Origin of the sequence: Pseudomonas sp. GV105 (assembly GCF_003058185.1) — a bacterium.
In the GTDB taxonomy this organism is placed as follows: Bacteria; Pseudomonadota; Gammaproteobacteria; order Pseudomonadales; family Pseudomonadaceae; genus Aquipseudomonas; species Aquipseudomonas veronii.
The window spans coordinates 447,001-503,240 of sequence record NZ_QBUF01000002.1 but is presented as its reverse complement, the minus strand read 5'-3'; the positions used below and the strand labels follow the sequence as shown (position 1 = coordinate 503,240).

Sequence of the window (56,240 nt, the reverse complement as noted above, 5' to 3'; positions counted from 1 at the left end):
AGCGCCCTGCCGACGCCCGCGCAACTGGCCGAAGAAGGCTTTGCGCCCTTTGCCCAGGACGCCAGCTCGGTCAGCCGTGGCGATCATCGCTGGCAGTTGCTGGCGCCGTCGGCCTACCTCGGCGTGAGCCAGGCGCCGGCCACCAGCGGCTCGCTGCTGATGCGGGTAACGGGCGCCGAGCCGGACATCTGGCTCAACCGCCGCCCAGACCTGGCCGCCCCCGCCGACCTCACCGACCAGGCGCTGATCGCGGCCGGCTGGCAGCAAGTGGTCGCGCAATTCGACGCCGGCGTGACCCGCCAGCACCGTCACTGACCGAGAAAACCGAGTGCCCATGTCTATTTCATCGCCCCTTGTACGCCTGCTGCTGGTCAGCCTGATCAGCCTGCTGCTCGCTCCGCTGGCCAACGCCGAGGCAGCCAAGCGCCTGCGGATCGGCATCACCCTGCACCCTTATTACAGCTACGTCGCCAACATCGTCGGCGACAAGGCCGAGGTGGTGCCGCTGATTCCGGCCGGTTTCAACCCACATGCCTACGAACCGCGCGCCGACGACATCAAGCGCATCGGCACCCTGGATGTGATCGTGCTCAACGGGGTCGGCCACGACGATTTCGCCGACCGCATGATCGCCACCAGCGAGCGGCCGGACATCCCGGTGATCGAAGCCAACGCCAACGTGCCGCTGCTGGCCGCCACCGGCAACGCCGCGCGCGGCGCCGGCAAGGTGGTCAACCCGCACACCTTCCTGTCGATCAGTGCCTCGATTGCCCAGGTCAACAACATCGCCCGCGAACTGGGCAAGCTCGACCCGGACAACGCCAAGACCTACATCCAGAACGCCCGCGCCTACGGCAAGCGCCTGCGGCAGATGCGCGCCGAGGCCCTGGCCAAGCTGACCCGCGCGCCCAACCCGGACCTGCGCGTGGCCACGGTCCACGCAGCCTACGACTACCTGCTGCGCGAGTTCGGCCTGGAAGTCACCGCCGTGGTCGAGCCGGCCCACGGCATCGAACCCAGCCCGAGCCAGTTGAAGAAAACCATCGATGAATTGCGCGCCCTGGATGTGAAAGTGATCTTCTCGGAGATGGATTTCCCGTCCACCTACGTCGAGACCATCCAGCGTGAATCCGGGGTCCGGCTGTACCCGCTGTCGCATATCTCCTACGGCGAATACAGCGCTGAAAAGTACGAAGTGGAAATGACCGGCAACCTCAACACGGTGGTGCGGGCGATTCAGGAGTCGGGGGCATGACGGCGGCGCAACGCTTGAGCATGGTCAGCGTCGGCCCGACGATCGACTTCGACAAGGTGTCGCTGACCCTGGGCCGCACCGTGATCCTCGATGGCGTGAGCTTCCAGGTGCAGCCAGGCAGCATCCATGCACTGGTGGGCCCGAACGGCGGCGGGAAAAGCTCGCTGATCAAAACGCTGCTGGGGCAAACGCCGCACCAGGGGCAACTGCGCCTGACGTGGCCGGACACGCCCGGCACCATTGGTTATGTGCCCCAGGCGTTGGAGTTCGACCGCGGCCTGCCGATGACCGTGGATGACTTCATGGCGGCGATGTGTCAGCGGCGCCCGGCGTTTCTCGGGCTGTCCAGGCATTACGCCGGCGCCATCGGCGAGGCCCTGGAGCGGGTCGGCCTGCAGGACAAACGCAAACGGCGCATGGGCGCGTTGTCGGGCGGTGAACGTCAGCGCGTGCTGCTCGCCCAGGGGCTGATCCCGGCCCCGCAATTGCTGGTGTTGGATGAGCCGATGTCGGCCCTTGATGAAGCCGGTATCCAGGTGTTCGAACGTCTGCTCAATGACTGGCGCCGCGCCGGGATCACCGTGCTGTGGATCGAGCACGACCTGGACGCCGTGGGCCGCCTCGCCGACCGCGTCACCGGCCTGAACCGCCGCGTGCTGTTCGACGCCACACCCAAAGCGGCACTGACCCCGGATCGCCTGCTGACCCTGTTCTCCACCCATCCTCGGAGCCTGGCGCCATGAGTTATGAAGCGTTTCGCCTGATGGTCCAGGGCTGGGCCTCTTCCGGTTACCTGCCGGAGGCGCTGGCCTATGGTTTTGTGGTCAACGCCCTGCTCGCGGGCCTGCTGATCGGCCCGGTGCTGGGCGGCCTGGGGACGCTGGTGGTGGTCAAGCGCTTTGCGTTTTTCTCCGAAGCGGTCGGCCATGCCGCGCTGACCGGCGTGGCCGTGGGCATTCTGCTCGGCGAACCCTACACCGGGCCCTATGGCGCGCTGTTCGGCTACTGCCTGCTGTTCGGCATCCTGCTCAATTACCTGCGCAACCGCACCGGCCTGGCGCCGGATACCTTGATCGGGGTGTTCCTCTCGGTGTCCCTGGCGTTGGGCGCAAGCCTGCTGTTGATACTGGCGGGCAAGATCAACGTTCACATCCTGGAAAACGTGCTGTTCGGTTCGGTGTTGACGGTCAATGGCAACGACCTGCTGGTGCTGGCGATTGTCGGTTCGCTGGTGATGGCCCTCGCCCTGCCGCTGTACAACCGCATCATGCTCGCCAGCTTCAACCCGCAATTGGCGGCGGTACGCGGGGTGGCGGTGAAGACCCTGGATTACCTGTTCGTGATCCTGGTGACATTGATCACCGTCGCAGCGGTCAAGGTCATCGGGGCGATCCTGGTGGGCGCGCTGCTGGTGATTCCGGCAGCGGCGGCACGCTTGCTGAGCCAGTCGCTCAAAGGCTTCTTCTGGGTCTCCGTGGCGATTGCCACCGTCAGCACGTTGTGCGGCATCCTGCTGCCGATCATCTTCGACCTGCCCATCCCCTCCGGCGCCGCGATCATCCTGGTCGCCGGTATCGCCTTCGCCCTCGCCGCCATCGCGCGCGGCACCGTGCCCAGCCTCAAAGGGAATCTTGGATAATGCACCCTGTCTTTCGCTCACTGGCCTTGGCCATCGCTTGCCTGACCAGCGCGTCGGCGCTGGCCGTCGACGGTTTTGATCCGAAGAGTTTCAAAGTCAACCAAGGCCTGGGCCACGCCGCGCTGACCAAAGCGAAAAAACCTGTGAAGGTCCTCGCCTCGTTGCCCATTACCTATGGCCTGGCGGAGCTGCTGCTTAAAGGCAGCGACGTACAGCTCGAACGCGCCGCGCCGGCCAACCTGCCCGGTTCGCGGCAGGTGTCCTACTTCACCGGTCGTGGCGCGCCGGCCTTGAGCACGTTGGCGATGGATGCCGATGCCGTCATCGGCTTGCGTTCGCTGTGGGCCGATGACCCGCTGTACCCGGTGGCGCGACGCAGCAATATCCGCATCGTCGAAGTGGACGCCGCGCGCCCGGTGGACGGTGGCCTGCCGGGGATCGCGGTGCAACCGGGCGTCAGCGATGGCTTGAACAGCCAGCCGTGGCAATCGAGCAACAATATGGGGCGCATGGCCGATGTGATGGCCGCCGACCTGAGCCGCCTGGCACCGGGCGCGAAGGCGCAAATCGACGCGAACCTGGCCGCCCTCAAGCTGCGCCTGCTCAAGCTCACCGCCGACAGCGAAGCACGGCTGGCCCAGGCGGATAACCTGAGCGTGGTCAGCCTGAGTGATCACTTTGCGTATCTGCTCGGCAGCTTGAACCTGGAAGTGCTCGACACCGACGCACGCCCAGATGCCGACTGGACACCCGAGGCCTTACAGCAACTGAGCAGCCGCCTGAAGGACCACGAGGTGGCCGTGGTGCTGCACCATCGCCCGCCAAGCGCGGCGGTGCAAACCGCGGTGACGGCCGGGGGCGCGCAACTGCTGGTCTTGAACGTCGACAGCGCCAACCCGGTGACGGCGTTGGAAAGCAATGTGGATCAACTGATCAAGACGCTGAGCCCATGACATCCACGCCCACGTGGATGGCATCATGCCGCCAGAACTCCAGGTCGCAGTCGATCAAACGCTGATGCTGGTCATAGTTGACCCGGGCGATACGCAAGCCCGGGCTGCCCACCGACACGCGCAACGCGGCGGCGGCTTCCACCGGCAGTGAGGTCGGCACAATCTCGAAGCGTACCCGCCCGTAGTGCAAATCGTACTTGCGCGCATACAGCTCGGTCATCGACTGGTTCAGGTCGCAGGCCAGAATCCCGGGGAAATACTGCGGGTTCAGGTAGTGCTCCACATACAACACCAGGCGCTCATCGATCCTGCGCCGGCGGCAGATCTGGATCACGCTGGACAGCGCCGGCAATTGCAGCCACGCGCACACCGCCGCCGATGCCGGTTGCAGCCGCGCGCTGATCACCTCGGTCGACGCCACGCGCCCCTGATCGTTGACCATTGCGTGAAAGTGGCTGCGCTGCATCAGGTTGTAGGCCAGGCGCGGCGGCGAGACAAACCAGCCACGGCGCTCCTCGCGATAGATCTGGCCTTGGGCCTCCAGTTGTAACAAGGCTTCCCGCACCGTAATCCGGGTGGTACCAAACAACTCGCTGAGCTTGCGCTCGGCGGGCAGTTTGCTGGCTGGCGGCAAAAGGCCATGGTCAATCTGCTCTTGCAGCGCCAGGCCGATGGATGTCACCGCCTTGATTGCCTCATCACGCATCAACGTTACCTATCTGGACTAGACCAGCACCGTTCAGGTGCATAAACCGCTCAATAAATGGGCTTGTATCACTGCATGCCAGCCTAGGCATTGCAGATGACCGACAGATGACAACCCCGGTCGAGCCTCGTGACAAACCCTGCAATCCGTCGGCCAAGTCCAAGGCCTGCGGGCGCTTGGGCATGGTCTACGCTAAACCTGCACCGAGCGACATCGGCGCTTCAAAAACGACATCGACATGAAACTGTCATCCATCCCGCCTAGATTGGCTCAGGTATTGCTGACCTAGACCAACACCACCGCTAACGTTCATATAAAACGCCGCGTTGAAAACGCCCAAAGGAGCTTCGGATGAAACAGCTTTTCCTGGCATCACTGTTAGGCTCGACCATTGCCATGTGCACCGCCGCCATGGCCGCTGATACCGATCTAAAAACGCTCGAAGCCGCCGCAAAAGCGGAAGGCGCCGTCAACAGCGTCGGCATGCCCGATGACTGGGCCAACTGGAAAGGCACCTGGGATGACCTGGCCAAGACCTACGGCCTCAAGCACATCGACACCGACATGAGCTCGGCCCAGGAAATCGCCAAGTTCGCCGCCGAGAAAGACAACGCCAGTGCCGATATCGGCGACGTCGGCGCGGCCTTCGGCCCGATCGCGGTGAAACAGGGCGTGGTCCAGCCTTACAAACCAAGCACCTGGGCCCAGGTCCCGGATTGGGCGAAAGATAAAGACGGCAACTGGGCGCTGGCCTACACCGGCACCATCGCCTTTATCGTCAACAAAAAGCTGCTGCACGGCTCGGACGTACCAACCAGCTGGGCTGACTTGAAGAGCGGCAAATACAAGGTCTCCATCGGTGACGTGAGCACCGCCGCCCAAGCCGCCAACGGTGTGCTGGCCGCCGCCATCGCCAACAAGGGCGACGAGAAAAACCTGCAGCCGGCCCTGCTGATGTTCGCCGACATCGCCAAGCAAGGTCGCCTGTCCCTCGCCAACCCGACCATCGCCACCATGGAAAAGGGCGAAGTGGAAGTCGGCGTAGTCTGGGATTTCAACGGTTTGAGCTACAGAGCCAAGATGGCCAACCCGGATGACTACGTGGTGCTGATCCCATCGGACGGTTCGGTGATTTCCGGCTACACCACCATCATCAATAAATACGCCAAGCACCCGAACGCCGCCAAACTGGCCCGCGAATACATCTTCAGCGACGCCGGCCAGATCAACCTGGCCAAGGGCAATGCGCGGCCGATTCGCGCCGAACACCTGACGTTGCCGAAGGAAGTGCAGGACAAGCTGCTGCCGAACGAGCAATACAAGCACGTCACCCCGATCAAGGATGCCGACGCCTGGGAGAAGAGCTCCAAGGCACTGCCGCAGAAGTGGCAGGAAGAAGTCATCATCAATATGCAGTAATGCCTGAGCTGTAGATGCGGTCAGTGTGGGAGCAGGCTTGCCTGCTCCCACATTTGTTCCGGTCCCAACCGCAAACCCGATCCAAACCCATCTGTTGCGGAGCGTCTCCCCCTATGAAGCACAACGTCATCCTTGTGGTGCTCGACGGCCTGAACTTCGAGGTTGCCCGTCATGCCATGGGGCATCTGCAAGCCTACGTCGGCGCAGGACGCGCAGCCCTCTACAAACTCGAATGTGAACTGCCGTCACTCTCCCGGCCGCTCTACGAATGCATCTTCACTGGCGTGCCGCCGATCGACAGCGGCATCACCCACAACCATGTGTCGCGCCTGTCCAACCAGCGCAGCCTGTTCCATTACGCCCGCGACGCCGGTCTCACCACCGCCGCGGCGGCCTATCACTGGGTCAGCGAGTTGTATAACCGCACGCCCTTTATCGCCGCCCGTGACCGGCATACCGACGACAAGACCCTGGCGATCCAGCACGGGCACTTCTACTGGCAGGACCACTACCCGGATTCGCACCTGTTCGCCGACGCAGAAAGCCTGCGCTGCAGACACGCGCCGAACCTGCTGGTCGTCCACCCGATGAACATCGACGACGCCGGTCACAAGCACGGCCTCGACAGCGCGCAATACCGCAACAGCGCACGCTCGGCCGACATCCTCCTGGCCGACTACCTGCAAGGCTGGCTCGACGCCGGCTATCAGGTGCTGGTGACCGCCGACCACGGCATGAACAACGACCGCTCCCACAACGGCCTGCTGCCGGAAGAACGCGAAGTGCCGCTGTTCGTGATCGGCTCGGCCTTCACCTTCGATCCCGACGCCACGCCCAGGCAAACCGAGCTGTGCGGCACCGTCTGCGCGTTGCTGGGCGTGCCCCACGACAAACCTGTCTGCCGGGAGCTGTTGAAGTGAGCGCCATGACCCGCAGCAAATGGCTGGCGATCCTCTGCCTGATGCCCTTCGCGCTGTTCTTCATCGTGTTTGAAATTGCCCCGCTGGCGTGGGTGATGATCAACAGCCTGCAATCGGAAGAGTTCGGCTGGGGCCTGGCCAACTTCAGCAAAATCTTCAGTTCGAAGTTCTACCTGCAGGCGATCCAGTACAGCCTGGAGATCAGCTTCTACTCCAGCGTGTTCGGCATCATCATTTCGGTGCTCGGCAGCTACTCGTTGCGCCGCGTGGACTCGCCGCTGCGCAACTTCGTCACCGCCTTCGCCAACATGACCAGCAACTTCGCCGGCGTGCCCCTGGCCTTTGCCTTCATCATCCTGCTCGGTTTCAACGGCAGCATCACCATCATGCTCAAGCAGGCCGGGATCATTCAGGACTTCAACCTGTACTCCAAGACCGGCCTGATCATTCTCTACACCTACTTCCAGATCCCGCTGGGCGTGCTGCTGCTCTACCCGGCCTTCGATGCGTTGCGCGAAGACTGGCGCGAGTCCGCCGCCCTGCTGGGTGCCAACGGCTGGCAGTTCTGGCGCCACATCGGCCTGCCGGTGCTGACCCCCGCGCTGCTCGGCACCTTCGTGATCCTGCTGGCCAACGCCCTCGGCGCCTACGCCACGGTCTACGCGCTGACCACCGGCAATTTCAACGTATTGCCGATCCGGATCGCGGCGATGGTGTCCGGCGACATCTCCCTGGACCCGAACATGGCCAGCGCCCTGGCCGTGGTGCTGGTGGCGCTGATGACCGTGGTCACCGTGGTCCATCAATTGCTGCTCAAGAGGAGCTACCATGTCTCGCGCTGAAGCCGGCCCGGCCTCTCTCTACCACCGGGTGGTGGTGTACCTGTTGTTCGCGATCCTGGTGCTGCCGCTGATCGGCACCTTTGTCTACTCCATTGCCAGCAGCTGGTCGGCGACGATCTTGCCGGCCGGCTTTACCGTGAAGTGGTACGTGCAACTGTGGAGCGACCCGCGCTTTCTGATGGCTTTCGGCCAGTCCCTGCTGGTGTGCGTGGGCGCGTTGATTTTGTCGGTGGTGCTGATCCTGCCGCTGCTGTTCGTGGTGCATTACCACTTCCCCAGGCTCGACGCGTTGATGAACATCCTGATCCTGCTGCCGTTCGCGGTGCCGCCGGTGGTGTCGTCGGTGGGCCTGCTGCAACTCTATGGCTCCGGGCCGCTGGCGATGGTGGGGACGCCGTGGATTCTGATCGGCTGCTACTTCACCGTGGCGCTGCCATTCATGTACCGCGCGATCACCAACAACCTGCAAGCCATCAACCTGCGCGACCTGATGGACGCCGCGCAACTGCTCGGCGCCAGCACCTGGCAGGCAGCGATCCTGGTGGTGCTGCCCAACCTGCGCAAGGGCCTGATGGTGGCGTTGCTGCTGTCGTTTTCGTTCCTGTTCGGTGAGTTCGTGTTCGCCAATATCCTCGTGGGCACGCGCTACGAAACCCTGCAGGTGTACCTGAACAACATGCGCAACAGCAGCGGCCACTTCACCAGTGCCGTGGTCATTTCCTATTTCTTCTTTGTGCTGGTGCTGACCTGGGCCGCCAACATCTTGAACAAGGACAAAAGCCAATGAGCTTCGTCAGCGTCCAACACCTGCAAAAAGGCTACGCCGGCACCCCGGTGTTCAGTGACATCAACTGCGAGATCGCCAAGGGCGAATTCGTCACCCTGCTCGGCCCGTCCGGCTGCGGCAAGTCCACCTTGCTGCGCTGCATCGCCGGCCTGACCTCGGTCGACAGTGGCCAGATCCTCCTCGACGGCCACGACATCGTGCCCTTGAGCCCGCAGAAACGGCAGATCGGCATGGTGTTCCAGAGCTATGCGCTGTTCCCCAACATGACCGTGGAACAAAACGTCGCCTTCGGCCTGCGCATGCAAAAGGTCAACGCCGACGACAGCCACAAACGCGTGCAGGACGTGCTGCAACTGGTGGAGCTCAAGGAGCTGGCCGGGCGCTACCCGCACCAGATGTCCGGCGGCCAGTGCCAGCGCGTGGCCCTCGCCCGCTCCCTGGTGACCCGCCCGCGCCTGTTGCTGCTGGATGAACCGCTGTCGGCGCTGGATGCGCGCATCCGCAAGCACCTGCGCGAGCAGATCCGCCAGATCCAGCGCGAGTTGGGCCTGACCACGATTTTCGTGACCCATGACCAGGAAGAAGCGCTGACCATGTCCGACCGGATCTTCCTGATGAACCAGGGCAAGATCGTGCAAAGCGGCGATGCCGAAACCCTCTACACCGCGCCGGTGGATGTGTTTGCCGCCGGGTTTATCGGCAACTACAACCTGCTCGACGCGGACAAGGCCAGCCAACTGCTGCAACGGCCGATCAGCGGGCGCATCGCGATTCGCCCGGAAGCCATCGAACTGAGCCGCAGCGGCGAACTCGACGCCCTGGTGCGCAGCCACAGCCTGCTGGGCAACGTGATTCGCTACCGTATCGAAGCGCGCGGCGTGGAATTGGTGGTGGACGTGCTCAACCGCTCGGCGGACGATCTGCACCCCGACGGCCAGCGCCTGGCACTTTCCATCGACCCGAGCGCACTGTGTGAAGTAGCCTGAGCAGCAGTGATTTTTTAAGAGAGTGTGACGGATGGCATTGGTAATTTTTGATTTGGACGACACCCTGATCCACGGCGACTGCGCCACCCTGTGGAGCGAGCAGATGGGCCGCCTGGCCTGGGTCGACCCCGAGTCGTTCATGCGCAAGAACAACGAACTGATGGACGCCTACAGCCAGGGCAAGCTGGCCATGGAAGAGTTCATGGACTTCAGCCTGGAGCCGATGATCGGCCGCACGCCGGAGGAGATCGAGCACCTGGTGGAGCCCTGGGTCGAGGACGTGATCGAACCGCTGATCTACAGCGACGCCACCCGCACCATCGCCCGCCACCGCGCGAACGGCGACCGGGTGCTGGTGATTTCCGCGTCGGGCACCCACTTGGTCACGCCAATTGCGGCGCGTATCGGCATCGACGAAGTGTTGGGGATCGAGCTGGATGTCAGCCACGGCGTGTACAGCGGCCGTACCGTCGGCGTCCTGACCTACCGCGAAGGCAAGATCACCCGTTTGCTCGAATGGCTGGAGCAGGAAGGGGAAACCCTGGAAGGCGCGTACTTCTATTCGGATTCGCGCAATGATCTGCCGCTGCTGCTGAAGGTGGATAACCCGCAGGTGGTGAACCCCGACCCGGTATTGCGCGAGCACGCCGAAAAAGCCGGCTGGCCGGTCCACCGCTGGGCCTGATTCGACCAAAATCCAAATGTGGGAGGGGGCTTGCCCCCGATGGCGGTGTATCAGATGAAATATTCTTCACTGACACACCGTCATCGGGGGCAAGCCCCCTCCCACATTGACCACATTCCAATTCGGGGTCAGGTCAGGCTGTCGTCGATCACCAACACCAACTTGCCGGAAATCTGGTTGGTCGCCAGCTCAGCAAACGCCGCCTCGGCATCGTTGATCGGGAAGGTCTTGGCCAGTTGCGGGCTCAAGCGGCCTTCGGCAAACAACGGCCAGACATGCTGGCTCAGGTCACTGAACAGGTCGGCCTTGAACTGATCGTCACGGCTGCGCAGGGTCGAGCCCAGCAGTTGCACTCGCTTGCCCAGCACCTGCGCCAGGTCCAGTTGCGCCTCGCGCCCGCCCATCAGGCCGATCAGCACCCAACGACCGTCCAGGGCCAGCAACTTGAGGTCCAGCGCCGCGTAGCTGGCGCCGACCGGGTCGAGGATGACGTCGAACGGCCCGAAATCCCGCAGCCCTTCGATACCGTCCGTGCGGACCACGCCGCCCTGGGCGCCGAGGGCTTCACAGTAGGCCAACCGATCCGCCGAGCCGACACTGACCCAGCACGGGCTGCCGAATGCCTTGCACAACTGGATCGCCGCCGAACCCACGCCACTGGCGCCGGCATGCAGCAACACCTTCTCGCCGGGCTTGACGCCCGCCAGTTGGAACAGGTTCAACCACGCGGTGCTATACACCTCGGGCAATGCCGCCGCTTCGATCAACGACAGGCCTTCCGGCACCGGCAGCACGTGACGGGCGTCCACCACCACTTCCTCGGCCATGCCGCCGCCGGCCAGCAGCGCGCAGACGCGGTCGCCGACCTGCCAGGACGAACCCGCGCCGACCTCGCTGATCACCCCGGAACACTCCAGGCCCAACACCTTGCTGACGCCCGGCGGCGGCGGATACAGCCCCGCACGCTGCAATAAATCGGCACGATTGAGGCCCGCAGCCGCCACCCGAATGCGAACCTGACCTACATCGCATGTAGGACTTGGCTCTTCCAACCACTCCACATGACCTTCAACGCCTTGCAATGCTTTCACAGTGCCTCCATAGTGAGTCTGGACTGAGCCCGTAGCTGTATCGCCGGGCTTTTTGCATTATGCGACCGGCCCAAATGGAACCGGCGACTTCAAAGACGGCCTAATATGCGTTATCAATTGCCCCCGCGTCGAATCAGCATGAAGCATTTGTTCCCAAGCACCGCCCTAGCTCTTTTCATTGGTCTCGGCTTGTCGTCGATGTCGACCAATACGTTCGCAGCCAACAGCTGGGACAATCTTCAGCCTGATCGCGATGAGGTGATTGCCAGCCTTAACGTCGTCGAGTTGCTCAAGCGTCATCACTACAGCAAGCCGCCGCTGGACGACGCTCGCTCGGTGATCATCTATGACAGCTACCTCAAGCTGCTGGACCCGTCGCGCAGCTACTTCCTGGCCAGCGACATCGCTGAGTTCGACAAGTGGAAGACCCAGTTCGACGACTTCCTCAAGAGCGGCGACCTGCAGCCCGGGTTCACCATCTACAAGCGTTACCTGGACCGCGTCAAAGCGCGTCTGGACTTCGCCCTGGGTGAATTGGACAAAGGCATCGACAAGTTCGACTTCACCGAGAAGGAAAGCCTTCTGGTGGATCGCAAGGACGCCCCTTGGCTGACCAGCACCGCCGCCCTGGATGACCTGTGGCGCAAACGCGTCAAGGACGAAGTGCTGCGCCTGAAGATCGCCGGCAAAGAGCCGAAGGCCATTCAAGAGCTGTTGACCAAGCGCTACAAGAATCAGCTGGCACGTCTGGACCAGACCCGTGCCGAAGATATCTTCCAGGCCTACATCAACACCTTCGCGATGTCCTACGATCCGCACACCAATTATCTGTCGCCGGATAACGCGGAAAATTTCGATATCAACATGAGTCTGTCGCTGGAAGGCATCGGTGCCGTCCTGCAAAGCGACAATGACCAGGTGAAAATCGTGCGTCTGGTACCGGCCGGTCCGGCAGACAAGACCAAGCAGGTCGCCCCTGCCGACAAGATCATCGGCGTGGCCCAGGCCGACAAAGAGATGGTCGATGTGGTCGGCTGGCGCCTGGACGAAGTGGTCAAGCTGATCCGTGGGCCGAAAGGCAGCGTGGTGCGCCTGGAAGTGATTCCGCACACCAATGCGCCGAACGACCAGACCAGCAAGATCGTGTCCATCACCCGTGAAGCGGTGAAGCTCGAAGACCAGGCCGTGCAGAAAAAAGTCCTCAACCTCAAGCAGGATGGCAAGGACTACAAGCTGGGCGTAATTGAAATCCCGGCCTTCTACCTGGACTTCAAGGCCTTCCGGGCCGGCGATCCGGACTACAAGAGCACCACGCGCGACGTTAAGAAGATCCTGACCGAGCTGCAGAAAGAAAAAGTCGACGGCGTGGTCATCGACCTGCGCAACAACGGCGGCGGCTCCCTGCAGGAAGCCACCGAGCTGACCAGCCTGTTTATCGACAAGGGTCCGACCGTGTTGGTGCGCAACGCTGACGGCCGTGTCGACGTGCTCGAAGACGAGAACCCGGGCGCCTTCTACAAAGGCCCGATGGCGTTGCTGGTCAACCGCCTGTCGGCCTCGGCCTCGGAGATTTTCGCCGGCGCCATGCAGGACTATCACCGCGCCTTGATCATCGGCGGCCAGACCTTCGGCAAAGGCACCGTGCAGACCATCCAGCCGCTGAACCATGGCGAGCTGAAACTGACCCTGGCCAAGTTCTACCGGGTTTCCGGGCAGAGCACCCAGCATCAGGGCGTGCTGCCGGACATCGACTTCCCGTCGATCATCGACACCAAGGAAATCGGCGAGAGCGCCCTGCCCGAGGCCATGCCGTGGGACACCATCCGTCCTGCGATCAAGCCCGCGTCGGACCCGTTCAAGCCATTCCTGGCGCAGTTGAAGGCTGACCACGACACCCGCTCCGCCAAGGATGCCGAGTTCGTGTTCATCCGCGACAAGCTGGCCCTGGCCAAGAAGCTGATGGAAGAAAAATCCGTCAGCCTCAATGAAGTGGATCGTCGCAAGCAGCACGCCGACATCGAGAATCAGCAACTGGTGCTGGAAAACGTCCGCCGCAAGGCCAAGGGCGAAGACCCACTCAAGGAACTGAAGAAAGAAGATGAAGACGCGCTGCCAGCCGAGGCGGATAAAACCAAGCCGGAAGACGACGCCTACCTGGCCGAGACAGGCCGGATTCTGCTGGACTACCTGAAAGTGACCAAACAGGTGGCCAAGCAGTAAATGATGGCTATTTAATGTGATCGCTCCGCAGAGTGTCATCATATAGACATCATTCTGTCGTGAAATAAAGGACCGTCGGCTCACCGCCTGCGGTCCTTTTTTTTCGATCGAGATCGCCATGACCATGACCGAACAGCTGAATGCATTGGGCTCTATCCTGGCTCAAGGCAGTTTGCACAGCCTGTTCCAACCGATCATCTGTCTGTCCGAGCGGCGTATCCTCGGCTACGAAGCCCTCAGCCGTGGCCCGTCCAACAGCCCGCTGCACTCCCCGGTCGCCCTGTTTGCCGTGGCCGGCCATGCCGGGCGCCTCAGCGAACTGGAAATAGCCTGCCGCGAAAGCGCATGCCGACGCTTCAGCGAGCAGAAGTTGCCGGGCAAGCTGTTTCTCAATATCTCGCCGGAATCCCTGATGGAAACCGCGCACCAACCGGGCCGCACCCTGCAACTGCTGCGGGACTTCGGCATCCCCCCCAGCCAAGTGGTGATCGAACTCACCGAGCAGTCGCCCACCGACGATTTCGACCTGCTGCAAACCGCCCTGCATCACTACCGCGACATGGGTTTCGCCATCGCGCTCGACGACTTGGGCGCGGGGTATTCCAGCCTGCGCTTGTGGTCGGAACTGCGTCCGGATTACGTGAAGATCGATCGGCACTTTATCGACGGCATCCACCAGGACGCGCTCAAGCGCGAATTTGTCGGTTCTATCCTGCAGATCGCCCGGGCGTCGCGCGCCCAGGTGATTGCCGAAGGCATCGAGCTGCCGGAAGAGCTGGCGGTGCTGACCGAGATGGGGGTCGACCTGGTCCAGGGTTATTTGCTCTGTCGTCCCCAAGAACACCCGCCGCAGGAAGCGCGCCTGATGCTACCCAAACCCGATAACGCCAACATTGCCCTCAGCGAAGAAGGCAGTGACCTCAGCGCCCTGCTCAACGAGCAGCCGGCAGTGAATCAGGACACCGCCACCGCCCAGGTGCTGGAGTCCTTCCGCCGCCAGGCCAACCTCAACTCCCTGGCGGTACTGGATGGGCGCGACCGGCCGGTCGGGATTGTGCATCGCCATTCGTTGTCCGACGCCCTGCTCAAACCCTTCGCCACCGACCTGTTCGCGCGCAAGCCGATCAGCCGCCTGATGAGCGATGATTTTCTCGCGGTGGAGTTGAGCCAGTCCCTGCAACAGGTCAGCCGGCTGCTGACCAGCCGCGCCCGCCAACGCATCGAGGAAGACTTCATCATCACGCTGAACGGCGACTACCTCGGCCTGGGCCGGGTGATCGATGTGCTCAAGCTGATCACCGAGCTGAAGATCCAGCAGGCGCGCTACGCCAACCCGTTGACCCTGCTACCGGGCAACGTGCCGATCCAGCAGTGCCTGACGCGACTGTTGCAGCAGCAACGCGAGTCGGTGATTTGCTACGTGGATATCGACAGCTTCAAGCCGTTCAATGACATCTATGGCTACGGGCGAGGCGATGAAGTGCTGCTGTGCCTGGCGCAATGCCTGAATGACCGGGTCGACCCCAGCCGCGACTTTGTCGGGCATATCGGCGGCGATGACTTCTTGCTGGTGCTCGGGCCGCAGGATTGGCGCAAACGGCTCAATCAACTGCTGGACGATTTCCACACCCAATGCCGACGCTTCTATCGCGCAGAACATCTGGACGCCGGCTGCTTTGTGGCCTTGAACCGCCAGGGTGTGCGCCAGGAATATGCTCTGTTGTCGCTGTCCATCGGCGTGGTGCATTTGTATCCACAGGCCTGTGGACAACTCGATGCCAGCCAGTTGGCGGAGCTGGCGTCCCAGGCTAAACACCATGCCAAGGACATCGCCGGTTACAGCATCCACGTGATCGACAGCCTGGACATGCTGCCCCTGCCGGTTTAAGCCTCGGCGGATTCCGGGTACTCGTATTCGAACACGCGCACCACCTCCGAAGCGTGCCAGGACGCGGCGGCCACGCCATCGGAAGGCCCGCAAAAACGCCCCAGGCGCTCCACGCATTCAAAAAAACCGGTACGCGGCAGGCGGCTGGCACCCTGGCTGATCACCAGGGAACTGCGCAATGGCTGCTCGGCCTTGGCATCCAGCGCCGCCAGATGTTCCAGGGCGGCGGTGAGGGTCTGCATCGCCGGCGTGGGAAATTGCAGGCGCTCCAGCAGCGCACGGTAAGTCAGCAAGTGGCGCTGGCGGCGCGCCTGGTCCAGTTCGTGGAGTAACCCATCCCAGTGTTGACGGCTGATACGTAGGCTCAAGATTCATCCCTCCAACCTGCCACGCCCAATTCCCAGGCCAGACTGCGGCGGATCGCGGCATCCGGCTGGCGTTCACCACTTTCGATCAATCCGAGGTACGAGGGGCTGATCCCCACGGTACGGGCCAGGGCTTCAATAGCCAGGCCCTTGGCTTCGCGCAAGCCGCGCAGGTCTGCAAGCGGGTGCAGGTCCTGGGCTGGCGCGGCGTGGGCAGTAGAAGACGGTGCTGGTGCGGGTTGCTGCTGACCGGCGGCTTTTAGCAGCGCCTGGTACTGATCCCATGGCAACACCGCATATTCGGGTTCGCCATCCCGTGAAATTATCTGAATATCCATGACAGCCCCGTAGGATAACAACACTTACTAAGTAAGCACTTTCCTTAAGCGCTTTCCTAAGGAGTGTAATCCTAACAGCCACAAAGGTCGCAGGGGGATCGCCGTATCATGGGGTTTTTTGCCGGTTTTCCTGGGCCAGCAGCGCGGGCGTCGCAGGCAGGCGCTCAACCACGGCGAGCTTTTCCGGACGCTGCGCCTCACGCCAGGCGCGAAAGGCGCTCAGTTCGGCGCTCAGGCTCTTCATGACCCAGGCCAGCACGGCGATGTCGTCGAGCATGCCGAACATGGGAATAAAGTCCGGTATCGCATCGATCGGACTGAGGAAATACATCAGTCCTGCGACGACCGACACCAGCGCCTTCGGGCTGATCGCGCGGTACTCGCCCCGCCAGTAGGCCAGGCACAGGGCCTGGAGCAACTTGAGGTCATCCTTGAGCTTACCGAGGCGGTTGCCCTGGCTTGCGCCCTTGGCCGCCACGGCGAACAACAGCGTCGGCAAACGCCCACGCCCCAGCAAGCGCGCGGCCATGGGCAGAAAACGGGCGAAATTGAAGGGTGGTTTCATTCGGCACTCCAGTTCCATGGGACAGAGAAGGTTATCCACACAAATTGTGGATAACCTTGTGAACAGAGCCGGTTTTCACCGCTGAGAGCCACGGTTTACAAGGCCTTCAGTCAGATCGGGCGTTTTTTGCGCACATCAAAAAAACCCAAGAATTCATTGACTTGGCGCTTGCGTCCGGCTACCTGCACTCGAGTCTTGATCAGACTGCCGCACCTTGCGGACGTTCGTTTGGGTTTGCACAGGCTTGAGTGTGCAAGCGTGCGGCAAAAACAACAACGCCCCGTCGAGACGGGGCGTTGGGTGTTCAGGCGCCGATTACTTCTTGGCGGCTGGTGCGTCAGGAGCTTCAGCCTTGGCCGGGTCCTTGATACCCAGCAGTTCCAGGTCGAATACCAGCACGGAGTTGGCCGGAATCGCCGGGCTCGGGCTCTGGGCACCGTAAGCCAGGTCGGACGGGATGTACAACTCGACCTTCTCGCCGACGTGCATCAGTTGCAGGCCTTCGACCCAACCCGGAATCACGCCGCTGACCGGCAGGTCAATCGGGCTGCCGCGATCCACGGAGCTGTCAAAGGTGGTGCCGTTGGTGAGCTTGCCGGTGTAGTGAACAGTCACTACGTCGGTCGGCTTAGGCTGAGGGCCGTCGGCTTTCTTGGTGATCTTGTACTGCAGGCCGGAAGCCGTGGTGACTACACCGTCTTTCTTGGCGTTGTCTTCGAGGAATTTCTTGCCGGCGGCTGCCGACTCTTCGCTCATTTTGGCCATGCGTTCTTCAGCACGCTTTTGCAGTGCGGCAAACGCTTCAACCAGTTCGTCGTCTTTCAGCTTCTGCTCTTTCTTGCCGACGGCATCTTCAATGCCCTGGGCTACCGCTTTGGAATCCAGGTCATCCATGCCTTCTTGGGCAAGGCTTTTGCCCATGTTCAGGCCGATACCGTAGGAAGCTTTCTGCGCCGGGGTTTTCAGCTCTACGCTGGTCTGCGAATCACAACCCGCAAGTACCAGGCTAACCAGGGCCACCGCCGCCGCCAACCGATGCTGTTTCATGCTATTTCCTTGTTCATGCGCCAAAAGGGCAATCGAATAAAGTCGCGAGCTTATCAGGCGGCCACGACCAATGGCTACCGGCATCTGAGCAGGAAACTTCTGATAAGTTCACGTGTTTAAACGCATTTTCATTCATGATGGGCGCCCGCGACGGATCGCGGGACTGCCTGTCAGCAGGACCATGGCCACTTGCCGCACCTGTGGCGTAGTGGCATAACAACGCAATCACTCGACAAGGATAGTTATCTTGCGCATTTTTTCCCGTGTTTTATTGCTGATTCTCGCCCTGCTGGGCCTGATCCTGGCGGTGGTGCTCTATTACACCGTCAACCCCAGGCTGCCGGACTACGTGCCCGTGGAACAGGTACGCTACCAGGACCAATGGAGTGCCGCCGACCGCCAGACCTATTACTTCACGCCCCAGGGCACCCAGGTAAAAGGCCTGCATTACGACTGGTTCACCGCGCTGGAACTGCCGTTTTCCGAACAGCGCTTCGCCGCCCCGGAGTACCTGGCACGCTTCGGCTTCCTGGTCGACCCCAAGCAAGTGCCCAGCACACAAAACCCCGGCAACCTGCCGGTCGGCTTCGCTCGGCACAAGAATGCCGGCAACAATACCGAATACCTGGACATCACCTGCGCCGCCTGCCACACCGGCGAACTGCATTTCAACGGCCAGGCCCTGCGCATCGACGGCGGTTCGGCCCAGCACGTGCTGCCGTCCAGCGTGCCGACCTTGCGCGGCGGCAGTTTCGGCCAGGCCCTGGTGGCCAGCCTTGCCGCGACGTATTACAACCCCTGGAAATTCGAGCGCTTCGCCCGCAAGGTGCTTGGCCACGATTACGACACTCACAATGAACAACTGCTGCGCCAGGACTTCAAACAGTCGCTGAACCAGTTCCTCAAAGTCGCCTGGAACGACACCCATCGCGGCCTCTACCCCACCGAAGAAGGCCCGGGGCGCACCGATGCCTTCGGCCGCATCGCCAACGCCAGCTTCGGCGACGCGATTTCGCCGGACAATTACCGCGTTGCCAACGCGCCTGTGGACTACCCGCAACTGTGGGATATCTGGACGTTCGACTGGGTGCAATGGAACGGTTCAGCGCAACAACCGATGGCGCGCAATATCGGCGAAGCCCTCGGCGTGGGAGCCACCCTGGGCTTCTTCGACAACGCCGGCCAACCGCTTCAGGGCGACGCGCGCTACCCGTCGAGCGTGCGGGTGCGCGACCTGAACCTGATCGAAGAAACCCTGCAGCGCCTCAAGCCGCCGACCTGGCCGGAAGACCTGTTCGGCGCCATCGACAAGCCCCTCGCCGCCCAGGGCCGCGCACTGTTCGCCGAAAACTGCGCCGGCTGCCATGTGCCGGCCGTCACCCAGCAAAATGGCCGCCCGGTACAGCAACTGAAGATGCTCCCGGTGGACGCCATCGGCACCGACCCTGGCGCCGCCAACAACATTGCCGACCAGCGCTATGACCTCAGCACCTTGAAATGGGACCCGGCGGAGCTGGCCAAACTGAATGTCGAGTTGCACCCCACGCCCACCGAACCGCTGGACCTGAAAAAAATCTCCGTGGCCAAGGGCCTGGCCTACGTCACCGCCTTCGTTGAGGACCACGCCTACCGCGCCGCCGGCGTTACCCCGGCCGAGCGCCCACGCCTGGACGGTTACGGCCTGCCCATCGGCGTGCGCGAATTGCGCGCCTACAAAGCGCGGCCGCTGGCCGGCGTGTGGGCCACCCCGCCGTTCTTGCACAACGGCTCGGTGCCGACGATCTACCAGTTGCTCTCGCCCCAGGACGAGCGCGCCACCACCTTCTATAAAGGCACCTTCGACTACGACCCGCGCCACCTGGGCTTTCAGACCGACGCGTTCAAAAATGCCTTCCTGTTCGATACGCGCATCACCGGCAACCACAACAGCGGCCATGAATTCCGTGCCGGCCAGCGTGGCAACGGGGTCATCGGCCGCGGCCTGCTGCCCCAGGAACGCTGGGCGCTGCTCGAATACCTCAAAGTCCTCGGCGGCCCGCTGGAGCAACAACTGCCATGATTATCCACTCGCACAACCAGCAACCGTCCATGCTCGCGCGCCTGTGGCTGCGCCTCGGCGCCGTGCTCGGCAAAACCCTGGCATGGCTGCTGGCCCTTGGCCTGCTCGGCTGGCTGGCCGCCACCGCCTGGTACGCCTGGCAGTACAGCGGTCCGGTGTCGCCGGATGAGCAGATCCCGTCCGGTGAAGCGGCAATGACCCAAGGCATTATCCAGACGGCAGTGCGTATCGTTGACCAACACCGCGAAGGCACGCGCTACCTGCGCGACGCCCACGCCAAGGCCCACGGTTGCGTGAAGGCCGAAGTCAGTGTGCTGGCCGACCTCGATCCGGCGTTACGCCAAGGTGTGTTCGCCGAACCGGGCAAGACCTGGCACGCCATGATGCGACTGTCCAACGGCAACGCCTACCCGCAATTCGACAGCATCCGCGATGCGCGCGGCATGGCCATCAAGCTGCTCGACGTGCCGGGCAAACAGCTGCTCGCCGACCAGCAAGCGCGGGCCGAGCAGGACTTCGTGATGTTCAGCCACCCGAACTTCTTTGTCAGCGACGTGGCCGAATACGCGCAGAACATCGGGGCCCAAGCAGACGGCAAGAAGGTCCTGGCATTTTTTCCCAAGCTCGACCCGCGCAGTTGGCAGGTACGCCACCTGTTCATCGCCCTGGCGACCCTGGCCCCCGCGCCAGCCAGCCCGACCCAGACCACGTACTTTTCCGTCTCGCCCTACAAGTTCGGCGCGGCCAACGCCAAGTTCCGCGTCGCACCCGACCCGCAAAGCTGCCCGGATTACGTGCCGCCCAAACAGAACCAGGACCTGCCGAACTTCCTGCGCAGTGCGCTGAACCAGCAACTGTCCACCGACCGCGTACCGGCGTGTTTCGTGTTGCAGATCCAGCGGCAGAACCCGCAGAAGTTCATGCCGATCGAAGACACCAGCATCGAATGGAAGGAAAGCGATGCGCCCTATGAAACCGTGGCCAAGGTGACGATCCCCGCCCAGGATTTCGACACGCCGGCGCTGAACCTGGCGTGCGACAACCAGTCGTTCAACCCGTGGTTCGGGCTGGAGGCGCATCGCCCCATCGGCGGGATCAACCGGTTGCGTAAAGCGGTGTACGAAGCCGTCAGCGACTATCGGCATAGCCGCAATTTGTAAGGTTGGGGCTGTGTGGGAGGGGGCTTGCTGCCTCCCACATTTAGATCTCATTACAATAAGCAGATGTTGTGTCGTTCTACTTTTCGTAAAGAATGCGTATAGATTGCCAATTCGCCATAACGATTACGTCGCCTCTATTGAGTCACTAAGCGCGAACGTTCTACCGTCACTTCCTACCCCCAAACATCCGTAGGAAGTCATCGTGGAAAGTTCAACTTTAGGCATGGTCGTCCTCTCAATGATTGCACTCTTCGGCACCGCCGCGTTTTGCTTCGAGCACCTCGCCACGCGCAGCGAGAAGAAAAAGAAAGCCAAATAAACAGCGCGTCAACATCAGCAGAACCCCAGTTTTTCAAGGGATACCCGGGCGGCGGGCTATCCCTTTTTTTCGTTCGCCTCGCATAACTTCGTCTCTATACCGTCTTAATACCGCCGCCGCTAATCAGTGCCTGGGCTTGATACCCCAGCGATTAACCTCCCCGCGTCCGCCATTGCGGCTTATTCATTCAGGGGAGTTACACCGTGCTCACACTCACGTTCATTTATATCGCCAGCGGCTTATGCGCCGTGGGGCTGTTCGCTTACTTGGGCTACGCACTTATTCGCGCAGAAAAATTCTAGGGAGTTCGCCATGTACGACCTGATGTTTATTGGCCTCTCCCTGGTGTTTTTTGTTGCGACTGCCATGGCCATTGTCGCCATGGGCAAGATTTGAACGGAGCCACGACATGTTAAGCACGCTGCTGGAATTTGCGCTGGTCCTGGGGTTGATGACGGGACTCGCGGTACTGATGGGCAAATGGCTGACCCGGGTGTTCACCGGGACTTACCATGCCTGGCCGGAACGTTGTACCTATCGCCTGCTGGGTATCGACCCGCAGGAAAACATGGGCTGGGCCCGCTACGGTTCGGCGCTGTTGCTGTCGAACGCGGCGATGATGCTGCTGGGCTATCTGGTCCTGCGCCTGCAGGCGGTGATGCCGATCAACCCGCTGGGGCTGGCCGCGCAAACGCCGGACCTGGCGTTCAACACCACGGTGTCCTTTATTACCAACACCAACTGGCAGGCGTACTCGGGCGAGACGAGCCTGTCGAACTTCAGCCAGATGGCGGTCATCACCTTTCTGATGTGCGTCGGCGCCACCTCCGGCGTGGTCGCGGCGGCCGGTTTCATTCGCGGCTTGAGCCGCTCCAGCTCGGGCGACCTCGGCAACTTCTGGGTCGACTTCACCCGCACGCTCTACCGCGTAATGCTGCCGCTGTGCCTGGGCATGGCGCTGGTGTATGTCTGGCAGGGCATGCCGCAGACCTTCGCTTCCCAGGCGCTGGTCACCACGCTGGAAGGCGCGCAGCAGCAGTTGATTGTCGGCGCGGTGGCCAGCTTTGAATCGATCAAGCACATCGGCACCAACGGCGGCGGTTTCTTCAGCATGAACGCGGCGCACCCGTTCGAAAACCCGACGCCGCTGACCAACATCCTACACATCCTCAGCATGTTGCTGATCCCGTCGGCATTGACCTACACCTTTGGCAGCATGCTGGTGCAGCGTCGTCAGGGCTGGGTGTTTTTCGGCACCTTCCTGGTGATGTTCATCGGCTTCCTCGCCCTGGTCTACGGCGCCGAGCAAAACGGCAACCCGCTGCTGACCCAGGCCGGCGCCAACCAGAGCCTGTCGCTGGAACAAAGCGGCGGCAACATGGAAGGCAAGGAACTGCGCTTCGGCATCGCCGACAGCAGCCTGTTCATCGCCACCACCACCGCCGCGACCACCGGTTCGGTCAACACCATGCACGACTCGCTGACCCCCATGGGCGGTTTCGTGCCCTTGGCGCAGATGATGCTCAACTGCGTGTTCGGCGGCGACGGCGTGGGCTTTATCAACCTGATCCAGTACGCCCTGCTGACGGTGTTCCTGGTGGGCATGATGATCGGCCGCAGCCCCGAGTTCCTCGGCAAGAAAATCGAGGCGCGGGAGATGAAACTGGTGATGCTCTCGGTGCTCGCGCACCCCATCAGCATCCTCGGCTTCACCGCCCTCGCCGCCCTGTGGCCCGACACCCTGGCCAGCCTGAACAACCTCGGCCCCCACGGTTTCAGCGAGGTGCTCTACGCCTATACCTCCGGCACCGCCAACAACGGCTCGGCCTTCGCCGGCTTGAACGCGAACACGCCGTTTTTCAACACCACCATCGGCCTGGCGATGTTGATCGGGCGCTTCTTCACCATGCTGCCGATGCTCGCCGTGGCGGGTTCCCTGGCAATGAAGAAAACCGTGCCTGCCGGTGCCGGCACCATTCCCACTGCGACCCCGCTGTTCATGTTGCTGGTGGTGTTCGTGGTGCTGGTGGTCGGTGGCCTGACCTTTTTGCCGGCGCTCGCGCTCGGCCCGCTGGTGGAGCAACTGCAGTTGCTGTCCGGCCAGACGTACAACTGAGGACACGTGGATGACGACTCAATCGATATTCAAAGGGCTGTTGCGCCCGGTGCTGGTTTCGGCGGTGTTTTTCATGCTGTTGACGGGGTTCGCCTACCCGGCGCTCACCACCGTGACCGCCCAACTGGTGTTCCCGTTCCAGGCCCGCGGCTCGCTGATTGAACGCGACGGCCTGGTCATGGGCTCGGCCCTGATCGGTCAGCACTTCACCCGGCCGGAGTACTTTCACGGGCGCCCGAGCATGACCCTCGGCGCCGACCCGCAAGACCCGAGCAAAAGCGTGTCGCAGCCATACAACGCCGGCTCCAGCGGCGCCAGCAACCTGGGGCCGACCAGCCAGAAGCTGCTGGACCAGGTGGCCGCACGCGCCCACGCCTATCGCCAGGACAACGGCCTGGCCGCCGATGCCCTGGTTCCGGTGGACGCAGTCACCGCTTCCGCTTCAGGCCTCGATCCGCATATCTCGCTGGCCAATGCGCGGCTGCAACTGCCACGGGTGGCGCGCCTGCGGCAGATCCCCGAAGCCGAGCTGCTGCAACTGGTCAACCAATACACCAGCGCGCGCACCCTCGGCCTGCTCGGCGAACCACGGGTCAATGTGCTGCAACTCAACCTTGCGCTGGACGCCCTCCTGCCATCGCGTCAGCCCCCTATTGCGGCCAGTGAGTAAGAGATTTCCCTCATGAAGAATGCTCGTTTACCTCTGTTTGATCGCGCCATCGTCCTCACCGCGTGTGGGGATGCGCTGAAGAAACTGCAGCCCCAGGCGCAATGGAAAAACCCGGTGATGTTCGTGGTCTACCTGGGCAGCATCCTCACCACCCTGTTGTGGTTCCAGTCCCTGGGCGGCCAGGGTGAAGCGCCCAGCGGCTTTATCCTCAGCATCACCTTGTGGCTGTGGTTCACCGTGCTGTTCGCCAACTTCGCCGAGGCCCTGGCCGAAGGACGCAGCCGCGCCCAGGCCGCGAGCCTGCGCGGCATGAAACGCCAGACCCTGGCCAAGTTGCTGCAACAGCCCAAGCACGGCGCGGCGTGGCTGCCAACGGAAGCGACGCTGCTGCGCAAAGATCAGGTGGTGCTGATCGAAGCCGGCGACCTGGTGCCGCTGGACGGCATCGTGATTGAAGGCGTGGCGTCGGTGGACGAAAGCGCGATCACTGGCGAATCGGCACCGGTGATTCGCGAGGCCGGCGGCGACTTTTCCTCGGTCACCGGCGGCACCCGTGTGCTGTCGGACTGGCTGGTGGTGCGTATCAGCGTCAACCCCGGCGAGTCGTTTCTGGACCGCATGATCTCGATGGTCGAATCGGCCAAGCGCCAGAAGACCCCGAACGAAGTGGCGCTGACCATCCTGCTGGTGGGCCTGACCCTGTTGTTTCTGCTGGTGATCGCCACGCTGAGCCCTTACTCGATCTTCGCCGTGGTCATGAGCGGCAGCGGCAGCGTGGTCAGCGCCACGGTGCTGGTGGCCTTGCTGGTGTGCCTGATCCCCACCACCATCGGCGGCCTGCTCTCGGCCATCGGCGTGGCGGGCATGAGCCGGATGATGTCGGCCAATGTCATCGCCACTTCCGGGCGGGCAGTCGAAGCGGCGGGCGACATCGACGTGTTGCTGCTGGACAAAACCGGCACCATCACCCTGGGCAACCGTCAGGCCAGCAGCTTTTTGCCGGCGCCGGGGATAAAAGAGGCCGAGTTGGCGGACGCCGCGCAACTGGCGTCCCTGGCCGATGAAACCCCGGAAGGCCGCAGCATCGTGGTACTGGCCAAACAGAAGTTCGACATTCGCGCGCGGGACATTCACCAGTTGGGCGCCAGCTTTGTCCACTTCACCGCGCAAACCCGCATGAGCGGGGTCGACCTGCCCGAAGGCCGGGCGATTCGCAAAGGTGCGGCGGACGCGATTCGCAGCCATATCGAGGCGTTGGGCGGCAGTTTTCCGACAAGCTTGCAGGCCAAGGTCGATGAAGTCGCGCGGCGTGGCAGCACGCCGCTGGTGGTCAGCGACGGTGCCAAGGCGCTGGGCGTGGTCGAACTCAAGGACGTGGTCAAGGGCGGCATCAAGGAACGCTTCGCCGAGTTGCGGCGCATGGGCATCAAGACCGTGATGATCACCGGCGACAACCGCCTGACCGCTGCCGCCATTGCGGTGGAGGCCGGCGTGGATGACTTCCTCGCCGAAGCCCGCCCGGAAGACAAGCTGCAATTGATCCGCGACTACCAGGCCCAGGGCAAGCTCGTGGCGATGACCGGCGACGGCACCAACGATGCGCCGGCGCTGGCCCAGGCCGACGTGGCGGTGGCGATGAACAGCGGCACCCAAGCCGCCAAAGAGGCCGGCAACATGGTCGACCTCGACAGCAACCCGACCAAGCTGATCGAAGTGGTCGAGGTCGGCAAACAGATGCTGATGACCCGCGGCGCCCTCACCACCTTCAGCGTGGCGAATGACGTGGCGAAGTACTTTGCAATCATCCCGGCGGCATTTGTCGCGACCTATCCACAGCTCGGCGCATTGAATGTGATGCACCTGGCCAGCCCCAACTCGGCGATTCTCAGCGCGGTGATTTTCAACGCGCTGATCATTGTCGCGCTGATTCCCCTGGCCCTGCGCGGTGTGACCTACCGCTCGATCGGCGCGGCGGCGTTGCTCAACCGCAACCTGCTGATCTACGGCCTGGGCGGGGTGCTGGTGCCGTTTGCCGGGATCAAGCTGATCGACCTGCTGCTGACGGGGTTGGGCCTCGTATAGCGCCCCATCCACTGTAGGAGCGAGCTTGCTCGCGAAGGGCGTTAACGATAACGCGGGAAACCTGACACCCAACGGCACCCTCAGGTTTTTCGCGAGCAAGCTCGCTCCTACAGACAACTAGAGGAAGAATATGCCCGCCTTAAACGATGCACGCCCCGACCCCGACGCCCTGCTGGCGCGGGTACAACAAGAAGAACAGGCCGCCTTGCGCGGCAAATTGCGTATCTACTTCGGCTCCAACGCCGGGGTGGGCAAGACCTGCGCCATGCTCGCCGCGGCGCAACGCGAAGTCGCCCTGGGCCGCGACGTACTGGCCGGGGTGGTGGAAACCCATGGCCGCGCGGAAACCGCCGAGTGGCTCCATGGCCTGGAACAACTGCCCCGCGCCGCGCTGCAGCATGGCGAGTTCGCGCTCAGCGAATTCGACCTCGACGCCGCCCTGCGCCGCCATCCCGCCGTGGTGTTGGTGGATGAACTGGCCCATAGCAACGTGCCCGGCTCGCGCCACCCCAAACGCTGGCAAGACGTGGAAGAGCTGCTCAGCGCCGGCATCGATGTCTGGACCACCCTCAACGTGCAGCACCTGGAAAGCCTGAATGACCTGGTCAGCGGGATCATCGGCATCCGCGTGCGCGAAACCGTGCCCGACCATGTGTTCGATAACGCCCACGACGTGGTGGTGATCGACCTGCCGCCGGACGATCTGTTGCAACGCCTCAAGGACGGCAAAGTGTACCTGGGCCCGGCGGCGTCGCGTGCGTCGCAACATTTTTTCCGCAAGGGCAACCTGCTGGCGCTGCGCGAACTGGCACTGCGGCGCACGGCCGACCGGGTCGACACGCAAATGCGCGTGTACCGCCGCGAACAGTCGATCAAGGCCCTGTGGCCGGCCCGCGAACGGCTGCTGGTCGGCGTGGCCGGTGACGCTGGCGATGAACGCCTGGTGCGTGAAGCGGCGCGCCTGGCGCAGAAGCTGGAAGCGGACTGGATTGTGGTCCACGTCGCGTCGGCCCAGGGACGCGGCGCCCAGCGCTACCTGAGCGCGATGAAGACCCTGGCCCTGGCCGGCGAATTCGGCGCCGACACGGCCACACTGCCGGGCATGGACGTCGCCGAAGCCCTGGTCGCCTGCGCCCGCGAGCACAATGCCAATCGCCTGGTGCTCGGCCATCATCCGCGCCGCCGGTGGCGGTTCTGGCATCAGTCGGTCAGCGACCGGATCAGCCGCCATCACCCGCAAATCGATCAGATCGTGATTGCCCACGGCCTGCTGCCGGGCAAGCCCGTCGTGCACGAAAAACCCGCGGCGCTGCCCGGCACTCGACTGGCCTACCTCTGGGCCAGCCTCGCCTGTTTCGCCGCCAGCGCCGGCGCCGCCCTGCTCTTGCAGGTGTTCGACCTGGCCAACGTGGTCATGCTGTTTTTGCTCACCGTCGTGTTGGTGGCGCTGCGCTATGGACGCGGCCCCGGCGTGTGGGCCGCGATGCTCGCGGTGCTGTGTTTCGACTTCTTTTTCGTACAGCCGCGCTATTCATTCACCGTCAACGACACCCAATATTTCTTCACCTTTGCGTTGATGCTCGGCATCGCCCTGATCACCGGCCAACTCACCGCGCGCCTGCGCCACGAAGCGCGCACCGCTGCCGCGCGCGAACGCCGCGCAACCTCCCTGGCGCGCCTGGCCCGCGACCTGTCGGCCGCGCTGACCGTGGAGCACATCAGCGAAGTCGCGCTGCGCACCTTCAGCGGCGTCTTCGAAGCCCGGGTCGGCCTGGCCCTGCCGGATGCCGCCGATGGCGTACACAGCGTCAGCGCGGGCGGGCTACCGATCGACGACAGCATCGCCCAATGGGCTTACGACCACGGCCACCCCGCCGGCCACGGCACCGACACCCTGTCGGCGGCCAAGGGCTGCTACTTGCCGCTCAAAGCGCCGATGCGCGTGCGCGGCGTGCTGGTGCTGGAACTGGCGCAGAGCGAGCGCCTGAACGACCCACAGGAACGCCGCCTGCTCGAAGCCTGCATGAGCCAGCTGGCGATTGCCCTGGAGCGCGTGCATTTCGTCGAGGTGGCGCAAAGCACCCTGGTGCAGATGGAAGGCGAGAAAATGCGCAACACCCTGCTCGCGGCGATTTCCCACGACCTGCGCACGCCCTTGACCACGCTGATCGGCGCCGCCGACACCGCCCTGCCCCACGCCCCGCCGGGGCCGCTGACCGATCTGCTGCACGGCATCCACGAACAAGCCACGTCCATGCAGCGCCTGATCGAAAACCTGCTGGACATGGCACGCATGCAAGAACGCGGCGTGCGCCTGAACCGCCAATGGCACTCGCTGGAAGAAATCGTCGGCAGCGCCCTGCGCCAATTGCGCGAACCGTTGGCGCGGCACCCTGTCCACACCACGCTCGACGCGCACTTGCCGCTGGTTGAAGTCGACGCGCTGCTGATCGAGCGGGTGCTGGTCAACCTGCTGGACAACGCCGCCAAGTACACCCCGCCGGGCACCGCTATCCGCGTGGCCGCGAGCCAGGTCGGCGAGGGCATTGTGCTGGAGGTCAGCGACACCGGCCCCGGCCATGCGCCGGCGAATCTGTTCGAACCCTTCACCCGCGGCCAGCAGGAATCGTCCGTCGCCGGCATCGGCCTGGGCCTGGCGCTGGCCAAACGCATCGTCGAGGCCCACGGCGGGCGCATCGACGCCAACCCCGGCCGCGCGTGCGGCATGCATTTCATCATCACGCTACCGGCGGGCACCCCGCCCGTCATGGACCCCTTATGAGCACTGCACGCATTCTGATTGTTGAAGACGAGGCCAACATCCGCCGCTTTGTCGGCATTGCCCTGCAAGATGAAGGTTTTCAGGTGTTCGAGGCCGACAGCGTCAAACGCGCGCTGATCCATGCCGCCAGCCGTCAGCCGGACCTGGTGATCGTCGACCTCGGCCTGCCGGACGGCGATGGCAAACAACTGATCAGCGAACTGCGCGGCTGGCTGGCGGTGCCGATCCTGGTGCTGTCGGCGCGTGACCGCGAAGAAGAAAAAGTCGCCGCCCTGGACGCCGGCGCCGATGACTACCTGACCAAGCCGTTCGGCGTGCCCGAACTGCTCGCACGCATCCGCGCCCAACTGCGCCGGCATGGGCAGACCGGCAGCGTGGTGGCGACCAGCAAGGTGGCGTTCGGCGAGATCGAGGTCGACCTGGCCACCCATGAAGTGTCGCGCTCGGGCCAGCCGGTCCACCTGACGCCCATCGAGTACCGCTTGCTCTGCGCAATGATTCGCGGCCAGAGCCGGGTGCTGACTCACCGGCAACTGCTGCTGGACGTGTGGGGCCTGGACTACGTCGACCGCGCCCACTACCTACGTGTACACATGGCGCATTTGCGGCAAAAACTCGAGGCCGACCCGGCGCAGCCGCAGTACTTCATTACCGAGTTGCAGGTGGGCTACCGGTTGGTCGGGTTGTGAACAGGCGCGCGGCGGCGAAGTCCACGAACACGCGGATTTTCGGCGAGAGATGGCGACTGGACGGCCACAACGCCCAGAACTGGCCCTCGTCCTCGCAGTGGCCCTCCAACACGGTGTCCAACTGCCCTTGGGCGAGCGCTTCGCGGGCGAGAAAGTCCGGCACGTAGGCAATGCCGTGGCCGTCGACGGCGGCGCTGAGCATGGCTTCCATATTGTTCAACGTCAGCGCCGTGGGCAGGCGCAACGCCGTGATCGCGGGGTTGGCGGACAACGTCCAGTCCATGATCTTGCCGGTGGTGGCAAACCGATAACGCAGGCATGGGTGGCGCTCAAGATCGGCGAGGGTTGCCGGCCGCCCGTGCTCGCGCAGATACGCGGGCGATGCACACAGCACAAACCTGAACGGCCCCAGCTTGCGGGCCATCAAGCTCGAATCGGCCAGGCCGCCGCTGCGGATCACCACGTCGAAGCCCTCCTCGATCACATCCACCAGGTGGTCGTTGAAATCCAGTTCCAGCTCGATCTCCGGGTAGGTCTGCCTGAACGCGAGCATATGCGGAAAGAGAAAGCGGTAGCCGATGGTCGGCAGGCTGACGCGCAATTTGCCACGGGGCGCTTGTATGGCATGGGAAAGCATGGCGCGGGCGTCGTGCAGGTCGTCGAGAATTTTCCGACAGCGCTCGTAGAACAATTGACCTTCGGCGGTCAGGCCGACTTTGCGCGTGCTGCGGTGCAGCAGGCGCACATTCAGCGAGGCTTCGAGTTTGGCGACATTCTTGCCCACCGCCGAGGCGGAAACCCCCAGTGCCCGCGCTGCCCCCACGAAGCTGAGGGCTTCTGCCGTTTTGACGAAGGCGATCACGCCGCTGAGATTATCCGTCACGCCATTACATCCATTCAGTCCGTTATGAGTGGAATGTAAGGCTGTTTATCGACGATTGCATCCTGTCTAGAGTCTTTGTCTTCATAAAACAGCCGGAATGCCCCCCCATGCACACCACCACCGAGACCCTGCCCGCCCCGGGCCGCCATGCCATCCTGGCCGCGATTTGCCTGGCGGCGTTGGTGTTGCCCATGAGCTTTACCGGCGGCGCTGTCGCCACGCCATTTATCGGCCAGACATTCGCCGCCCACCCCACGCAACTGGCGTGGATCACCAACGCGTTCATGCTCAGCTTCGGCAGCTTGTTGATGGCCGCCGGCACCCTCGCCGACCGCTATGGGCGCAAGCGCCTGTTTTTATGGGGCATGGCACTGTTTACTGGCGCCTCCCTGTGGCTGACGGTGGCACCGGGCATGCTCTGGCTGGATGCCTTGCGCGCACTGCAGGGCGTCGCGGCGGCCATCGCGCTGGCCAGCGGTTGTGCGGCGCTGGCCCAGGAATTTGACGGGCATGCGCGCACGCGCGCCTTCAGCCTGCTGGGCACCACCTTCGGCGCGGGGCTGGCGTTTGGCCCGCTGTTGTCGGGGCTGCTGATCGAACAGTGGGGCTGGCGCGCGATTTTCCTCGGCACGGCCGTGCTGGCAGGCCTCTCGCTCATGCTCGCCGCGCCGACCCTGCGGGAAAGCCGCGATCCCCGGGCACTGCGCCTGGACACGGCCGGCGTGCTGACGTTTTCGGCCATGCTGGTGAGCTTGACCACAGCGGTCATCCTCGCGCCGGAACAGGGTTGGGGCGCGGCGAGCACACGGTACCTGCTGGCGGCGGCCGCCGTGTTGCTGCTGGTGTTTATCCTCGTTGAACATCGCGTCCGCCACCCGATGCTCGACCTGCAGCTGTTTCGCTTTGCGCGCTTCCTTGGCGTGCAACTGCTGCCGATCGGCACCTGTTACTGCTACATCGTCCTGATCGTGTTGCTGCCGCTGCGCTTTATCGGCGTCGAAGGCCACGGCGCGTCCGAGGCAGGCTTGATGATGCTCGCACTGTCGGCGCCCATGCTGGGGGTGCCGATGCTCGCGGCGACGCTCACGCGCTGGCTGTCGGCGGGCGTGCTGTGCGCCATTGGCCTGCTGATCGCGGCGGCGGGCTTGTATGCGCTGAGCCTGGTTCAGGTCGGCCAGCCGTGGCAGACAGTGGTCGCGATGCTGATCATCGGCATCGGCACCGGGTTGCCATGGGGCTTGATGGACGGGCTGGCGATCAGCGTGGTTCCCAAAGAACGTGCGGGTATGGCGGCGGGGATTTTCAATACCACACGCGTGGCCAGTGAGGGCGTGGCGCTGGCGGTCACCCTGGCGGTGTTGAGCGCCCTGGTTGCGCGTCATCTGCCGCAGCACACGGCGCTGGACGTTTCCGTCATTGCGCAGAGCCTGGTCATGGGCAATGTGCAGCACGCCAGTGCGAGCCTGCCCGTGGCGGTGTTGCGCACGGCCTATATCGCCGGCTTCAACAACTTGTTGCAACTGCTGGCGGGCTTCACCCTGCTGACGGCGGCGGCGGTGTTGATTTTCCTCGGTCGACGCCCCATCGCGCCCCTCCACGCCGAGGCCGCACAGGGAGCGCCGAGCTGAATGGCAGGCACAAAAAAAGCCCGCTCGATGAGCGGGCTTTCTGTGGTGACCTGGCGTTCAGCGTTCCAGGTTACCGAATATGGCGCAGCGGACGGGACTCGAACCCGCGACCCCCGGCGTGACAGGCCGGTATTCTAACCGACTGAACTACCGCTGCGCGTAACACTTGAAGCGAATGGTGGGTGATGACGGGATCGAACCGCCGACCCTCTGCTTGTAAGGCAGATGCTCTCCCAGCTGAGCTAATCACCCTTCACTTTCGGTGTGGGCCGCATCATATACGAAAAATCCGCAATGTGTTGATTTAAATGCAATTTATTTTAAATATTTTCCAATGAGCGGCGCGCCCCGGTAAAAACGGGCTTCTTCTGGGCCAAACGCGGCGCTATTGCGTTTACCCGATGGCCCGTTATCAGGTCACCCCGCACCGGGTTTTCCAAAGCCCAGACCGCAAAAAGCCCGCTCAATGAGCGGGCTTGCCGTGCCCCCCCTCCGTCAGAAGTCGAAGAACACTGTTTCTTCTTCGCCCTGTATGCGGATATCAAAACGATAAGCCAACTTGCCATCAACCGTGCAACGCTTGGCGACCAGCGTCTCCCGACGTTGAGGCTGCTCGATCAGATTCAGCACCGGATCGACCGCATTGGCCTGGGCTTCGTCGTCGAAGTACACCCGGGTCTGCAAGTGAATATTGATGCCCCGCGCGAACAGCGAAACATTGACGTGCGGCGCCATCGGCACACCTGCAGCGTTCTTCACGGTGCCCGGCTTGACGGTATGGATCTGCCACTCGCCAGTATCCGTGGTCGCCGTGCGGCCAAAACCGTTGAAGGGCTTTTCCAGGTTGTAGTCGCTGTCGTAAACGCCTTCGTGGTCAGCCTGCCAACATTCCAGGAACGCATCGCGGATCAGGTGACCGTTGCCGTCATAGACATGGCCCAGTAACAGGATGTGCTCCCCCGGCGCACCAGGCTTGGCCATTTCGTTCCAGATTTCCTGCTCGCGGGGCGGGTTGCCTGCCGCCTCCAGCGCCAGGCCGATATGCACGTAAGGACCGGCGGTTTGCGACGGGGTTTCAGGCAGAAGTTCAACGGGCATGGACGTGCCTCCTCAACGGTTTTCGAAGTGGGTCTTGCGCTGACCGCGCAGAACGATATCAAAGCGATAAGCCAGGCAATCCATGGGATTGGCCATGCTCATATCAAGCCTTGCGATCAGGCTCTGCACCGCATCCGGATTGGCGATCGACTTGACGATCGGGCACATCGGGATGAGCGGGTCACCTTCGAAATACAGCTGGGTGATCAATCGCGTGGCAATCGACGGGCCACTGATGGAGAAGTGAATATGCGCCGGACGCCAGTCGTTGGGACCATTGCGCCACGGATACGGGCCGGGCTTGACCGTGCGGAAACTGTAGTTGCCGTCGCGGTCGGTCAAGGCACGGCCGACGCCACCGAAGTTAGGGTCGATGGGGGCCAGATAGCTGTCTTTCTTGTGCCGATAGCGACCACCGGCATTGGCTTGCCACATTTCCACCAGGGTATGGGGAATCGGCTTACCGTACTGGTCACAGATCCGACCGGCGACGATGATGCGCTCGCCGATGGGCAAGCCCCCGTGGTTGAAGTTCAGCAGCAGATCGTTATCGTGCTGCCCCATCTTCAGGTGGGAAAAGTCCGGGCCGCTGGTTTCCGAGCGGGATAGGGGAATGCTCACCAAGGCTTGACGCGGGGAACGCAGGATCGAGGTTTTGTAGTCAGGCGTCAGGGCTTTGGGGTGCCAATTACGATCACGAATGACGAAACGGCTGTTGTCCGCATCAGACATGTCGGTTTCCTTTTTGTTATGGATGAAAATCAGGGGTGAACGCTGGGTAACCGGCAATCACCGCCCCAGTCTCGCCTGATCAGGCGTCCTCCAACACTGAAAAAACCGACCCTATCCATATCCAAATGGTTATGGATAGCTGCCTTCGCGATATTCCGCGCCCACCTCGCGCAACACCTCCACGCACCATTGAGCCGCCATGGACAGCGTCAGCGAGGGATTGCTGCACAGCCCCACAGAACCACCGGGTTCACGAATACCCAGCTCCAACTCAAACAGATCACCTCGATTCAGGTCCTGCCTGACCGCATCAAAAGGCGCGACCCAGATCGCCTGACTGCCCTGCACATAACGCCGACTCAAGATCAACGACAGGGTTTCCAGACGCTGGCGCGGCGGGCTGATGCCGTGCTGCACAAACAGGCTGTCGGCGTATTTGCGGATCGTCGTCCCCGCCAGCGGCAACACCAGCGGATAATTTTCGATATGTTCATGCGCCTGCGGGTCAGCCAATAGCGGATGGCCGTTACGCACCACCAGGGTCATGGATTCGCTGTACAGATGCTCGAACATCAGCCCCAGGATCTGCGGGCTATCGGTCATGCGTCCGACCACCAGGTCCAACTCCCCTACACGCAATTGCGACAACAGGTACGCGCTCGGCCCGGTCACCACGCTCACGACCAACGCGGGATGTCGGGCATGCAAACGACAGACGACCTCGGGCACCAGCAAACTTTCCACGGTGGACAGCACGCCGAGCCTGGCGGTGAAGGGTTCGTGCTCGCCGGCACGCAGGCTATTCACCCCTTCCCGCAGCGCTTGTACGCTCGGCCCGGCATAACGCAAAAAAGCCACTCCGGCTTCAGTCAACGCCGCGCCACTTTTGCTGCGCACGAATAAAGTGGCGGTCAGCAGGGTTTCGAGTTCTTTGAGGGTCTTGGACAGCGCCGGCTGGCTGATCGCCAATTTTTCCGAGGCGCGCGCCAGGCTGCCCTGGCGCGCCACTTCGAGAAAGCACACCAGATGGCGGAATTTGATGCGGGTATCGATATTCACCGTATGTTGCCGCCTTCGAGGTGTCCCCTGCCGCGCGTGAAAAAGCGCGAGAAGTAAGCTGGTTCGGAAGATTACCCGCGAAAGTGTACCGCCGATCGATCTCTCCACACAGCGAACGCAGGTTGGGCGGCGTCGCCAGGGCGCCGAATCCCGGGCACAAAAAAGCCCGCTCGATGAGCGGGCTTTCTGTGGTGACCTGGCGTTCAGCGTTCCAGGTTACCGAATATGGCGCAGCGGACGGGACTCGAACCCGCGACCCCCGGCGTGACAGGCCGGTATTCTAACCGACTGAACTACCGCTGCGCGTAACACTTGAAGCGAATGGTGGGTGATGACGGGATCGAACCGCCGACCCTCTGCTTGTAAGGCAGATGCTCTCCCAGCTGAGCTAATCACCCTTCGTTTCGGTGTGGCGCGCATTCTACGGAGCGACCCAAGGTCTGGCAAGCACTTTCTTAAATCTTTTTTTTCAGCCCTTCCAATGGCTTAGGCAGGGTTGGCCTCAGCCGCTATCAAGACAATAATGCCCCCCTTTGTATAAAGGAGAGACTCACCCCATGTGGTTCAAGAACCTGCTTATCTATCGCCTGACCCAAGATCTGCCTGTTGATGCCGAGGCGTTGGAAACTGCAATGGCCACCAAACTGGCGCGCCCTTGTGCAAGCCAGGAGTTGACCACTTACGGTTTCGTCGCGCCTTTCGGTAAAGGTGAAGACGCTCCCCTGGTCCACGTCAGCGGTGACTTCCTGCTGATCGCTGCGCGCAAGGAAGAACGCATCCTGCCGGGTAGCGTGGTGCGTGATGCACTGAAAGAGAAAGTCGAAGAGATCGAAGCCGAGCAAATGCGCAAGGTCTATAAAAAGGAGCGGGACCAGATCAAGGATGAAATCATCCAGGCCTTCCTGCCGCGCGCGTTTATCCGTCGCTCGTCGACCTTCGCCGCGATCGCGCCGAAACAGGGTCTGATCCTGGTCAACTCGGCCAGCCCGAAACGCGCCGAAGACCTGCTGTCGACCCTGCGTGAAGTGATCGGCACCCTGCCGGTGCGCCCACTCACCGTGAAAACCGCGCCAACCGCGATCATGACCGACTGGGTCACCACCCAGAAACCGGCCGATGACTTCTTCGTCCTCGACGAATGCGAACTGCGCGACACCCACGAAGACGGCGGCATCGTGCGCTGCAAGCGCCAGGACCTGACCAGCGAAGAAATCCAGCTGCACCTGAGCACCGGCAAAGTGGTGACCCAACTGTCGCTGGCCTGGCAGGACAAGCTGTCCTTCATGCTCGACGACAAGATGACCGTCAAGCGCCTGAAGTTCGAAGACCTGCTGCAGGACCAGGCCGAACAGGACGGTGGCGACGAAGCCCTGGGCCAACTGGATGCCAGCTTTACCCTGATGATGCTGACCTTCGGCGAATTCCTGCCGGCGCTGATCGAAGCACTGGGCGGCGAAGAGACCCCACAGGGTATCTAAGCGCACTATCGCCTTACTGTAGGAGCGAGCTTGCTCGCGAAAAACCTGAGCGCGCCGCGTGCATTCAAAATGCCCGCGTCATCGTTGACGATTTTCGCGAGCAAGCTCGCTCCTACAATGGTTTTTCCGTACACCTAATAATAAGGACTTCCCCATGCGCGCACTCGCCGCCTTGAGTCGCTTCGTCGGCAATACCTTCGCCTACTGGGTGTTGATCTTTGCCGTGCTGGCCTTCGTCGAACCCGGCTGGTTCATCGGCTTGAAAAGCGCCATCGTCCCGCTGCTGGGCCTGGTGATGTTCGGCATGGGGCTGACCCTCAAACTCGAAGACTTCGCCGAAGTCGCCCGCCATCCGTGGCGTGTGGCCCTGGGCGTGGTCGCGCACTTTGTGATCATGCCGGGCGTGGCCTGGTTGCTGTGCCGGGCCTTCAACCTGCCGCCCGAAATCGCCGTCGGCGTGATCCTCGTCGGCTGCTGCCCAAGCGGCACCTCGTCCAACGTGATGACCTGGCTGGCCCGTGGCGACCTGGCGTTGTCGGTGGCGATCGCCGCCGTCACCACCCTCCTCGCGCCACTGCTGACCCCGGCGCTGATCTGGCTGCTGGCTTCGGCCTGGCTGCCGGTGTCGTTCATGGAATTATTCTGGTCGATCCTGCAAGTGGTGCTGTTGCCGATCGTGCTTGGCGTGGTGGCGCAACGTGTGCTCGGCGAGCGGGTCCGCCATGCGGTGGAGGTGCTGCCGCTGGTATCGGTGGTGAGCATCGTGATCATCGTCGCCGCCGTGGTGGCCGCCAGCCAGGCCAAGATCGCCGAGTCGGGCCTGCTGATCATGGCCGTGGTGATGCTGCACAACAGCTTCGGTTACGTGCTGGGCTATTTCACCGGCCGCCTGTTCAAGCTGCCGTTGGCGCAACGCAAGTCGCTGGCATTGGAAGTGGGCATGCAGAACTCCGGGCTGGGTGCCGCGCTGGCCAGCGCGCATTTTTCGCCGCTGGCCGCAGTGCCGAGTGCGCTGTTCAGTGTCTGGCACAATATTTCCGGGGCGCTGCTGTCGACGTACTTCCGCCGCATGAGCGAAAAGGAAGACCGCCGCACCCTGGAAGCCACTGCGAAAACTTGATCGTTTGATCAATCTTCGGCACTCTACCGAACGCCGCGGGGACGACCCCACGACGCTATCGCGTACACATCAGGGGACGACCCCGCTTTTATAGAGGGAGGTCATCATGTCCTGGATCATTCTGGTTTTCGCCGGGCTGTTCGAAGTCGGCTGGGCCGTCGGCTTGAAATACACCGACGGCTTTAGCAAGCCGCTGCCCACCGCCCTGACGATTGCCGCCATGGCCATCAGCCTCGGCCTGCTGGGGCTGGCCATGAAGGAATTGCCGCTGGGCACCGCCTACGCCATCTGGACCGGCGTGGGTGCAGTGGGCACGGTGATCGCCGGGATTATCCTGTTCGGGGAATCCATGGCGCTGTTCCGGCTGGCCAGTGTGGCGTTGATCATCGCCGGGTTGGTGGGGCTCAAGATCAGCGCGTAGCCTCTGCCGGCACGCAGTCTCGCCCCCCACCTACATAATTCCCCCCGCAGCAACGATCGACGCATGGTTACGTATAGCGCTGGCGTAATGGCAAACCAAACTCGTAGAGCAGCGCGTTTTCGGTGAAGGGCCAGACGTTGTAGGTGGAGGCCGGCAGATTCGGGTCGAATTTATAGGGGGCGTGGCTGGTGAAGAGTCCGACCGCCTGGCGCTCAAAATTATCCTCGTACACCGGCATGAACCGGGGTCGGCCATTTGAATCGTAGCCCACCATTCTGGAGCCTGAAAAAGTCGTACCTGTCAGCGCAGAGCCTTCACCAAAATTGATCGCATGGGCGAGCTCATGTTGCAGAACAACGATCGGAGGCCGTTGGTCCCCCGGAACAATGAAGTTAGGTTGATACGTCAGGACCGGATCTGTTGCAGGTATGCCCGCAACGCCGTCTTTGACAAAACCGTCGCCATAATCAGCACGGCGGCCTTCATCGCTGCGCGTAACTCCGAGACCTGGATCACTGTAGTCATAGAAACTACCATCGGCCCCTTGTCGGATCTTGACAGGCGCTTCAAGCGAATCGATTTTTGCAAGCACCCTCTGCCCCACCGGCGAACCTCTGAGAAACTCAAGGTCATCATTTACACGCTGGCGGAACTCCGGGCTTCCTTCGACTTTGATCCCGCGATGACCGACGTCAAGGGGGGCGACTTCCCGAAAGCCTGACTGGGAACGGAGCTGGCTCAGATCGTCGACCCCTCGCCGTCCGAAGACACGATCATTTTCATTGGTTGTCTGGACAGTATCCCGCCCCCTCCCGGTATAAATAGCATTGCTGTCTCCCCCGACGATATGGTCATCGCCCGGTCCGCCATGCAGAATGTTGTGCCCCCTTCCGCCATAAATCAGATCGTTATCCTCCCCGCCATCCACGTAGTTGGTTTTGGTATCTGGCCCTCCGCCTGCACGCAATTCATCGCTGCCTTTGCCACCGTAAATCACAGCATTGCCACTGCCCCCGGTGATAAAGTCATTTCCATCATTACCTTCGGCGTAGCTTTCACCGCTGCCCAGGTTAATCACGTCAGAACCCTCCCCGCCGAACACATTCGTCTTGCCCGACCCGGCGTAAACCGTATCGTTACCCGCGCCGGCATAGATAAACGTTTCCCGACTCCCCCCGTAACCGATGCTGACGCCATCATTCCCCCCGCCGGTTTCGACCACAACGCCCTGTTTGATTGCGGGATTTTCATGATGTTGAATGTCGTAGGATTTCCCATTGATCTGCGCGAGGAGCCCACCGTCCCGGCTTTCTTCGATATGGATAGAATCATCACCATTGCCGGTTTTGATGCGAAGGGTCTCATGGTTCCGTTGTGCACGAGACGAGGTGCCACGTTCGCGAGTAATGCTGACATTGCCATCATGGTATCCCCGACTCGGGTCGACCTTGGTCGGCGCAGAGGGTGATGAAGGGCCGCCAAAATCAATACTGCCTTGCCGGCCCTCAGCCTTGGCGCGAACCTGTTCACGACTGGGCGCGCTCTGGAAGTATGAATCGGCCGGCGCAGCATCAGATTGCCTTGCACGCCGCTGGAGATCGGAGTCACTGCCATAAGTCACCGGGCCAGCCTCGACTGAACCAATCTCCACCCTGGATGGCCCATGAGTATTGTTGTACATAAACGGCACATTGGCAGTGATCGGAGCCGCATGGGCGGCCTGTCTGACGGGATCACTCGCCGCGCGATAGGCCGAGTTGGCTTTTTGATCTTCGCCGGAGTAAGCCAGCTGCGGCTGCGGTGAAGCAGCAGAAGCAGAAGTAGAAGTTGAGTCCATCGTTAGCTCCCGTCATACGCAGAGGAAGACGATAACTCTGTGGCGTGCTGACCGAAAACGTTCCTCCAATAGAGTGAAAAATTACCGGACTGGGCATGAAGGAGCCGCGTCACGCCGGAACATCCTGGCGCCACACCGCTCGCCAGCAGCACGCATGCCGAGTAAACCCGGCTCGCTACTTCACCGCCCCCCGCAGTTCCCCGACCAAACCCTGCAAGTGCGACGGTGTCGCTGCCTGCGCCGTTACCGGCTGGCCGACCACCAGTGTCACGCGCGACCAAATGCGATGAAAGAAGCCCTTGTTAGGGTCGCGGCTGAAAAAACTCCCCCACAAGCCCTGCAACGCCAATGGAATCACCGGCACCGGCGTCTCTTCCAGAATGCGCGTCACACCACCGCGGAACTCGTTCATCTCGCCATCACTGGTCAACTTGCCTTCCGGGAAGATGCACACCAACTCGCCGTCCTTCAGGTACTGCGCAATTCGTGTGAAGGCTTTTTCGTAGATCTGGATGTCTTCATTACGCCCGGCAATCGGAATCGTCCCGGCGGTGCGAAAGATGAAGTTGAGCACCGGCAAGCGGTAGATCTTGTAGTACATGACAAAGCGAATCGGCCGACGCACCGCGCCACCAATCAACAGCGCATCGACGAACGAGACGTGGTTGCACACCAGCAAGGCCGCGCCTTCGTCCGGGATCAGTTCCAGGTTGCGATGCTCGACGCGGTACATGGAATGGCTGAGCAGCCAGATCATGAAACGCATGGTGAACTCGGGGACGATCTTGAAGATGTAGGCGTTGACCGCCACGTTGAGCAGCGACACCACCAGGAACAGCTCGGGGATCGACAGCTTGGCCACGCTCAGCAGCAGGATCGACACAATCGCCGAGACCACCATGAACAGCGCGTTGAGGATGTTGTTGGCGGCGATCACCCGCGCCCGTTCGTTCTCGGCGGTGCGCGACTGGATCAGTGCGTACAACGGCACGATATAGAAGCCGCCGAACACACCCAGGCCGAGGATATCGAACAACACCCACCAGGCCTGGCCGTACCCGAGCACCGCCAGCCAGTCGTTGGCCTGCACGTTCTGCGGCATCCCGCCGGAATGCCACCACAGCAGCAGGCCGAACACCGTCAGGCCGAAGGAGCCAAACGGCACCAGGCCGATTTCCACTTTACGCCCGGAGAGTTTTTCGCAGAGCATCGAGCCCAGCGCGATGCCCACCGAGAACACCGTGAGGATCAGGGTCACCACGGTTTCGTCGCCGTACAACCATTCCTTGGCGTAGGCCGGGATCTGCGTCAGGTAGATCGCGCCGACAAACCAGAACCACGAGTTGCCGACGATCGAGCGCGACACCGCCGGGGTCTGCCCCAGGCCCAGGCGCAAGGTGGCCCAGGACTGGCTGAAGATGTTCCAGTCCAGCCGCAGTTGCGGCGAAGACGCCGCCGCCCGCGGAATGCCGCGGCTGGCCAGGTAACCCAGCAGCGCTACGCCGACAATCGCCACCGCCACCACCGGCGCGTAATGGGCGGACGACATCATGATCCCGGCGCCGATGGTGCCAGCGAGGATCGCCAGGAACGTGCCCATTTCCACCAGGCCGTTGCCGCCCACCAGCTCATCCTCACGCAGGGCCTGAGGCATGATCGAGTACTTCACCGGGCCGAACAGCGCGGAATGGGTGCCCATGGCAAACAACGCCAGCAGCATCAGTTCCAGATGATTGAACAAAAAGCCGGTGGCGCCGACGGCCATGATCACGATCTCGCCGACCTTGATCGCGCGGATCAACGCGTCCTTGTTGAATTTCTCGCCAAACTGCCCGGCCAGCGCCGAGAACAGGAAGAACGGCAGGATAAACAACAAGGCGCACAGGTTGACCCAGATGGCGCGGTCACCGTCGATGCTCAACTTGTAGAGAATCGCCAGGATCAGCGATTGCTTGAAGATGTTGTCGTTGAAGGCACCCAGTAATTGGGTAATGAAGAACGGCAGAAAGCGCCGTGTGCGCAGCAAGGTGAATTGTGAGGGGTGGCTCATCGTCCGTGTTCCTGCGTGGCCTGGTTTTTTTTCAGGCCACGACTTTACCTAATCCCGCTTACTTATTCCCTAATCCTGCAATACACGGCGAAACAAAAAGCTCACCTTTATAGGCCCCCTGAACGGTGCGCTTGGCGACGACCAACCACATCAGCGCCAACGCCAGCACCAGCACGCCGCCCACTACGCTGAAGAACCCCAGGTGCAACACATTCGCCAGCTTCAACGTGGCCAGGGCGTAGACCCCCAACGGAAAGGTGAAGCCCCACCAGCCCAGGTTGAACGGGATGCCGGCGCGCAGGTAACGCAGGGTGATCAGCACTGCGATCAGCATCCACCACAAACCGAAGCCCCACAGGGTAATCCCGGCGATCAGGCCCAGGCCGTAGGCGATTTCACCGACAGTGGGCAAGCCATTGGCGGCGAAGATCGCCGGTGCATCGCCGCCCAGCAGCAGCATACCGAGGGCGCCGGTGCCGATCGGGCCAAGTGCCAGCCAGCTCGACGCGGCCATGTTGGCGTGGGGCAGCTTATGCAGGGCCATGCGCAGCATCAGGATGGTCAGAATGCTGAACGCCACCGGCAGGGAAAATGCCCACAGCACGTAGCTGGTCACCAGCATCACCAGTTGCCCGTGGGCATCCGCCAGGTGCGTCGCCAACAAGCCACCGCTGGCAGCGGCGACTTCAGCGGCGACCACCGGCAACAGCCAGACGGCGGTCATCTGGTCGATGCTGTGTTCCTGGCGCGTGAACATCATGAACGGAATCAGCACACCGCAGGCCACTGCCATCGCCACGTCCAGCCACCACAGCGCTTCGGCCAGCGGCACCACGCCAGCACCCCAGCGCGGCAGGCCGAACAGCAGCAAACCGTTGAGCAGCGTAGCCAGGCCCATGGGAATGGTGCCGAAGAACATCGATACCGTGGAGTGCCCGAAGATCCGTCGCGCTTCGTCGAAAAACATCACCCAGCGCGCCGCATACAAGGCGCTGAACAGGATGAACAGGCCGATGGTGAACAGCCACAACCCTTCGGCGATGGCGTACATGCCGGGCAGATTGACCGGCAGTTGCGCCAGCGCCAGCGCCAACACCCCGGTGCCCATGGTGGCGGCGAACCAGTTCGGGGTGAACTGGCGGATCACTTCCCGCGGACGGGCCAGGTGGCTGAAGGGTTTGTAGTTCAGGGTGGTCGAGCAGGTCATGATGGCAATCCTCTTCCTCGTAGGAGGTTGGGGCCATGGTAGAACCTGAGCGCATATCTATATAACGGGTAATATCTCTAACTGTTATCTATTTTACCAATATAGCATCAGGCGCTGCCCTTGCACCCGACCCGCAATGCATCCTGGCGCAGCAACCCGGCCAGGGCGCCGAGGGTCAGCATGATCAGCACGACACCATAGCCGTCCGTGGTGGCGATGAGGCCAAAACTGCGGATCAGATTGCCCGCCAGCAAAGACGGCAGGCAGAACGCCAGGTAGCTCAGCACGTAAAACGCCGACATCAACCCCGCCCGCTCATGGGGCAAGGCCAGCGGCACCACACTGCGCAAGGCCCCGAGAAAGCCCGCGCCAAAACCACTGCCGGCGATCAACGTGGCGATGAAAAACAGCGGCAGGCTGGCGCTGTGGACCGCCGCGAGGATCAGTGCCACGCCAACGGCCAGCAGGCTGGCGCCCAACCGCAGGACCTTGTGGGCCGGGCGATTGCGCAGGCTGAAAATCATCAGCGCGCCGCTCAAGGTCAACACCGCGACTAGGCCGCCACCGATCAGGTTGGAGGTCGAGCCGGTCGCCGCCCGTACCAGCGACGGCGCCAGGGACAAATAGAAGCCGCCCATGGCCCACACCGCCACGTCCACCGGCAACGACAGCCACAACGCCCGGCGCGCTTGCGGCGGCACGTGCAAAGTCGGGCGCAATGACGCCAGCGCGCCGGGGATGCGACTGACGGTTTCCGGCAAACGCCACACATACATGGCCTGCCCGAGCATCAACGCGAGCAGTGTCCAGTAGATCAACTGGGTGGGCAGCGGCGCGAATTCCACCAGCAGGCTGCTGCCCATCGCGCCACAAGCCATGCCCAGCAAGGGCGCGACGCTATTGACCAGCGGCCCCTGTTGGCGGTCGGTGTCGAGCAGGGCCGCGCCCAATACCGCGGTGGCCATGCCGGTGGCGAAACCCTGCAGCGTCCGTGCGGCGATCAGCCAGGCCACGCTGCTCTCATTGATAAACAGCAGCATCGCCAGCATATTCAGGGCCAGTGCGGCAAAAATCACCGGCTTGCGCCCCAGGTGATCCGACAGCGAGCCCACGGTCAACAGCGCCGCCAGCAGGCTCAAGGCGTAGACCCCGAAGATCAGTGTGAGCATGCCCGAGGAAAAATGCAGGCCCTCCTGGTACAGGTGATACAACGGCGTCGGCGCGCTGGAGGCCGCCAGGAACGTCAGCAAGGTGATCGCCAGGAACACCAGGCTGGAACGATGAGAAGTGAGGCTGGACATGGGCACGCTCCGTTAAAGCTAATATTTTGCTTTTGTCGAGTGTGCTACTGCTCGCCGCTTAAAGCAAATTCTTTGTGTTAAGGTCACAGGCATGGCGATAAAAGAAGGCCTCCGCCCGGGGGGCCGTAGTGCCCGGGTACAAGAATCCGTCCATTCGGCGGTGCGCGAACTGCTGGAAACCCATGAGCGGTCCAGCGTCACCGTACCGATGATCGCGGCGCGCGCGGGCGTCACGCCGTCGACCATCTACCGCCGCTGGGGCGACCTCTCGGTGTTGCTCGCCGATGTGGCCCTGGCGCGCATGCGCCCGGACAGCGCGCCGGCCAACACCGGCAGCCTGCGCGGCGACCTGCGGGCGTGGGCCGAGCAATACCTGGATGAGATGAGTTCGGAGCCGGGGCGCAACATGATGCGCGATGTGCAATCCAGCCAGACGCCGGGGTATTGCGTGAGCATCCTTAGCGGGCAGCTTCAAACGATCGTCGAGCGCTACCCGAACGCCACGCCGCCACCGCCGAGCGCGGACCGCCTGATCAACCTGCTCGCGGCGCCGACGGTGTTTCGCATTCTGTTCTCCCCCGCGCCACTGGCGGTGGATGAGCTGCACGCGCTGATCGAGTTGGCGCTGCAAGGGTAAAGACGTTATTCAGAAACCAATGTGGGAACGGGGCCCGCTCCCACATTTTTTACGGCGTGTAATCCGGCGTTACGTCCGCATCCCGCGCCCGCTCACCAGCAACCGCGCGCAACCGATGTACAACACCGCCGTGGCCACGACCATGAAGGTGATCGCCACGCTGATCCGGATATCCGACACGCCCAGGATGCCGTAGCGGAAGGCGTTGACCATGTGCAGCACCGGGTTGGCCAGCGACACGGTCTGCCAGAACGGCGGCAGCAAGGTAATGGAGTAGAACACCCCGCCCAGGTAGGTCAGCGGCGTCAGCACGAAGGTCGGGATGATCGAAATGTCATCGAAGTTGCGGGCAAACACCGCGTTGATGAAGCCCAGCAGCGAGAAGATCGTCGCCGTCAGCACCACCACCACCAGGGTGATGCCGAGGTGATGCACTTGCAGTTGGGTGAAGAACAACGACAACAAGGTCACGATCACGCCGACCATCAAGCCACGCAGCACGCCGCCCAAGGTGTAGCCGATCAGAATGGTGTGCGGCGACACCGGCGAAACCATCAGTTCTTCGATGGAGCGCTGGAACTTGCTGCCGAAGAAACTCGACACCACGTTGCCGTAGGAGTTGGTGATCACCGACATCATGATCAGGCCCGGCACGATGTACTCCATGTAGGTGAAACCGCCCATGCCGCCGATCTGCCGGCCGATCAGGTTACCGAAGATCACGAAGTACAGGACCATGGTGATCGCCGGCGGCAGCAGGGTCTGCGGCCAGATCCGGGTAAAGCGTTTCACTTCGCGGTAGACGATGGTTTGCAGGGCGATGAGGTTGGGTTGCAGTTCAGAATTCATACCGCCACCTTCGCCAGGTTTTTTTCCACCAGGGACACGAACAACTCCTCAAGGCGATTGGTTTTGTTACGCAGGCTCAGCACTTCGATGTGCTGGGTCGCCAATTGGCCGAACAGCGCGGTGATGCCCATGGCTTTATCCACCTGGACTTCCAGGGTGCGGCTGTCCACCAGGCGGCATGGGTAGCCGAGCAATTGCGGCGGCGCCGACCGTTCGGTCTTCAGGTCGAGCAGGAAGGTTTCCACATGCAACTGGCCCAGCAGGTTGCGCATGCTGGTGTTCTCGACAATGGTGCCGTGGTCGATGATGCCGATGTTGCGGCACAGTTGCTCAGCCTCTTCCAGGTAATGGGTGGTGAGGATGATGGTGATGCCTTTCTGGTTCAGCTCGGTGAGGAAGGTCCACATCGAGCGACGCAGTTCAATGTCCACCCCCGCGGTGGGCTCATCGAGGATCAGCAGGCGCGGTTCGTGGACCAGCGCGCGGGCGATCATCAAGCGTCGCTTCATGCCGCCGGAGAGCGAACGCGAAGGCACGTCGCGCTTGTCCCACAGGCCCAGTTGGGTCAGGTACTGCTCGGCGCGTTCCTTGGCGACTTTCGACGGGATGCCGTAGTAGCCGGCCTGGGTCACGACGATGTCGAAGGTCTTTTCGAACTGGTTGAAGTTGAATTCCTGGGGCACCACGCCGATGCAACGCTTGAGCGCCGCCGGGGATTTGTCCAGGTCATGGCCGAAGATATTCACCGTGCCGCTGGTCTTGTTGACCAGGGTCGAGAGAATGCCAATGGTGGTGGATTTGCCGGCGCCATTGGGGCCGAGCAAGGCGAAGAAATCACCTTCGGCAACGTCCAGATCGATACCACTCAGGGCCTGGAAACCGTTGCCGTAGGTTTTGGTTAGCTGCCGGATGGACAGAGCGGAACTCATAGCGGAATACGCACCAAAGAAGGGAATAGGGACAATAGATGAGGGCACACCGTGCATCGTTCAACGGCGGCGCATGACAAACATGGTGCTTGCCCGCGCCGCACAAGTACAGTCACCTGTATTAATAGTCAGTATCAGGTCAACGCGGTCATCACCGCTTTGCGGTACGCCGGGCGCTGTTGCAGGCGTTGGTACCAAGCCTCCAGGTGGGGCATGGCCGGGCGTTCGATGGGCATTTCAAACCAGGCGTAAACAAAGCAGCCCAAGGGGATATCGCCCATGCCGATGGCGTCGCCCGACAGGTAGGGCTGTTCGGCGAGCGCCTTCTCCACGGTGCCGAGTGCATCGATGCAGGCCTGGCGCCCGGCGTTGATGCTGTCCCAGTTCTGTTTTTCCGCCGGGGTGCGTACCACGCCCCAGAACACCGCCTTGAACGGCTCGGCGAGGGTCGAGGTGGTCCAGTCCATCCATTTTTCGGCACTGGCCCGCGCCTTCACGTCGCTCGGGTACCAGTTCGACGCCTGCTTGGCGCAGAGGTAACGCACGATGGTGTTGGATTCCCACAGCACGAAGTCGCCGTCTTCGATCATCGGCACCCGGCCGTTCGGGTTCAATGCGCGGTATTGCGGCGTGTCCACCACGCCAAACGCCCCGCCCGCATCGATGGCCTCATAGTCCAGGCCGAGTTCCTCGGCGCACCACAGGACTTTCCTGACGTTCGATGAATTTTTACGCCCCCAGATCTTCAGCATGACCGCGCCTTATTGTTGATGAACATGGCTTGATGAACGCAGCAGCATACGCCGGTTCACGGGCGGCTTAAATCGTCCTGCATGTCACCCAGCACGCTCGGCATCTGCTCGCCAAACAGGTGCGGGTAACATTTCTCCAGGTGGGCAAAGAAGAAATCTTCGGGCACATCCGCAAATTGCCCATGGTCCACCAGGTACTCCATCGAGCGCTTGCCCTGGCGATTGAAGGCGTGGAACACACTGTCGTTGATCCCATCGAACGCCAGCGGCGGCACATCGAACAGCTCGCACAATTGCTGGTTGAACGCCGGCGTGGCTTTGACCCAGCGCCCGTTCAGGTACAGCTCGGTATAACCGTGCATGGCGAACACATCGCTTTTGAGCAGCGCGATCAGGCGTGGCGTCGACAGGTGATTGCGCACATCCGCCAGGCCGATGCGCGCCGCAATCCCGCAGTGCCGTGCGCAGGCGGCGAGCAAGGTGGCCTTGGGCACGCAGTAGCTCTGGCCGGCAGCCAGGGCGAAGCTGGCGTTCAGGGTGTTGGGGTCGCGGCTGAAGGTATAGGGGTTGTAGCGCACCGCCTCACGCACGGCGTAATAAAGACTGACTGCCTGGTCACCTGAATCCGCGCTGGAACCGCGATGTTTTTCGGCGAACTCCACCACCGCAGGGTGGTCACTATCGATGAAGCGGCTGGGATTCAGGTACGTTTCCATGGGTTTGATCTCCGGGGGAAGCCTGGAGTCTAACGACAGGTCCGCCACAGCGATAACGACGATTCGGCCAAATGTCGGCGCCTGGTGATCGGTGATCCCAAGGTGCTTCCAGTACAACTCGCCACACCCTGATCACCGCGCTTTCTCGGATGCCGACTAAGCTCAACGGTGGTTTCGCCCCTGGTTTCACGGAGGATTGAATATGTTGTTGTTGTGGATACTGGTTCTGGTGGTCGGCATTGCCTACCTGGCACACCGCCGCACCGCGCCCCTGCCCGCCCTCGGCGTGGTCGCCGTATACCTGCTGGCGATGGGCGCCTGGAGCCACGCACCGGGTTGGCTGCTGCTGATCTGCTGGGTGTTGATTGCCATCGTGGCCGCGCCGCTGCTGCTGCCCGACCTGCGCCGCGAATACTTCACCAAGCCGCTGTTCAGTTGGTTTCAGAAGGTCTTGCCGCCAATGTCCGAGACCGAGCGCGATGCCATCGACGCCGGCACCGTCTGGTGGGACGGCGAGCTGTTCAGCGGCCGCCCCGACTGGAACACGTTGCTGGCCTACCCCAAGGCACGCCTGACCGAAGAAGAGCAGGCGTTCATCGATGGGCCGACCGAAGAACTGTGCGCGATGGTCAGCGACTGGCAAATCGGCCAGGCCATGGACCTGCCGCCCGCCGCCTGGGAACACATCAAGACCCATGGTTTCTTCGCCCTGATCATTCCCAAGGAGTACGGCGGCAAAGGCTTCTCCGCCTATGCCCACTCCCAGGTGGCGATGAAACTCGCGACCCGCAGCGGCGACCTGGCGTCCACCGTGATGGTCCCCAACTCCCTCGGCCCGGCCGAGCTGCTGCTGCATTACGGCACCGATGAACAACGCAACCACTACCTGCCGCGCCTGGCCCGTGGCGACGATATTCCCTGCTTCGCCCTGACCGGCCCGCTGGCCGGCTCCGACGCCGGCGCCATGCCCGACACCGGGGTGATCTGCAAAGGTCAATGGCAAGGCGAGGAAACCCTCGGCCTGCGCCTGAACTGGGAAAAACGCTACATCACCCTGGGCCCGGTCGCGACCCTGCTCGGCCTGGCGTTCAAGGCACATGACCCGGACCACTTGCTGGGCGAAGAAGAAGACCTGGGCATCAGCCTCGCGTTGATTCCCACCGATACGCCGGGCGTTGACATCGGCCGTCGTCACCTGCCGCTGGGCGCCGCGTTCATGAACGGGCCCAACTCCGGCAAGGACGTGTTCATCCCCCTGGACTACCTGATCGGTGGCCAGGACATGCTCGGCAAGGGCTGGATGATGCTGATGAACTGCCTGTCGGTGGGCCGCTCGATTTCCCTGCCGGCGGTCGGCACCGGCGCAGCCAAGTTCACCAGCCTGGTGACCGGCCAATACGCCCAGGTACGCGAGCAGTTCAACGTGCCGCTGGCGGCCTTCGAAGGTATCCAGGAAGCCCTCGCCCGCATCGGCGGCAACGCCTGGCTGATGGACAGCGCACGCATACTCACCGCCAACGCGGTGGACCTCGGCGAAAAACCCTCGGTGCTGTCGGCGATCCTCAAGTACCACCTGACCGAGCGCGGCCGCGAATGCATCAGCCACGCCATGGACGTCCACGGCGGCAAGGGCATCATCATGGGCCCGAACAACTACCTGGGCCGCAGTTGGCAAGGCGCGCCGATCTTCATCACGGTGGAGGGCGCGAACATCCTGTCGCGCAACCTGATGATCTTTGGCCAGGGCGCGATCCGTTGCCACCCCTTCGTACTCAAGGAAATGGCCCTGGCCGGCCGCGAAGACCACGACCAGGCGCTCAAGGAATTCGATGGCCTGCTGATGCAGCACATCGGCTTTGCCGTGAGCAACGCCGCCAGCACCCTGGTGCTCAACCTGGGCCTCGGCCACTTCGAAAAAGCCCCCGGCAACCGCTTGAGCCAGGCTTACTTCCGCGCGCTGAACCGCCAAGCTGCGGCGTTCGCCCTGCTCGCCGACCTGAGCATGATGCTGCTGGGCGGCGAGTTGAAACGCCGCGAACGCCTGTCGGCACGCCTGGGCGATGTGCTGAGCCATATGTACCTGGCTTCGGCGGCGCTCAAGCGTTATCACGACCTGGATTCGCCGGACCACCTGGAACCGCTGTTCACCTGGGCCATGGAAGAAAGCCTGGGCGAAGCCGAACGCGCGCTGGATGAACTGCTGAGCAACTTCCCGAACAAGCTGCTCGGTTGCCTGCTGCGGGTCATCGTGTTCCCGTTCGGCCGTCGCCATACCGGCCCGTCCGATGCGCTGGATGCCGAAGTGGCCGCGGTGATCGGTCGCGCCAAGGGCGATCCGACCCTCGAAGAACTGCTGGCTGGCTGCTACCGCCCGCAATCGGCGCAAGACCCGGTGGGCGCCCTGCAACATGCCTGCGACCTGCTCGCCGCCAGCCATCCGCTGCAGAAAAAACTGCATGCGGCCCTCAAAAGCGGCCAGGTCAAACCGGCTGCCGGCGAACCGGCCATCGACGCCGCACTGCACGCCGGGGTGCTGCAACCGGCCGAGGCGCAAACCCTGCGTGAAGCCGAAGCGGCACGGCGCAAGGTGATCGACGTGGATGATTTCAGCAAGGAAGAACTGGCCCAGGCCGCGGGTAAAGTCCGCTGATCCCCCAGGCCATATAATTACGGGCGCTTGAGCTATATACTCTCGCGCCCGTTTTTGCTTTGAGGACTTATCTCGTGTCCAACGTCGTTGCCGATCATCTCGTCTTGCTCGACCACCTGCGCAGCATCCTGGTTGCCGTCGGCGAAGCCGAACAGGTGCCCGAGGAAAGCCACCTGCTGTTCCTGGAGCGTTTCGATGAACTGCGCGCCCTGCTGCCGATCGATCCGATCGAGAGCCAGTACCTGGGCCAGGACATGATGAGCCAGGTCATTCTGCGTTACCCGCAAATCGCCCATCTGGTGCCACGCGACCTGCTGTGGTTCTTCGGCGGCGATTGCCTGCACTTCATGCCCGACGAAGAACTGGACCTGTACCAGGCCCTGGAAGAGCGTCGCTTTGAAGCCGAACAGAACGACGAACCGTTCGACTGGAACCAGGAAAAACAGCTGCTGGCGATGCCGCAGGACCAGAGCAAGCACTGATCATTCAATGTGGGAGGGGGCTTGCCCCCGATGGCGGTGTGTCAGCCAACACATGCATGACTGATCCACCGCTATCGGGGGCAAGCCCCCTCCCACACTACCGAGAGCCAGTACCTGGGCCAGGACATGATGAGCCAGGTCATCCTGCGTTACCCGCAAATCGCCCATCTGGTGCCACGCGACCTGCTGTGGTTCTTCGGCGGTGATTGCCTGCACTTCATGCCCGACGAAGAACTGGACCTGTACCAGGCCCTGGAAGAGCGTCGCTTTGAAGCCGAACAGAACGACGAACCGTTCGACTGGAACCAGGAAAAACAGCTGCTGGCGATGCCGCAGGACCAGAGCAAGCACTGATCATTCAATGTGGGAGGGGGCTTGCCCCCGATGGCGGTGTGTCAGCCAATACATGCATGACTGATCCACCGCTATCGGGCGCAAGCCCCCTCCCACACTACCGTCGGCGCAGCGTCGGCTCGGTGGCCATGCACGCCACCAGGTAATCAATGAACACCCGCACCTTCGGCGGCAGGTACCGCGTCGGCGAGTGCAGCAGCCAGGCCTCGCCATGGTAGGACGCAATAAAGTCCCACTCAGGCAACACCTGCACCAGGCGCCCCTCATCCAACGCATGCCGCGCCGTGAAATACGGCAAGCTGCCAATCCCCACATGCTGCAACACCGCATCCAGGCGCACGCCGGTGTGGTTCGCCGCATACCGCCCCCGAACGCCCACCGTGACCGCCTTGCCCGCCCGGCGAAACTTCCAGCGCGAGTCCCCCGGGGTTTCGCCCAGGTAGATGCAACTGTGCGCCAGCAGATCATGGGGATGACTCGGCGTGCCGTGCTCGGCGAGGTACTGCGGCGTCGCGCACAATACGTGTTCGATGGGCAGTAATTGCCGCCCCACCAGGCCCGGCGGCGGGCTGTCGGTGATACGGATACTCAGGTCGACGTTGTCATCGATCAGGTCCACCTGCCGGTCCTCGAGGATCAGTTGCACATCGACCTTGGGATAGCGCCGCAGAAATTCCGGCATATACGGATGCACCACGAACCGCCCCACCGCCTTGGGCACGCTGACCCGCACCAGGCCCTCGGCCTCGTGGGTGAACTGGCCGCTGATTTCCATCACCGAGCGCGCCGCGTTGACCATCTCCTGGCAACGCTTGAACACCTCTTCGCCGCCCTCGCTCAAACGCAGTTTGCGCGTGGTGCGTTGCAGCAGGCGCGTGGCCAACGCCTGTTCGAGACGCGAGATGCTGCGGCTCACCGCCGAAGGCGACACGCTCAGTTGTCGCGCTGCCGCAGAAAAACTGCCGGCTTCCACCACTTTGACGAAAATCGCCATTTCACCCAGCAGCGGCAAAGGAAGATTGATGCTCATGACGCACAAGTCCATTGATAATTGAACGGATTATCACCCATCTGCGCACTATTTATACTGCCCGCAGAACCTTGATGCGGATGTAGACGATGACCGAGCGCCTGTTTTTCACCCACGACCACCTGACCGCCGAGCTTGAAGTGCTGAGCTGCACCGCCCACGAAGAGCAGTTTGCGGTCACGCTGCAGTCGACGATTTTCCACCCCCAGGGCGGCGGCCAGCCATTCGACACCGGCTGGCTGGGCGACAGCCGGGTGCTGCGGGTGACCCAGGAGGCGGAGCGCGTGGTGCATTACCTCGACCAGCCCGTAGAACCGGGCCCGATCAACGCACGGGTCGATGCACCACGCCGTGCCTTGCACACCCGCCTGCATTCCGCCGGACACCTGATCGGCAACGCCGGCGAGGCGTTGGGCTGGATGCCGATCAAGGCTCACCACTGGCCGGGCGAAGGCAAGATCACCTTTATCCGCGGCGAAAGCGCACAAGCCATGGAGGCCGACACGCTTCAACAACAACTCGACCACTGGATCGCCGCCGACTACCCGCGCCAGATGCGCCTGGAAGACGGCATCCGCGAAGTCGGCTTCGGCGAGTTGCCCGCGTATGCCTGTGGTGGCACGCATGTGCAGGCGTTGGGCGAATTGGGCCAGGTGACGATCCTGGCCGTGGCGGAGAAAAAGGGCACGCTGTCGGTGCGCTACAGCCTGGATTAAACCGCGATCGCCCCGGCCCGCCCCGGTTCCACCACGAACGACTTGAGCGTCGACACCGTGGCGGCCGGGTCACGCGGATCGGTAATCACACGAAAGTCCGTGAGCATGCGCTGGGCATCTAACGTCACCGATACATACCCGCGCTGGCGGCTGTCGAAAAACTTCACATGGGGATTCTGCGGCAGCATCTGGGTGAAGGCGTCGTAAGGCGGCCCATCGGAGGTCACCGAGGTGCCGACGAACTCGGTGGCGAGCACGGGCGAGTCCGGGTTGTTGGCATCGGCATGCAAATCGGTGGCCCAGAATGAATGTATATCGCCGCCCCAGAACACCGGGTTGTTGACCTGGTGGCGCGCGATGGACGCGAGCATCCGTGAACGGTTCGCCATGTAGCCATCCCAACCATCGGTCCAATGGCCCAGCGTGTGCTGGGTCAGGTCGCGCTGCAGCAGCGGCGCCACCAGCAAGTCCTGGGCGATCACGTTCCATTGCGCTTTCGACTGGGCAAACCCCTGGTCCAGCCAGGCCTCCTGCTGCCAACCGAGCATGGTGCGAGCGGGGTCGCGCAAGTCGCTGCAGGTGATGGCGGCGATGTGGCCCTGATGGCTGCCGTTGGCCTGAATGCACGGTTGCTCGGAGCGATACTGTCGACCGTCGAGCACATGGAAACGTGCCAGGCGGCCGTAGTCCAGGCGCCGATAAACGCGCATATCCGGCCCGTTGGGCAGGCTGCTCACGCGCAGCGGCATATGCTCGTAATAGGCCTGATACGCCGCCGCCCGCTGCTTGAGAAACTGCGCCACGGCAACCTTCGGGTCCTGGGACCAGCGGTTGGCATAGTCGTTCTGCACCTCGTGATCGTCCCAGGTCGCCACGCTGGGCGCCGCCGCGTGCAAGGCCTGGAGATCCGGATCGGTCTTGTACAGCGCATAGCGGTTGCGATAGTCGCTCAGGGTCAGCGCGTTGCCGCTGCCGTGGGAACGAATGACTTTTCCCGAATCTGCCGCGTAGGAATTGTCGTAGATATAGTCACCGAGGAAAAACACCAGGTCCGGCTGCTCCGCCGCCAGGTGACGATAGGCACTGAAGTACCCGCGTTCCCAGTGGGAGCACGACACGAACCCCAAGCGCGCCGTCGCCAGGGCATGCAAAGCCGGCGCGGTACGCGACTGCCCGACCGCGCTCTGCGCCCCCAGCCCTTCGAACTGATACCAATACGGCCTGCCGGCTTCCAGCCCCGCGACTTCCACATGCACGGAGTGGGCAAAGCGCTCGCTCGCCATCACCTCACCCTGCCTCACAATGCGCGTCATCCCCGCATCGCTGGCGACCCGCCAACGCACCGGCACCGCACGCGCCAACCCGCCGCGACCGTCCGCCGCATTGAACAACGGCGCCAGGCGCGTCCAGATCACGAAACCATCCGGCAACGGATCACCCGAGGCCACGCCCAACGTGAACGGATAATCGATCCCCGCACTGCGGGCAAACGGGCTGAGGATCGAAAAGGTGGTGGCCAGCGCCAGCCCGGCCAGTACCCGGCGCCGATCATGGTCAACCGCGCGACTCACGCCCGGCGCTCCCAGTCATTGCGCACGGTCGCAAACCCGAGCAAGTCCTCATACACCCCATTCTTGAGAAACGCGGCGCGCATACAGCCTTCGTACAGCAGGCCGATTTTCTCCATGACCCGCGCCGACTCCTTGTTGCGGGCAAAGCATTGGCTGCCCACTCGGTACAGGCCCAGTTCGGCGAACCCGAAGTCCATCACCGCACGCGCTGCCTCGGCGGCATAGCCCTGGTTGCGACAGTGCGCCGCCACCCATCCGCCCAGGTGCCCGTAGTGGTGACGCGCATTGAGACGCAGGCTGACGATGCCGATCAATTCGCCGGTTTCGCGCAGGTGCATGCCCAGGCTCAACAGGTTGCCGGCGCGGTATTTGTCTTGCATCCCGTCAATAAACGTCCGGGCCGTTTCCAGGGTATAGGGCGATGGAATGTTGGCCGTGTTGTCAGCAATCTTCGGCCCGTTGGCGAGGCTGGAAAGTACCGCGGCCTGCTCGCTTTCCAGCGCCCGCAACAGCAAACGCGAAGTCAACAAATGCGGCAATGACTGACTCATACAAGACGGCTCTCGGTGTAAATTTTTCGAGAATGTACCCCCGGCGTTTCAGTTTCATTACGTCGTGAAATTGACCGGAAACCGATCTGTAAGACACGTCCTAGACACGTCAAAACGTAAATTAAAGTTAACCGTTCGGTCATTTTTCGTTGTTAGCGTGTCGCCCCTAATTCAATAACGGGGTAGCGGAATGAGAACCTGGGACGAACCGAAAAAACGCAAGGCACACATCGAACTGATCCCGATGATCGACGTGATGATGTTCCTCCTGGTGTTTTTCGTACTCGTGAGTCTGAACGTGATTCCGGCACTCGGCATGAAGACTCAACTGCCCAGCGCCAGCAGTTCGCAGCAGCTCAAGCCGCAGAACAAATTCATCCTCACCCTGGGCCTGGAAGGCCAGTTGCAACTGGATGGCAAGGACCTCACGGTCGACGCTCTGGTACCGGCGCTGAAGGCGGCTGAAAAGCCGGATACCAAGTCGACGATCATCGTCAACAGCGACAAGGGCGTGGAGGTTTCGCGCCTGGTGGAGGTGATGGACACCCTGCGTCTGGGTGGCTTTACCTCCGTGTCCATCGCCACGCGTAAGTCCTGATCATGTAT

52 protein-coding genes, 4 tRNA genes and 1 pseudogene (2 of these 57 only partly in view) are annotated in these 56,240 nt (G+C 62.4%); 32 read left to right on the top strand and 25 right to left on the bottom strand.

Features of this window, described 5'->3' with window-relative positions; translation table 11 throughout:
• The 5 genes in view from C8K66_RS06075 to C8K66_RS06055 are tightly spaced (at most 19 nt apart) and all read left to right on the top strand, a layout consistent with a single transcriptional unit that may run on beyond the window.
• Nucleotides 1–315, top strand: partial view of a DUF6162 family protein gene (locus C8K66_RS06075; RefSeq protein WP_026140009.1) — the 3' portion only. The gene continues 246 nt to the left of window position 1, outside the view; 315 of the gene's 561 nt are visible here — the last part of the coding sequence; its start codon lies off the left edge, out of view; its stop codon occupies nt 313–315.
• Nucleotides 316–334: 19 nt separating this feature from the next.
• Nucleotides 335–1,255 carry a metal ABC transporter substrate-binding protein gene (locus tag C8K66_RS06070; protein ID WP_079443253.1) on the top strand — a complete coding sequence of 307 codons (921 nt, stop codon included), beginning with the start codon at nt 335–337 and terminating at the stop codon, nt 1,253–1,255.
• Nucleotides 1,252–1,998, top strand: coding sequence for a metal ABC transporter ATP-binding protein (locus tag C8K66_RS06065; RefSeq protein ID WP_017846898.1), 747 nt, complete (start codon nt 1,252–1,254; stop codon nt 1,996–1,998). Before C8K66_RS06070 ends, C8K66_RS06065 begins: the two co-directional genes overlap by 4 nt.
• On the top strand, nt 1,995–2,894 hold the full coding sequence (locus C8K66_RS06060) for a metal ABC transporter permease (RefSeq protein WP_017846897.1): 900 nt from the start codon (nt 1,995–1,997) through the stop codon (nt 2,892–2,894). The genes C8K66_RS06065 and C8K66_RS06060 overlap by 4 nt, the downstream gene beginning before the upstream one ends.
• The gene (locus tag C8K66_RS06055; RefSeq protein WP_108524450.1) at nt 2,894–3,847 is read left to right on the top strand and encodes a metal ABC transporter solute-binding protein, Zn/Mn family; all 954 of its coding nucleotides are present in this window, start codon (nt 2,894–2,896) and stop codon (nt 3,845–3,847) included. Before C8K66_RS06060 ends, C8K66_RS06055 begins: the two co-directional genes overlap by 1 nt.
• On the opposite strand, the gene C8K66_RS06050 is transcribed toward C8K66_RS06055, so the two are convergent.
• The gene (locus tag C8K66_RS06050) at nt 3,828–4,553 is read right to left on the bottom strand and encodes a UTRA domain-containing protein (RefSeq protein WP_017846895.1); all 726 of its coding nucleotides are present in this window, start codon (nt 4,551–4,553) and stop codon (nt 3,828–3,830) included. The genes C8K66_RS06055 and C8K66_RS06050 overlap by 20 nt on opposite strands.
• Nucleotides 4,554–4,904: 351 nt before the next feature.
• Here C8K66_RS06050 and C8K66_RS06045 point away from each other — a divergent pair, with 351 nt between their 5' ends.
• The 6 genes from C8K66_RS06045 (at nt 4,905) to C8K66_RS06020 (ending at nt 10,192) form a co-directional block, all read left to right on the top strand.
• Nucleotides 4,905–5,972, top strand: a complete 1,068-nt coding sequence (locus C8K66_RS06045; RefSeq protein WP_046491055.1) for an ABC transporter substrate-binding protein — start codon at nt 4,905–4,907, stop codon at nt 5,970–5,972.
• A gap of 113 nt (nt 5,973–6,085) precedes the next feature.
• Entirely contained in the window at nt 6,086–6,892 is an 807-nt protein-coding gene (locus C8K66_RS06040; protein ID WP_057005836.1) for an alkaline phosphatase family protein, read from the top strand.
• A gap of 5 nt (nt 6,893–6,897) precedes the next feature.
• The gene (locus C8K66_RS06035; protein ID WP_164887057.1) at nt 6,898–7,734 is read left to right on the top strand and encodes an ABC transporter permease subunit; all 837 of its coding nucleotides are present in this window, start codon (nt 6,898–6,900) and stop codon (nt 7,732–7,734) included.
• Nucleotides 7,721–8,521 (top strand): ABC transporter permease, encoded by an 801-nt coding sequence (locus C8K66_RS06030; protein ID WP_017846891.1) that lies wholly within the window; start codon nt 7,721–7,723, stop codon nt 8,519–8,521. Before C8K66_RS06035 ends, C8K66_RS06030 begins: the two co-directional genes overlap by 14 nt.
• Nucleotides 8,518–9,507, top strand: a complete 990-nt coding sequence (locus tag C8K66_RS06025) for an ABC transporter ATP-binding protein (RefSeq protein ID WP_057005837.1) — start codon at nt 8,518–8,520, stop codon at nt 9,505–9,507. The genes C8K66_RS06030 and C8K66_RS06025 overlap by 4 nt, the downstream gene beginning before the upstream one ends.
• 31 nt (nt 9,508–9,538) lie before the next feature.
• A complete protein-coding gene (locus tag C8K66_RS06020) occupies nt 9,539–10,192 on the top strand; it encodes an HAD family phosphatase (RefSeq protein WP_017846889.1) in 654 nt (217 codons plus the stop codon).
• A 128-nt stretch (nt 10,193–10,320) separates the two neighbouring features.
• Here the strand turns inward: C8K66_RS06020 and C8K66_RS06015 are convergent, their stop codons facing one another.
• Nucleotides 10,321–11,283, bottom strand: coding sequence for a zinc-binding dehydrogenase (locus C8K66_RS06015; RefSeq protein ID WP_026140008.1), 963 nt, complete (start codon nt 11,281–11,283; stop codon nt 10,321–10,323).
• A gap of 138 nt (nt 11,284–11,421) precedes the next feature.
• Between C8K66_RS06015 and C8K66_RS06010 the strand changes: the two genes are divergently transcribed.
• Both C8K66_RS06010 and C8K66_RS06005 read left to right on the top strand, forming a co-directional pair.
• Nucleotides 11,422–13,503 (top strand): carboxy terminal-processing peptidase, encoded by a 2,082-nt coding sequence (locus C8K66_RS06010; protein ID WP_169850794.1) that lies wholly within the window; start codon nt 11,422–11,424, stop codon nt 13,501–13,503.
• Between the two features lie 118 nt (nt 13,504–13,621).
• On the top strand, nt 13,622–15,391 hold the full coding sequence (locus C8K66_RS06005) for a bifunctional diguanylate cyclase/phosphodiesterase (RefSeq protein ID WP_057005839.1): 1,770 nt from the start codon (nt 13,622–13,624) through the stop codon (nt 15,389–15,391).
• On the opposite strand, the gene C8K66_RS06000 is transcribed toward C8K66_RS06005, so the two are convergent.
• The 4 genes from C8K66_RS06000 to C8K66_RS05985 form a co-directional block, all read right to left on the bottom strand.
• Complete coding sequence (locus C8K66_RS06000) at nt 15,388–15,759, bottom strand: hypothetical protein (RefSeq protein WP_017846885.1); 372 nt, start codon at nt 15,757–15,759, stop codon at nt 15,388–15,390. The two genes, C8K66_RS06005 and C8K66_RS06000, sit on opposite strands and share 4 nt — an antisense overlap.
• Complete coding sequence (locus tag C8K66_RS05995; protein ID WP_046385332.1) at nt 15,756–16,094, bottom strand: helix-turn-helix transcriptional regulator; 339 nt, start codon at nt 16,092–16,094, stop codon at nt 15,756–15,758. The genes C8K66_RS06000 and C8K66_RS05995 overlap by 4 nt, the downstream gene beginning before the upstream one ends.
• A 106-nt stretch (nt 16,095–16,200) precedes the next feature.
• Complete coding sequence (locus tag C8K66_RS05990; RefSeq protein ID WP_017846883.1) at nt 16,201–16,659, bottom strand: YkvA family protein; 459 nt, start codon at nt 16,657–16,659, stop codon at nt 16,201–16,203.
• 315 nt (nt 16,660–16,974) lie between these two features.
• Entirely contained in the window at nt 16,975–17,706 is a 732-nt protein-coding gene (locus C8K66_RS05985; RefSeq protein ID WP_017846882.1) for an FKBP-type peptidyl-prolyl cis-trans isomerase, read from the bottom strand.
• 247 nt (nt 17,707–17,953) lie between these two features.
• On the opposite strand from C8K66_RS05985, the gene C8K66_RS05980 reads away from it, so the two are divergent.
• From C8K66_RS05980 to C8K66_RS05945, 8 genes are all read left to right on the top strand, one after another.
• Nucleotides 17,954–19,765 carry a di-heme-cytochrome C peroxidase gene (locus C8K66_RS05980; RefSeq protein ID WP_108524449.1) on the top strand — a complete coding sequence of 604 codons (1,812 nt, stop codon included), beginning with the start codon at nt 17,954–17,956 and terminating at the stop codon, nt 19,763–19,765.
• Nucleotides 19,766–19,794: 29 nt separating this feature from the next.
• The gene (locus C8K66_RS05975; RefSeq protein WP_371920074.1) at nt 19,795–20,925 is read left to right on the top strand and encodes a catalase family protein; all 1,131 of its coding nucleotides are present in this window, start codon (nt 19,795–19,797) and stop codon (nt 20,923–20,925) included.
• Nucleotides 20,926–21,447: 522 nt separating this feature from the next.
• Nucleotides 21,448–21,546, top strand: a complete 99-nt coding sequence (kdpF, locus tag C8K66_RS05970) for a K(+)-transporting ATPase subunit F (protein WP_074851717.1) — start codon at nt 21,448–21,450, stop codon at nt 21,544–21,546.
• Between the two features lie 107 nt (nt 21,547–21,653).
• On the top strand, nt 21,654–23,360 hold the full coding sequence (gene kdpA, locus C8K66_RS05965; RefSeq protein WP_046384148.1) for a potassium-transporting ATPase subunit KdpA: 1,707 nt from the start codon (nt 21,654–21,656) through the stop codon (nt 23,358–23,360).
• A gap of 10 nt (nt 23,361–23,370) precedes the next feature.
• Nucleotides 23,371–24,030, top strand: coding sequence for a K(+)-transporting ATPase subunit C (kdpC, locus tag C8K66_RS05960; RefSeq protein ID WP_108524448.1), 660 nt, complete (start codon nt 23,371–23,373; stop codon nt 24,028–24,030).
• A 12-nt stretch (nt 24,031–24,042) separates the two neighbouring features.
• Nucleotides 24,043–26,112 carry a potassium-transporting ATPase subunit KdpB gene (gene kdpB, locus C8K66_RS05955; RefSeq protein ID WP_108524447.1) on the top strand — a complete coding sequence of 690 codons (2,070 nt, stop codon included), beginning with the start codon at nt 24,043–24,045 and terminating at the stop codon, nt 26,110–26,112.
• A gap of 130 nt (nt 26,113–26,242) precedes the next feature.
• Nucleotides 26,243–28,894: a sensor histidine kinase KdpD gene (locus C8K66_RS05950; protein WP_046384151.1), complete on the top strand. Its 2,652-nt coding sequence runs from the start codon at nt 26,243–26,245 to the stop codon at nt 28,892–28,894.
• Complete coding sequence (locus tag C8K66_RS05945; protein ID WP_046384152.1) at nt 28,891–29,583, top strand: response regulator; 693 nt, start codon at nt 28,891–28,893, stop codon at nt 29,581–29,583. Before C8K66_RS05950 ends, C8K66_RS05945 begins: the two co-directional genes overlap by 4 nt.
• On the opposite strand, the gene C8K66_RS05940 is transcribed toward C8K66_RS05945, so the two are convergent.
• A complete protein-coding gene (locus C8K66_RS05940) occupies nt 29,543–30,466 on the bottom strand; it encodes a LysR family transcriptional regulator (RefSeq protein ID WP_046384153.1) in 924 nt (307 codons plus the stop codon). The genes C8K66_RS05945 and C8K66_RS05940 overlap by 41 nt on opposite strands.
• Before the next feature lie 107 nt (nt 30,467–30,573).
• Here C8K66_RS05940 and C8K66_RS05935 point away from each other — a divergent pair, with 107 nt between their 5' ends.
• Nucleotides 30,574–32,094, top strand: a complete 1,521-nt coding sequence (locus C8K66_RS05935; protein WP_108524446.1) for an MFS transporter — start codon at nt 30,574–30,576, stop codon at nt 32,092–32,094.
• An 80-nt stretch (nt 32,095–32,174) separates the two neighbouring features.
• On the opposite strand, the gene C8K66_RS05930 is transcribed toward C8K66_RS05935, so the two are convergent.
• The 7 genes from C8K66_RS05930 to C8K66_RS05900 all read right to left on the bottom strand — a co-directional run bounded on the left by C8K66_RS05930 (nt 32,175) and on the right by C8K66_RS05900 (nt 35,381).
• Nucleotides 32,175–32,251 (bottom strand) — tRNA-Asp (locus C8K66_RS05930).
• Nucleotides 32,252–32,270: 19 nt separating this feature from the next.
• Nucleotides 32,271–32,346, bottom strand: a tRNA-Val gene (locus C8K66_RS05925).
• Between the two features lie 243 nt (nt 32,347–32,589).
• On the bottom strand, nt 32,590–33,192 hold the full coding sequence (gene pcaG / locus C8K66_RS05920) for a protocatechuate 3,4-dioxygenase subunit alpha (RefSeq protein ID WP_057005844.1): 603 nt from the start codon (nt 33,190–33,192) through the stop codon (nt 32,590–32,592).
• Nucleotides 33,193–33,204: 12 nt separating this feature from the next.
• Nucleotides 33,205–33,924 (bottom strand): protocatechuate 3,4-dioxygenase subunit beta, encoded by a 720-nt coding sequence (pcaH, locus tag C8K66_RS05915; RefSeq protein ID WP_079443212.1) that lies wholly within the window; start codon nt 33,922–33,924, stop codon nt 33,205–33,207.
• A gap of 129 nt (nt 33,925–34,053) precedes the next feature.
• Nucleotides 34,054–34,983, bottom strand: a complete 930-nt coding sequence (gene pcaQ / locus C8K66_RS05910; protein WP_108524445.1) for a pca operon transcription factor PcaQ — start codon at nt 34,981–34,983, stop codon at nt 34,054–34,056.
• 226 nt (nt 34,984–35,209) lie between these two features.
• A tRNA-Asp gene (locus tag C8K66_RS05905) sits at nt 35,210–35,286 on the bottom strand.
• A gap of 19 nt (nt 35,287–35,305) precedes the next feature.
• Nucleotides 35,306–35,381 (bottom strand) — tRNA-Val (locus C8K66_RS05900).
• A gap of 159 nt (nt 35,382–35,540) precedes the next feature.
• Here C8K66_RS05900 and rdgC point away from each other — a divergent pair.
• From rdgC to sugE, 3 genes are all read left to right on the top strand, one after another.
• Nucleotides 35,541–36,461: a recombination-associated protein RdgC gene (rdgC, locus tag C8K66_RS05895; protein WP_108524444.1), complete on the top strand. Its 921-nt coding sequence runs from the start codon at nt 35,541–35,543 to the stop codon at nt 36,459–36,461.
• Nucleotides 36,462–36,615: 154 nt separating this feature from the next.
• A complete protein-coding gene (locus C8K66_RS05890; protein WP_017846843.1) occupies nt 36,616–37,581 on the top strand; it encodes a bile acid:sodium symporter family protein in 966 nt (321 codons plus the stop codon).
• Between the two features lie 106 nt (nt 37,582–37,687).
• Nucleotides 37,688–38,002: a quaternary ammonium compound efflux SMR transporter SugE gene (gene sugE, locus C8K66_RS05885; protein ID WP_017846842.1), complete on the top strand. Its 315-nt coding sequence runs from the start codon at nt 37,688–37,690 to the stop codon at nt 38,000–38,002.
• 67 nt (nt 38,003–38,069) lie between these two features.
• Here the strand turns inward: sugE and C8K66_RS05880 are convergent, their stop codons facing one another.
• The 4 genes from C8K66_RS05880 to C8K66_RS05865 all read right to left on the bottom strand — a co-directional run bounded on the left by C8K66_RS05880 (nt 38,070) and on the right by C8K66_RS05865 (nt 44,397).
• Nucleotides 38,070–39,839 (bottom strand): M91 family zinc metallopeptidase, encoded by a 1,770-nt coding sequence (locus tag C8K66_RS05880; RefSeq protein WP_108524443.1) that lies wholly within the window; start codon nt 39,837–39,839, stop codon nt 38,070–38,072.
• A 175-nt stretch (nt 39,840–40,014) separates the two neighbouring features.
• The gene (locus C8K66_RS05875; protein ID WP_108524442.1) at nt 40,015–41,889 is read right to left on the bottom strand and encodes an MFS transporter; all 1,875 of its coding nucleotides are present in this window, start codon (nt 41,887–41,889) and stop codon (nt 40,015–40,017) included.
• 58 nt (nt 41,890–41,947) lie between these two features.
• On the bottom strand, nt 41,948–43,096 hold the full coding sequence (locus C8K66_RS05870; protein WP_017846837.1) for a TDT family transporter: 1,149 nt from the start codon (nt 43,094–43,096) through the stop codon (nt 41,948–41,950).
• Nucleotides 43,097–43,203: 107 nt separating this feature from the next.
• Nucleotides 43,204–44,397: an MFS transporter gene (locus C8K66_RS05865; RefSeq protein WP_057005848.1), complete on the bottom strand. Its 1,194-nt coding sequence runs from the start codon at nt 44,395–44,397 to the stop codon at nt 43,204–43,206.
• 91 nt (nt 44,398–44,488) lie between these two features.
• Here C8K66_RS05865 and C8K66_RS05860 point away from each other — a divergent pair, with 91 nt between their 5' ends.
• Nucleotides 44,489–45,034, top strand: coding sequence for a TetR/AcrR family transcriptional regulator (locus tag C8K66_RS05860; RefSeq protein WP_046384160.1), 546 nt, complete (start codon nt 44,489–44,491; stop codon nt 45,032–45,034).
• A gap of 69 nt (nt 45,035–45,103) precedes the next feature.
• On the opposite strand, the gene C8K66_RS05855 is transcribed toward C8K66_RS05860, so the two are convergent.
• The 4 genes from C8K66_RS05855 to C8K66_RS05840 all read right to left on the bottom strand — a co-directional run bounded on the left by C8K66_RS05855 (nt 45,104) and on the right by C8K66_RS05840 (nt 48,280).
• Nucleotides 45,104–45,883, bottom strand: a complete 780-nt coding sequence (locus C8K66_RS05855) for an ABC transporter permease (RefSeq protein WP_017846834.1) — start codon at nt 45,881–45,883, stop codon at nt 45,104–45,106.
• The gene (locus C8K66_RS05850) at nt 45,880–46,812 is read right to left on the bottom strand and encodes an ABC transporter ATP-binding protein (protein ID WP_017846833.1); all 933 of its coding nucleotides are present in this window, start codon (nt 46,810–46,812) and stop codon (nt 45,880–45,882) included. The genes C8K66_RS05855 and C8K66_RS05850 overlap by 4 nt, the downstream gene beginning before the upstream one ends.
• Before the next feature lie 134 nt (nt 46,813–46,946).
• Nucleotides 46,947–47,564 (bottom strand): glutathione S-transferase family protein, encoded by a 618-nt coding sequence (locus tag C8K66_RS05845; protein WP_017846832.1) that lies wholly within the window; start codon nt 47,562–47,564, stop codon nt 46,947–46,949.
• Between the two features lie 56 nt (nt 47,565–47,620).
• A complete protein-coding gene (locus tag C8K66_RS05840) occupies nt 47,621–48,280 on the bottom strand; it encodes a transglutaminase family protein (RefSeq protein WP_079443197.1) in 660 nt (219 codons plus the stop codon).
• A gap of 202 nt (nt 48,281–48,482) precedes the next feature.
• Here C8K66_RS05840 and C8K66_RS05835 point away from each other — a divergent pair, with 202 nt between their 5' ends.
• The 3 genes and pseudogenes from C8K66_RS05835 to C8K66_RS05825 form a co-directional block, all read left to right on the top strand.
• Nucleotides 48,483–50,930 (top strand): acyl-CoA dehydrogenase, encoded by a 2,448-nt coding sequence (locus tag C8K66_RS05835; protein WP_108524441.1) that lies wholly within the window; start codon nt 48,483–48,485, stop codon nt 50,928–50,930.
• A 74-nt stretch (nt 50,931–51,004) separates the two neighbouring features.
• The gene (locus tag C8K66_RS05830) at nt 51,005–51,412 is read left to right on the top strand and encodes a PA2817 family protein (protein WP_017846829.1); all 408 of its coding nucleotides are present in this window, start codon (nt 51,005–51,007) and stop codon (nt 51,410–51,412) included.
• Between the two features lie 87 nt (nt 51,413–51,499).
• Nucleotides 51,500–51,766 (top strand): annotated as a pseudogene (locus C8K66_RS05825) (PA2817 family protein); the annotation flags it as partial.
• 97 nt (nt 51,767–51,863) lie between these two features.
• On the opposite strand, the gene C8K66_RS05820 reads toward C8K66_RS05825, so the two are convergent.
• Nucleotides 51,864–52,796 (bottom strand): LysR family transcriptional regulator, encoded by a 933-nt coding sequence (locus C8K66_RS05820; protein ID WP_046384163.1) that lies wholly within the window; start codon nt 52,794–52,796, stop codon nt 51,864–51,866.
• 89 nt (nt 52,797–52,885) lie between these two features.
• Here C8K66_RS05820 and C8K66_RS05815 point away from each other — a divergent pair, with 89 nt between their 5' ends.
• Nucleotides 52,886–53,512 carry a hypothetical protein gene (locus tag C8K66_RS05815; RefSeq protein ID WP_057005309.1) on the top strand — a complete coding sequence of 209 codons (627 nt, stop codon included), beginning with the start codon at nt 52,886–52,888 and terminating at the stop codon, nt 53,510–53,512.
• Here the strand turns inward: C8K66_RS05815 and C8K66_RS05810 are convergent.
• Entirely contained in the window at nt 53,509–55,083 is a 1,575-nt protein-coding gene (locus C8K66_RS05810) for an alkaline phosphatase (RefSeq protein ID WP_108524440.1), read from the bottom strand. The genes C8K66_RS05815 and C8K66_RS05810 overlap by 4 nt on opposite strands.
• Nucleotides 55,080–55,634 (bottom strand): GNAT family N-acetyltransferase, encoded by a 555-nt coding sequence (locus C8K66_RS05805; RefSeq protein ID WP_046384166.1) that lies wholly within the window; start codon nt 55,632–55,634, stop codon nt 55,080–55,082. Before C8K66_RS05805 ends, C8K66_RS05810 begins: the two co-directional genes overlap by 4 nt.
• Before the next feature lie 190 nt (nt 55,635–55,824).
• Here C8K66_RS05805 and C8K66_RS05800 point away from each other — a divergent pair, with 190 nt between their 5' ends.
• Both C8K66_RS05800 and C8K66_RS05795 read left to right on the top strand, forming a co-directional pair.
• Nucleotides 55,825–56,232 carry a biopolymer transporter ExbD gene (locus C8K66_RS05800; protein WP_005786670.1) on the top strand — a complete coding sequence of 136 codons (408 nt, stop codon included), beginning with the start codon at nt 55,825–55,827 and terminating at the stop codon, nt 56,230–56,232.
• 2 nt (nt 56,233–56,234) lie between these two features.
• Nucleotides 56,235–56,240, top strand: partial view of an energy transducer TonB gene (locus C8K66_RS05795; protein WP_046384167.1) — the beginning only. It continues 720 nt past the right edge of the window; 6 of the gene's 726 nt are visible here — the first part of the coding sequence; it begins with the start codon at nt 56,235–56,237; the stop codon falls past the right edge of the window.

What these genes read in the sequence shown, in the direction of transcription:
- C8K66_RS06070 (WP_079443253.1), top strand. Translation starts at nt 335, where the DNA reads ATGTCTATTTCATCGCCCCTTGTACGCCTGCTGCTGGTCAGCCTGATC.
- C8K66_RS06065 (WP_017846898.1), top strand. Translation starts at nt 1,252, where the DNA reads ATGACGGCGGCGCAACGCTTGAGCATGGTCAGCGTCGGCCCGACGATC.
- C8K66_RS06060 (WP_017846897.1), top strand. Translation starts at nt 1,995, where the DNA reads ATGAGTTATGAAGCGTTTCGCCTGATGGTCCAGGGCTGGGCCTCTTCC.
- C8K66_RS06055 (WP_108524450.1), top strand. Translation starts at nt 2,894, where the DNA reads ATGCACCCTGTCTTTCGCTCACTGGCCTTGGCCATCGCTTGCCTGACC.
- C8K66_RS06050 (WP_017846895.1), bottom strand. Translation starts at nt 4,553, where the DNA reads ATGCGTGATGAGGCAATCAAGGCGGTGACATCCATCGGCCTGGCGCTG.
- C8K66_RS06045 (WP_046491055.1), top strand. Translation starts at nt 4,905, where the DNA reads ATGAAACAGCTTTTCCTGGCATCACTGTTAGGCTCGACCATTGCCATG.
- C8K66_RS06040 (WP_057005836.1), top strand. Translation starts at nt 6,086, where the DNA reads ATGAAGCACAACGTCATCCTTGTGGTGCTCGACGGCCTGAACTTCGAG.
- C8K66_RS06035 (WP_164887057.1), top strand. Translation starts at nt 6,898, where the DNA reads ATGACCCGCAGCAAATGGCTGGCGATCCTCTGCCTGATGCCCTTCGCG.
- C8K66_RS06030 (WP_017846891.1), top strand. Translation starts at nt 7,721, where the DNA reads ATGTCTCGCGCTGAAGCCGGCCCGGCCTCTCTCTACCACCGGGTGGTG.
- C8K66_RS06025 (WP_057005837.1), top strand. Translation starts at nt 8,518, where the DNA reads ATGAGCTTCGTCAGCGTCCAACACCTGCAAAAAGGCTACGCCGGCACC.
- C8K66_RS06020 (WP_017846889.1), top strand. Translation starts at nt 9,539, where the DNA reads ATGGCATTGGTAATTTTTGATTTGGACGACACCCTGATCCACGGCGAC.
- C8K66_RS06010 (WP_169850794.1), top strand. Translation starts at nt 11,422, where the DNA reads ATGAAGCATTTGTTCCCAAGCACCGCCCTAGCTCTTTTCATTGGTCTC.
- C8K66_RS06005 (WP_057005839.1), top strand. Translation starts at nt 13,622, where the DNA reads ATGACCATGACCGAACAGCTGAATGCATTGGGCTCTATCCTGGCTCAA.
- C8K66_RS05995 (WP_046385332.1), bottom strand. Translation starts at nt 16,094, where the DNA reads ATGGATATTCAGATAATTTCACGGGATGGCGAACCCGAATATGCGGTG.
- C8K66_RS05990 (WP_017846883.1), bottom strand. Translation starts at nt 16,659, where the DNA reads ATGAAACCACCCTTCAATTTCGCCCGTTTTCTGCCCATGGCCGCGCGC.
- C8K66_RS05985 (WP_017846882.1), bottom strand. Translation starts at nt 17,706, where the DNA reads ATGAAACAGCATCGGTTGGCGGCGGCGGTGGCCCTGGTTAGCCTGGTA.
- C8K66_RS05975 (WP_371920074.1), top strand. Translation starts at nt 19,795, where the DNA reads ATGCTCGCGCGCCTGTGGCTGCGCCTCGGCGCCGTGCTCGGCAAAACC.
- kdpA (WP_046384148.1), top strand. Translation starts at nt 21,654, where the DNA reads ATGTTAAGCACGCTGCTGGAATTTGCGCTGGTCCTGGGGTTGATGACG.
- kdpC (WP_108524448.1), top strand. Translation starts at nt 23,371, where the DNA reads ATGACGACTCAATCGATATTCAAAGGGCTGTTGCGCCCGGTGCTGGTT.
- kdpB (WP_108524447.1), top strand. Translation starts at nt 24,043, where the DNA reads ATGAAGAATGCTCGTTTACCTCTGTTTGATCGCGCCATCGTCCTCACC.
- C8K66_RS05950 (WP_046384151.1), top strand. Translation starts at nt 26,243, where the DNA reads ATGCCCGCCTTAAACGATGCACGCCCCGACCCCGACGCCCTGCTGGCG.
- C8K66_RS05945 (WP_046384152.1), top strand. Translation starts at nt 28,891, where the DNA reads ATGAGCACTGCACGCATTCTGATTGTTGAAGACGAGGCCAACATCCGC.
- C8K66_RS05935 (WP_108524446.1), top strand. Translation starts at nt 30,574, where the DNA reads ATGCACACCACCACCGAGACCCTGCCCGCCCCGGGCCGCCATGCCATC.
- pcaG (WP_057005844.1), bottom strand. Translation starts at nt 33,192, where the DNA reads ATGCCCGTTGAACTTCTGCCTGAAACCCCGTCGCAAACCGCCGGTCCT.
- pcaH (WP_079443212.1), bottom strand. Translation starts at nt 33,924, where the DNA reads ATGTCTGATGCGGACAACAGCCGTTTCGTCATTCGTGATCGTAATTGG.
- rdgC (WP_108524444.1), top strand. Translation starts at nt 35,541, where the DNA reads ATGTGGTTCAAGAACCTGCTTATCTATCGCCTGACCCAAGATCTGCCT.
- C8K66_RS05890 (WP_017846843.1), top strand. Translation starts at nt 36,616, where the DNA reads ATGCGCGCACTCGCCGCCTTGAGTCGCTTCGTCGGCAATACCTTCGCC.
- sugE (WP_017846842.1), top strand. Translation starts at nt 37,688, where the DNA reads ATGTCCTGGATCATTCTGGTTTTCGCCGGGCTGTTCGAAGTCGGCTGG.
- C8K66_RS05880 (WP_108524443.1), bottom strand. Translation starts at nt 39,839, where the DNA reads ATGGACTCAACTTCTACTTCTGCTTCTGCTGCTTCACCGCAGCCGCAG.
- C8K66_RS05875 (WP_108524442.1), bottom strand. Translation starts at nt 41,889, where the DNA reads ATGAGCCACCCCTCACAATTCACCTTGCTGCGCACACGGCGCTTTCTG.
- C8K66_RS05870 (WP_017846837.1), bottom strand. Translation starts at nt 43,096, where the DNA reads ATGACCTGCTCGACCACCCTGAACTACAAACCCTTCAGCCACCTGGCC.
- C8K66_RS05865 (WP_057005848.1), bottom strand. Translation starts at nt 44,397, where the DNA reads ATGTCCAGCCTCACTTCTCATCGTTCCAGCCTGGTGTTCCTGGCGATC.
- C8K66_RS05860 (WP_046384160.1), top strand. Translation starts at nt 44,489, where the DNA reads ATGGCGATAAAAGAAGGCCTCCGCCCGGGGGGCCGTAGTGCCCGGGTA.
- C8K66_RS05855 (WP_017846834.1), bottom strand. Translation starts at nt 45,883, where the DNA reads ATGAATTCTGAACTGCAACCCAACCTCATCGCCCTGCAAACCATCGTC.
- C8K66_RS05850 (WP_017846833.1), bottom strand. Translation starts at nt 46,812, where the DNA reads ATGAGTTCCGCTCTGTCCATCCGGCAGCTAACCAAAACCTACGGCAAC.
- C8K66_RS05845 (WP_017846832.1), bottom strand. Translation starts at nt 47,564, where the DNA reads ATGCTGAAGATCTGGGGGCGTAAAAATTCATCGAACGTCAGGAAAGTC.
- C8K66_RS05840 (WP_079443197.1), bottom strand. Translation starts at nt 48,280, where the DNA reads ATGGAAACGTACCTGAATCCCAGCCGCTTCATCGATAGTGACCACCCT.
- C8K66_RS05835 (WP_108524441.1), top strand. Translation starts at nt 48,483, where the DNA reads ATGTTGTTGTTGTGGATACTGGTTCTGGTGGTCGGCATTGCCTACCTG.
- C8K66_RS05820 (WP_046384163.1), bottom strand. Translation starts at nt 52,796, where the DNA reads ATGAGCATCAATCTTCCTTTGCCGCTGCTGGGTGAAATGGCGATTTTC.
- C8K66_RS05815 (WP_057005309.1), top strand. Translation starts at nt 52,886, where the DNA reads ATGACCGAGCGCCTGTTTTTCACCCACGACCACCTGACCGCCGAGCTT.
- C8K66_RS05805 (WP_046384166.1), bottom strand. Translation starts at nt 55,634, where the DNA reads ATGAGTCAGTCATTGCCGCATTTGTTGACTTCGCGTTTGCTGTTGCGG.
- C8K66_RS05800 (WP_005786670.1), top strand. Translation starts at nt 55,825, where the DNA reads ATGAGAACCTGGGACGAACCGAAAAAACGCAAGGCACACATCGAACTG.